This window comes from Pseudomonas sp. GW821-FHT09C09, assembly GCF_059418105.1.
On the sequence record NZ_JBWKPF010000007.1, the window covers coordinates 112240 to 153978 of the forward strand.

Consider the following 41739-nt stretch of genomic DNA (forward strand, 5'->3'; position numbering starts at 1 on the left):
TGGCGGACCGAAAAATGGCGCATCATTTTGCCCCCATCCGGGAGGCTACATTGCCTTGCGCCTTTGCCTACAACTACGCCAGAATCCGCCGGCTTGTGCGGTTTTGAGGGCGTCGGTAACTTGATTCGCATCACTGAATGGTCAGTGAACGGGTTTAGTCGCTCGATGATTTCTCAAAACTTTACATGTGCTCCAGATAGTCAGGTGACCTTCATCTGCACTCTATGGCGGCTGTGTGCAGGGCACCCTCGAGTGCGCCGGTTTTGGGAAGTCGCCGGTCGACTAACCTGCGTACAGCTGCCACCTATTCGTTTAGTCGCGAGGTGGTGTCGGCATCACTTTGAGGCTTTCCCGAATGTTCAAACACGTACCCGATCCACCCGAAAAAGACGCACCCAACGAGTCCGACCCGACTTCGCCCTACTCCTCCGCCGACTCAAAAAAACTCCACGAAGCCGCCGAGCGCGCCCTCGATCATTACCTGAAACCCACCGCCCCGAAACAGCACTGCCCCGGCCGCATGTTCCTCATCGCCCCCCACATCGATCAACATGCCTTGCTGGCCCACGCCTGCGAATCGATGGCTTCGGCCGGTGTGATGCTCAGCGACTTCGCCGCGCTGCTGGACCCGCCCTACCGCAGTACCGTGCTGGGCATCGCCCAAGTGGTGATGTGTGGCGAACTCGCCGTGAACCGGGCGCTGGACACTCTCGATGCCACGACCTGAGGAACACTCCATGGAAAGCAAATCCGATGCACACGTCGTCGCCGCCCTGATCTCCATCGGCCTCAACGAAAAAGACAGCCAATGGGCCGAAAAGGCCTGTCTGCTCCTGCTCGAAAGCGAACGAAAATCCATCGTCACCGCCGCCCTAGAGGCCCTCGTCCAGCTCGCCCGCGATCACGGCAAACTGGACCGGAACCGCGTCATGCCGGTACTCCAAAGCGTCAAACGCAGATTTCCGAGCCTGACCAGCACGGTTGCCGCGACGCTGGATGAGATGGCGATGGCTGCGTAACGTTTCAGGTAAAAGGCAAGAAAAAACCCGCTGCTCCGTGATCGGAGGCAGCGGGTTTTATGGCGTCAGCTGTAACGCGGGAGCAATCAATCCTCCCGCGTCAAAACCTCCAGCAACTCAATCTCAAACACCAGATTCGAATTCGGCGGAATCTTGCCCATCGTCCGCTCGCCGTACCCCAGATGCGCCGGCACCAGCAGTTTGCGTTTGCCGCCGACCTGCATGCCCATGATCCCTTGATCCCAGCCCTTGATCACCCGGCCCGTGCCGATCACGCACTGGAACGGTTTGCCCCGGCTCCAGGACGAATCGAACTCGGTGCCGTCTTCCAGCCAACCGGTGTATTGGGTGGTGATCAATGCGCCTTTGACGGCGGCTTTTCCGTCGCCGGGCTGAAGATCGATTATCTGCAGTTCATCATTCATAACATTCACTCTATTGTTCCGCTGGCCGCCGTTTTCCCAGAAATGCCGGACATTGGCAACCGTTTGACCCAGCGTTGGCCGTGATGAATGATAGCCACCCGCCACCAACTCCGAATCGATACGCCATGTCAGCGATGCTTGAATGACTCAACTCTGGATCGGCTTTGCCCTTGTCGTTGTGCTGATGGTCGTGATCGCCGTGTTGATTCGCCGCGAGCGTGCCCTGCGCCGGCAACTTGCCGAATACCGTGAATTGCTCACTCGCGCCGCCGAAGGTCAGAACATCCACCAGGATGGCGATGCCGAGCGCTTCAAGCGCAGCCAGTATTTTGCGCGGATCGGCACCTGGGATTGGGAAGTCGACACGGATCGACTCTATTGGTCGGACGCGATCTTCGGCATGTTCGGGTTCAAGATCGGCGAAGTGACGCCCTCCTACGCCTTGTTCTGCTCCTGCGTGCACCCGGACGACCGCGCCAAGGTACGCGCCGGGGAATTGCGCTGTCTGGAAACCGGTGAGAATCACGACGAGGAATACCGCGTGGTCTGGCCCGACGGCACGATCCGCTGGTTGCGGGAAACCGGCAACGTGGTGAAGAACGATCATGACGCGATGATCAAGATGATGGGCGTGGTGCGCGATATCACGGAAGAAAAGGCCTCGGCCAGTTACCTTCAGCACCTGGCGCACTTCGATCCGCTGACCGGTTTGCCCAATAGACTGGTGCTGGAAGAACGCCTGTCAGAAGCACTGGAACATGCCCGCGCGACCGAGACCCGGGTGGCGCTGGTGTTCATCGATCTCAACGGTTTCAAAAGCATCAACGACCGCTACGGCCATGCCGCCGGCGACCGCGTCCTGATCACCACCGCCACCCGGCTGAAACGCATACTGCGGGTCAGCGACACCGTCGCCCGCATCGGCGGCGATGAATTCGTGGTCATCCTGCAAGGCCTCGCCCCCGGCCTGAACCTGCAGGACGAAGCCCGCAGCATTTGTCAGAAAATCTTCATCGAACTGTCCCCGCCCATCACCATCGGCAACGAACAACGCCACATCGGCACCAGCCTCGGCGTGGCGGTATTCCCCGACCATGCGCCGACGATGGACCGGTTGCTGCATATTGCGGATCTGGCTATGTATGAGGCCAAGCGCAGCGGGAACAATCAGTATCGGTTGGGTGGCGGGCAGACGCTGAGACAAACGTTTGTGGAATGAGGCTCACGTGTTCATCGTCTACAAATGAATTACGGCGAGAAACTTCCTGGCTACATAAAATTCCAATTTCGAATACGTTCACAAATTTCGACCATACGCTCATTGATTTCCGGTCGAAAATTCAAGTTTTCTCGGGTAAACAACTTAACGTACGACTTGGCTTTTTCAACTTTATTTGTATATTCAAACGCCTTGGTCACATTATGTTTCTTAAGATACTCGTTAATGCTTTCAAACATGCCAATATCATCAACATCGCCTAAGCCATTCACCGTTTGAAATACTTCCAGCGGAATGTAATTCTCAATTTCCCTGCATTGAGTGACCCATGCATAACCTCCGGAACCCTCAAGCATTTTCTTGGCATTAGACACCCTGCTTTTGAGTTCTGCTCCCTCACTTCTACGATCACCGTCGCAAACAAGAATAGCATTCTTGTTTATCCGCAGAACGCTAAGCGCTTCCCTGTTTTCCTGCGAAGGCAGCGACATATCGAAGTGAGACAACAAGCTGCCGCCAAACATTGCATACTGGAAGTGCACTCCCTCGCGAATATTGCCCCCACTCCAGATCTGGATAAATTTATTCATATAAATTCGATCCGACGGGCCTTCAATCCAAATCAACCCGTTTGCTTGCAGAAGATCACTTGCCTTGTTACCCAAATCAGTCAGCATTCCATACCCGTGCAGGCTACTGCTAACTACAGAACCAACCACCTCACCATTATCTTTCTGAATATGATTAATTTGCGCATGCTCTGAATGACTGTATACATCAATGGCGATACTCGAATGCGTTGTTATGAACATATGACAGTCGTTACTTACCGCAAAACTCTCCAAATACTGGAACAGTCTTCGTTGCAGGCTGGGATGAAGATTATTTTCCAGCTCCTCAAATGAAAAAATATAATCTTCTACCTTACCTCCTTCAAAAGCGGGACGAACCAAAAGATTTAACAACACTAAAATTATCGTTTTCAGTCCGCTGCCTGATTGAGAAAGCGGGTAGAGCTTTGCATTTTGTTCAGATAAATAGACTTCCCATACGCCACCCGTCTTGTTGTATTTTGTTGTTATCTCGACAAAACGAGTATCAGGACTAAAAATTTCGTTCAGCGCCCCAAGCAACGTCTTGGCAATAAGCTCCCTGTCAAGCTCAGAGTAATGAGAGTAAGCATGAATTATCTGAGTCGCACCTACACCATTGCTTGTAAACGCTGCCTTCTCATCATCATATTCAGGAACAATATCGCGATCCGCTCGCAACCTCACGTGCTTCTTACAAAGTACCTGATCACTAACATAATACGTACCATCAACTTCATCACGAAACAAATTGCTAGAATACCGTTCCTCTAGCCCAGCTCTTTCCTCCGGAGAAACCTCACGATCAACCCCCAAATATCGAGCACTGTCTTCCCGTTGCAAATAACTCACCACCGCACCTTTAAGGTGGCAATGATCAGCCTTCACACTCTCTTCATCCTCCTCATATAAAGGGCCATCGAAATCAATTTTAGAAAACACCTCATCGGTAATTGTTTCAAATAGCTCAATTTCAGAAAAAGGACTTTCATTCCACCCTTCTGGTTTACAAAGTGTATCCAGCACCTCTAAAAACGTTGACTTACCAACATTATTACGCCCCACCAACAAGTTAATATTTTTGACAGAATGAACACTTGCCCCACGAGATTTGAAACACTTATAGTCTTTTACGGAAAACCCGAAATTTATACTCATGACAATCCATTGAAATCCAACAAAAGGGCATTCTGCCATCATTTCAATGCATATATCCAATTACCGTATTGATTACTGATGCCCTTCAGCCGGGGGCCATCGCGGGCCAGTCACATAAACGCAAGCTGCACTTTCCCCGCGATGTCAAGCTAGCGGCTAACGCTCCACCGGCTTGATATCCACAATCGTCCCGTTGGTGATCATCACCATCACGTACTTGTCGTTCATCTGCACCCACTGCGCCTGAGGGTCGGGTTGCTTGAGGCCTTTCTGTTTCCAGTTCTTGATGGCTTTTTCGCTGCGCTGGTAGACGTCCGGGGCGCGGTCGTTGACCTTCAGTTCGCGGCCGTCGGTGGGCGAGCGTTCGACGGTGTCAGTCGAGGGTTGCGCCGCTTGAACGAGTGGGGTGATCCCGGCGATGCCGGCGACGAGGGCCAGGCTGGCGATCAGGGTCTTGTTGTTCATCGGTGAACCTCCTTCAGATGTGTGATACCTGAACTCCGACTGCGGGGTTCGGGAATCATTCCTTGTTTTTTGATGATGCGGGACTTGAGATTGTAGTCGCGCCCCGGAGCACCATCCGGGGTTCCCCCGCTGCATGGCAATTACAGCCAATGGCCACCATTTACGATAAGATCCCGCGCGCCCCCGCCGAGTGAACAAGGACATCACCGTGAAAATCTACCTCATCGTCAATCTGGTGCTGCTTGCGGTTCTGGGCCTCTACGCTGTCAGTCTTTTCAACAAGCTCGTTGCCCGGCGCAACGAGATCAAGAACGCGTTTGCCCAGGTCGAAGTGCAGCTCAAGCGCCGCTACGACCTGATCCCCAATCTGGTCAGTATCGCCAAGGGTTATCTGGCCCATGAGCGCGAAACCCTGGAAGCGGTGATCGCTGCGCGCAATGAAGCCGTGGCGGGACTTGAAGCTGCGCAGGCCAAACCGGGCAATGCCCAGCACATCGCACAACTGGGGCTGGCGGACAGCGCACTCAGCAGCGCCGTGGGTCGATTGAACCTGACCCTGGAAGCCTACCCGGAACTCAAGGCCTCGCAGAACATGCAGCAACTGAGCGAAGAGCTGAGCAGCACCGAAAACAAAGTGAGTTTCGCGCGCCAGGCCTTCAACGACGCAGTCATGGCCTACAACACCCTCAAACAGAGCTTTCCTGCGGTGCTGCTGGCAGCCAGTTTTGGCCATCGCGATGACGCCGTGCCGCTGAAGTTTGCGGATACGCTGGCGATCAAAACCGCACCCAAGGTTTCTTTCTGATTTCTGCTTTCCATGGATGGCCCGATGAGTTTCTTTGAACGACAAACCCAGGCTCGCAACCAGACCCGACGGCTGGTTTACATGATGATTCTGTCGATTGTCTCGCTGGTCTTCCTGACCGCCCTGCCCTTCGTTTTCAATGGTTTTGAAGATTACTTGAGTGGCACCGGCACGCTGGCAGATGCCTTTCTGGCGATGGCCGTCATCGCGTCGTTCATCAGCGGCATCGTGGTGATTGGCGGCCTGCTGAAATACCGGCAACTGCGAGCTGGCGGCAAAGTCGTTGCAGAGAAACTGGGTGGCCGCCTGCTCAACGGCAATGCGCACACGCTGGACGAGCAGCGCTTGATGAACGTCGTCGAAGAAATGGCGATTGCCTCCGGCACCCGCGTGCCGGCGGTGTACCTGTTGCCGGACGAGAGCATCAACGCCTTCGCGGCCGGACTTACACCGGAGGATGCGGCCATCGGCGTGACCCGTGGCGCGGTGAAGCTGCTGACCCGGGAAGAACTGCAAGGGGTGATTGCCCACGAATTCAGCCACATTTTCAACGGTGACATGCGCCTCAATACGCAACTGGTGGCGGTGGTGCACGGCCTGTTGGTGCTGGGGCTGGCGGGTACTTACATAATGGCCAGTCTGCTCAAGCGCGACAAACGCGACGTGCGGCTGATGCTGGTAGTTTTTGCGCTCGGATTCGCACTGTGCGTGGCCGGATTTGTCGGGCATCTGTATGGGAGTTTGATCAAGGCAGCGGTCAGTCGCCAGCGTGAGTTCCTCGCCGATGCGAGCGCGGTGCAATACACGCGCAATCCGCAAAGCATTGTCGGCGCGCTGAAAAAAATCGGTGCCCATAAACAAGGCTCCGTCATCAGCTCCCCCCGTGCCGCCGAGTTCAGTCATTTGTTTTTCAGCACGGGCGGATCAGGCCTGCTGAGCCGGATGTTTGCGTCACACCCTGATCTGAGCGTGCGCATTCGTCGGATCGATCCGCAGTGGGATGGCAACTTTACAACCACCACTGCACCGGGTGCGCCGGCGAAGAAACAGGAGACGGCTGCACCACTTCAATAAAGAGGCTGCCATTCGGTTTGGATTGATCCGTCTCGCGCATCAATCCATACCAACTATGCAATTAACAGATTGATCCCCCTGCGCCACTATCCGCCCCAATAAAAACCGTGCGCCGCCTCCCCGTCGCGCACGTCATAAAAGCGGTGGAGTATTTTTCGATGACAGCCTCAATCCCACACGGCGGCTCGCGGGCCGGTGCCATTTTCCGGGTGACCTCGGGTAACTTCCTCGAACAGTTCGACTTCTTTCTGTTCGGCTTCTACGCCACGCAGATTGCGGCGGTGTTCTTTCCGGCGAGCAGTGAGTTCGCTTCCCTGATGATGACGTTCGCGGTGTTCGGCGCAGGCTTTTTGATGCGTCCGCTGGGGGCTATCGTGCTCGGCGCGTACATCGATGACGTCGGTCGTCGCAAGGGTTTGATCGTCACCCTGTCGATCATGGCCAGCGGCACGATATTGATTGTGCTGGTGCCCGGATACGAAACCATTGGTCTGTTTGCCCCGGCGCTGGTGCTGATCGGGCGGTTGCTGCAGGGCTTTTCGGCCGGTGCGGAACTGGGCGGCGTTTCGGTATATCTCTCGGAGATCGCCACACCGGGCCGTAAAGGCTTCTTCACTGCCTGGCAGTCGGCCAGCCAACAGGTTGCGATCATCGTTGCCGCCGCGCTGGGTTTTGCCTTGAACCAGTGGATGGCACCGGATGTGATTGCCGATTGGGGCTGGCGGATTCCGTTTTTCGTTGGCTGCATGATCGTGCCGTTCATCTTCCTGCTGCGTCGTAACCTGGCAGAAACCGAAGAGTTTGCCACCCGCAAGCATCGCCCGAGCATGAAAGAAGTGTTCCGCACCCTCGGCCAGAACTGGGTCGTGGTCATCGGCGGGATGTTGATGGTTGCCTTGACCACCACCGCGTTCTACCTGATCACTGTGTACGCGCCTACCTTCGGTAAAACCGTGCTGCACCTGAGCACCTCGGATGCGTTGCTAGTGACGCTGCTGGTGGGCGTTTCGAACTTCTTCTGGCTGCCGATCGGCGGCGCGTTGTCGGACCGTTTCGGCCGTCGTCCGCTGTTGATCACCATGTCGCTGCTGGCCCTGGCGACCACTTATCCGGCGCTGTCGTATCTGGTGCAGGCGCCGAGCTTCAGCCACATGCTGCTGTCGCTGCTCTGGCTGTCGTTCATCTACGGCATGTACAACGGCGCGATGATTCCGGCGCTGACCGAGATCATGCCGGTTGAGGTTCGTGTGGCCGGTTTCTCGTTGGCCTACAGCCTTGCCACCGCGATCTTCGGCGGCTTCACACCGGCAATGTCGACCTTCCTGATCCAGTACACCGGCGACAAGGCTGCGCCAGGCTACTGGATGAGTGTCGGCGCGCTGTGTGCGTTGTGCGCGACGCTGTATCTGTATCGCCGTGCGGGCGGTCGTCTGCAACCTGCAGTCGCTTGAGGAGCCAGCCAACATGAAGAAGCTCTTCAATCTGACCGCCCTCGCCCTCCTCGCCTTCAGCGCATTTGCTCAAGCTGAGGAACTGCGGGTAATGACCTCCGGCGGCTTCACCGCCGCCTACAAAATCCTCGGCCCGAAATTCGCCGCGAACACCGGCAACACTCTCGACACCATCCTCGGCCCGTCGATGGGCAAGGCCCCGGAGGCGATCCCCAATCGCCTGGCCCGGGGTGAACAGGCCGACGTTGTAATCATGGTCGGCTACGCCCTCGACGACTTGATCAAACAAGGCAAGGTCGACCCGGCCTCGCGGGTGGAACTGGCGGATTCGCGGATTGGCCTGGTGGTGCGCGAAGGCGCGCCGAAACCGGACATCAGCAACGTCGACGCCCTGAAGAAAACCCTGCTCGATTCGCAGTCGGTGGCCTACTCGGACAGTGCCAGCGGCGTGTACATCGAGCAGCAATTGTTCAAGAAGCTCGGCGTCGAAGATCAGTTGAAGCCGAAGGCGAAGATGATCCCGAAAATCCCGGTAGGTTCGGTGGTTGCCACCGGTGACTATCAACTGGGTTTCCAGCAGGTCAGCGAGTTGCTGCCGGTGCCGGGCGTGACGTATGTCGGGAAGATCCCGGAATCGGTGCAGTCGGTAACGCGTTTCGCGGCGGGGATTCCAGTGGGTGCGCAGCATCCGCAGGAAGCCAAGGCGTTGCTCGCCTATCTGGCCGCGCCTGCCGCCCAGGCCGACGTGCAGGCCACCGGACTGGATTCGGTCAAGCGCTGACCTTCGGCGGCTGGACCTTCATTTCCACCACCAGCCGCTCCAGTTCCAGTGCCGCCGGGGTCAGGGTACGACCCCGGCGTTTGATGATGCCCACGCTGCGCATCACTTGCGGATCCGTCAGCGGCACCCGCGTCAGGATCGGATGATCCGCCGCCGGCATCGCCATCAACGGCACCGCCGCCACACCCAGTCCCGCTTCCACCAGTCCGATCATCGTCGTCACGTGCAGGGTTTCGCAGATGCTCGGCCGTTGCGGCACCACTTTGGCCAGTGCCTGATCGAGCAAGAAACGGTTACCCGACGTCTTGTCCAGCGAGATGTAATCCTGCTGGTAAAACTCATCCCAACTAACGCTGCTGCGCCCGGCCAGGGGATGATCGCGACGACAGGCCACCACGTAGCTCTCCTGCACCAGCGGCTCGAAATCCACGCCCGCCTCCTGAGTGCCCATGAAACTCAGGCCGAAATCCGCCTCGCCATTGACCACCGCCGTGAGCACGTCGTGGGCGCTGGAATCGAGGACTTTGACTTTGATACGCGGGAACTGTTGGTGATAGCGGGCGACCACCCGTGGCATGAAGTAATACGCCGCCGACGGCACGCAAGCGACGGTGACGTGGCCCTGCCGGTTGGAAGCGACTTCGCTGATGCCGAGCAAAGCCACATCAAGATCATCCAGCAAACGCTCGACACTCGGCATGAAGCCACGCCCGGCCTGGGTCAGGCTGACCTTGCGCGTGGTGCGCTCAAACAGCTTCACGCCGAGGGCGTCTTCAAGCTTTTCGATGCGTCGGCTCAAGGCCGGTTGCGAGATGCGCACGGTGTCCGCGGCCTTGCGGAAACTGCCCTGCTCGACCACGGCGCGAAAGGCTTGCAGGTCGTTGAGGTCGAAGTTGATGGCCATGGGAGACTCGGAAGGATTGATTCGCTGGGGCTATAAATGTAACCAATTGATGCAAATTGTTACAGGAGCACAGGTGCTCAAGCAGGGTCTGCGGTAGATCTGTAATCGTTTCAGCCTTTATCCTTGTCGCCCCCCGCCGTACCGCGTTACTGGAGTTCCGCTCATGCCCCATGAAGGCAATCTGTTGCAAGCCGCTGTCGTGTTTCTGTTCGCGGCCGTGCTCACCGTTCCCCTGGCCAAGCGCCTGCAACTGGGCGCGGTGCTCGGTTATCTGTTTGCCGGGGTGATCATCGGCCCGTCGGTGCTGGGCCTGATCGGCAATCCACAGAGCGTCAGCCATATTTCGGAGCTGGGCGTGGTGTTGCTGCTGTTCATCATCGGTCTTGAGCTGTCGCCGCGACGCTTGTGGGTGATGCGCAAATCGGTGTTCGGCGTCGGTCTGGCGCAGGTGCTTTTGACCGGTTCGGTGATCGGCGTGCTGGCGCTGTCGGTGTTCGGCCAGCCGTTGAACAGTGCGATTGTGCTCGGCCTCGGTCTGGCGCTGTCGTCCACTGCGTTTGGCTTGCAAAGCCTCGCCGAGCGCAAGGAACTGACCAGTCCCCACGGTCGCTTGGCGTTTGCGATTCTGTTGTTCCAGGACATCGCCGCCATCCCGCTGATCGCTCTGGTGCCGATGCTCGCGGGCGTCGATCACCACACCAGCACCGCCGACGATGTGCGCCACAGTTTGCAGGTGCTGGGCAGCATCGCCGTGGTGGTGATCGGCGGGCGCTATCTGTTGCGCCCGGTGTTCCGCATCGTGGCGAAAACCGGTCTGCCGGAAGTCTCCACCGCCACCGCGTTGCTGGTGGTGATCGGCACGGCGTGGATGATGGACATGGTCGGTGTGTCGATGGCGCTGGGCGCCTTCCTAGCCGGTCTGCTGCTGGCGGACTCGGAATATCGCCATGAACTGGAAGCGCAGATCGAACCGTTCAAAGGCCTGCTGCTGGGCCTGTTCTTCATCAGCGTCGGCATGGGCGCCAACCTCAGCCTGTTGTTCAGCGCGCCGATCACGGTGCTGGGGCTGACGCTGTTGCTGATTGCGCTGAAGTTGCCACTGTTGTTTGTGGTCGGGCGTCTGGCTGGCGGGTTGAGCAAAGTCAGTGCGATTCGCCTTGGCATCGTGCTGGCGGCGGGTGGTGAGTTTGCCTTTGTGGTGTTCAAGATCGGTCGCGATCAGGGTCTGTTCGAACCGCGTCTGTACGACTTGCTGGTGCTGACCATCACCCTGTCGATGGCGGTGACGCCCTTGCTGCTGTTGATCTGCGCACGGCTGGTCAGCCCGAAGGTGCAGCCAGTGGAAGTGCCGGAGAAATTTCGCCAGATCGACACCGAAACCCCACGGGTGGTGATTGCCGGCATGGGCCGGATGGGTCAGATCGTGGCGCGGATCCTGCGGGCGCAGAACATCAAGTTCGTGGCGCTGGACACCTCGGTGGAAACCATCGAGCTGTCGCGCAGTTTCGGCGGCGTTCCGGTGTTCTACGGCGACCCGATGCGCCCGGAAATCCTCAGTGCGGCCAAGGTCGGGGAAGCGGAATATTTCGTGATTGCCACGGACGATCCGGAGACCAACATCAAGACCGCCGAGATCGTGCGCAAGCTTTACCCGCACATGAAGATCATCGCCCGGGCCCGTAACCGGCAGCACGTTCATCGGTTGGTGGATGTGGGGGCCGATCCGATCCGGGAGACCTATTACTCCAGTCTGGAAATGAGCCGTCGCACACTGGTCGGCCTAGGTTTGACCCAGGCCCAGGCCGACGCGCGGATCAAGCGTTTCAAGCACCATGACGAACAGGTGCTCGAGGCTCAACACGCGGTCTACGACGATGCGGCCAAAGTCCTGCAGACCGCCCAGGAAGCGCGGGCGGAACTGGCCAGACTGTTCGAGTCGGATCAACTGGAAGAACAGTCCGGCAAGTCCTGAGCCCCGCCATCAAGCCTTCCCGTGCAATGCGCGGGAAGGTTCTGATCAGGCCATCTCCAGCGCCCGCTCCTCCTTCTCGGGCGCTACTGCAAACCGGTCCGCCAGAAACGGCGTGATATCCAGCGGCAGCGGTTCATCGTTGACCAGTTTGTCCAGCAATACCCCGGTGATCGCCGACGTCAGCACCCCGGTGCGGAAGTGCCCGCAGGCGTTCAGGTAACCCTCCACCCCGGCCATCGGCCCGAGAATCGGCAACTCATCCGGCGAACCCGGCCGCAGCCCGGCCCAGGTGCGCTTGAGGTTGATGTCCGCCAGCTCCGGCAGGCAACGCACCGCGCCCTGCACCAGCCCGGCGATTTCCGGCCAGGTGGTGGTGACGTCGAAGCCTTTGTCCTCGGTGGTGCTGCCGATCAGGATCTCGCCGTTGTCCTTCTGCGCCATGTAGCAATCGCTGGTGGTCAGGCAACCGTTGAGGATTTTCGGCAGGCGTTCGGTCAGCAGGATCTGGCCTTTCACCGGTTTTACCGGAATGCGAATACCCGTGGCCCACTCGCTCAAGTCTGCAGCCCACGCGCCCGCCGCGTTGATCAGGGTCTTGCAGTGGAACACCCCGGCTTCCGCCGTTTGCACGCCGGTCACCCGTGAGCCGTGATGCAGCACGCCGGTGATGTTGGTGTTGACGTACATGTCCACGCCATTTTGCCGGGCGCCTTCGGCGTAGGCGTCGGCGAGGCGGAACGGGCTGACCTGGTGGTCGCAGAGAAACTCCAGCGCACCGCGCGCTTCATGGCTGACGCTCGGCTCGGATTCGCGTAATGCCGCCTGATCGAGCCAGCGCACCTGATCCGCCAGATGCGGAATGCAGCCGACGATATGCTCGGCGTACAACCGGTCCTCATCGTCATAGATGACGAACTTGAGCCCGGTTTTCTCGAACTTGAAATCCATCCCGTGGTTGTCCTTCAGCTCACGGTGCAGCGCCGGGTACAGCGCGTTGGACTGCAAGGCGAAATCGAAGAACGACGGCGGCAGGATGTGCGGCGTGCTGGAGTCCACCGCTACCGCCGCGCCCTGGGTTTCACGCTTGCGGTTGGCCGACATCATGCGGAAGAAAATCACCCCGCAACCCAGCCCCACGGACTCACCGATGGCCCACAAGCCACCGGCCGACGCGCGGGTGGCGTTGCCCGGACGCTTGGCGTCGATCATCGCGACCTTGAGGTTTTTGCGCTTGGACAACTGATAGGCGATGGACGCGCCGATCACACCGCCGCCGGCGATGACCACGTCATAGAACTTACTCATGGGAAACGGCCTCCGTGCCGAGGGACTGGAACGCGGAAAAAGGAATCGGATCGACCGGAAAACGCGGCCGCAGCCAGCCGACATCCTTGCGCCCGGTGGCCTGACGCAGGCGGTCGCTGCAATAGCCGACGCACATCCGCCCCTGGCAGTCGCCCATGCTCACGCGGGTGCGCATTTTCAGGCTGGCGATGTCTTGCACGCCCTGCTCCAGCGCGCGGTCGATGTCGGCGCGGGTCGCGTGTTCGCAACGGCAGATCACCGTGTCGGCAGCCGGCAATGCGATTTGCCCGACACCACGCTCGGTGTAGCGATCCACCGCCGCGCGGAAACGCACGATGGCTTTGAGTTTGCTCAGGTAACGGTCGCGACGGACCCGCGCCAGCTCCTCTTCCAGCACGCCGCGTTGCAGCAGGATCGAAGTGGCGGCGATCTTGCCGGCCAGCATCGCCGCTTCACCGCCGCGAATCCCGCCCATGTCGCCAGCCAGATGCACGTGGGGTTCGCTGCTCTGCTGCCAGATATTGGCATTGGCGCGCAGGTAACCGTCGTCGCTGAAGCCGTGATCCAGGCCCATTTGTTGACTCAACTGAGTACGCGGAATGAAGCCGTAGCCGACCGCCAGCGTCTTCGCTTCGAAGCGCTCGACGCGGCTCATGTCCGGCTCCCACGTCGCCGAGTACGGCGCCACGCTGACGCTTTTCAGTTCGCCTTCGCCGTGCGCCTCGACCACGCCCCAGCCGTAGTTCATCGGGATGCCGTGCAGTTTCAGGTAGGCCAGCATGCTCAAGCCATCGAGGAACAGTTGCGGCTTGTTGAGCAGCGCCAGGCTTTCCTTGGCAATCTTGCCGAACGCGCAGGCCTCGTAGACGCCGACCACGCTCACGCCGGACGCGTGCAGCTGGGTCGCCACCAGCGGCAACAGCGGCCCGGTGCCGGCGATGACTACCGGCCCCTGCGGCTTGACTACGCCACTTTTGATCTGCAATTGCAGGCCGCCGAGCATGATGACGCCCGGCAGCGTCCAGCCGGGAAACGGCACGCTGCGCTCGTGACAACCGGCGGCCATCACCAGTTGCGGATAGCTGATTTCATGCAGGCGCTCATCGCCATCGAGCACCACCAGCGAGCGGGTGCCTTCGGCGCCGACCACCCGGTGATGCAGGCGCACGTCGATCAGCCCGGCCTGCTCCTGAAAGTCGCCGTGCAATTTGCTCAGCGCCTCTGAATAACGTGGCCCCAGGTAATCCAGCTGCACGCCGTCACGCAGCGGCCCGCGATAAACCACGCCGCCAAGGCGCGACGCCTCTTCAAGCAATGTGCTGCGCACACCATGGCGCGCCAGTTCGATGGCCGCCGCCATCCCCGCCGGGCCGCCGCCGACGATTAACGGATGCTGGCTCATAGCGCCTCCTGGCCGTGAATGCGGTTGGCCTGGGTTTCGATGTGCATGCCGTCACGCACCACGGTCTGGCAGGCGCGGCGTTTGTGCCGGCCGTTGATTTTCACCAGGCAGCACTGGCACACGCCCATGCCGCAATAGGCGCCACTGATCTGGTTGTGATCGTTGCGCGCGACCTGGCGCACGCCGAGAGACTGAATGACGCTGAGCACGGTTTCGCCGATGGCGGCGGTGACCGGTTGGCCGTTGATGTGGACAGTCATATCCGCCTGCGCCAAGGGCTGGATATCGAAGGTTCTTTCTAGGCAGTGCATTGCGATGATCATCCGTGAAAAGTTCAGGTGAGGTTGAAACAGCTCCTTGCTGCACTACACCTCGCCGGCACGTGGGATTTTCCTCTCTATCGTGCCAACAGGCTTACTCCGTCTGCGCAGCAAAGTGCGAGCGCAAGCAATGTAGTCGATCCAGCGGCAAGGGCCGGGTTCTTTTACGTTAGGGGATATCGTCGGGACGAATATTGATCCATGCCAGTGAAATGCACCGCTTTCCGGGGACAGCCGAGCCTGCTCTGAAAGCCGCCTAAACATATGAAAAAATGGCATAAACACAGGATTGGATCCAACCTGTTATTTTTAAAGGATATTTTAAATCCGGGAGACGACTCCGATTAAAAGTCCACTTAACTGTAATTGACGACAAAAACGCCCCGCCTATAATCGGCTACCTTCTCGATGGACGACCGTATTTTCTATGGACAGAAAAGTAATCACGTCAAACATTTTGTTGTTGGCGGCCGCTGTGATTTGGGGTTGTGCGTTTGTTCCGCAAAAGATCGGCATGAGTTCAATCGGGCCTTTCTGGTATACGGGATTACGCTTCGCGCTCGGGACCCTGCTGATACTTCCCTTTATTTTTTTTGAAAAAAATACCCGGCCGCTTTCGTGGAAAGACTGGTCATCGGGGATCGTGATTGGCCTGATATTGTTCGGAGGAATAAACCTTCAACAAATTGCGTTGATGTACGCCTCTGTAGCGAACACCGGTTTTATTACCGGATTGTATGTAGCGCTGGTTCCGATATTGTGCAGTTTCTTCGGACATCGATATTCCTCCGGCGTCTGGTTCGGTGTAGCCCTGGCGACGATGGGACTTTATCTTCTCAGTGTTCATGGCAACCTTAGTGTCAACCCCGGCGATCTATTGACACTGGCCAGTGCATTTTTCTGGGCTTTTCAAGTCATTGCATTGTCGACGTTCGGACATCGGCTTCCACCTATCAGACTGGCCGTTGTCCAGTCCGGAACCTGCGTTGTACTTTCCCTGGCCATCGCCGTGGTTTCGGAGCCGATTTCTTTCGAGATGATCTCCAACGCCAAAATCCCGCTCTTATATGGTGGAGTATTGTCTGTTGCCATCGGTTTCACCTTACAGGTACTTGCCCAGCGGCATATAAAGGCAGCGCACAGTGCAATCATTCTAAGTATTGAAGCCGTGTTTGCAGCGGTTGCCGGATGGCTCATATTGAACGAATCACTTGGCCCGAAAGAGCTGGCCGGTTGCGCCCTCATATTGGCCGGCACGCTACTGTCGCAACTATCGCCGGAAAAACCACCGAAGGAAAAACGCACCCTGGTGCATGAACCTTCGTGAGGTGATGCCTTTCCCGTTCATTTGATCGCTATTTTCGAGCAGTCTCTGCAGCGTACTGACGCGCCCGTTTTTCGTGTAAACAACCAAGGAGAAGGTAATGAGCACCACAGAGAAAGAGACGCTATCGGAAGACGAGCGCGAGGCGCTCACGGCGGACCCGGAGCGCCAGGACGAAGCCCATACCAGCGGGGCCTACGGCTATTTGTCCGATGCCACACTGGCGACCCGGTATTCGGTCATCTCGGGACTTGTCGAGCAATATGATTGCGCCGGCGTACTCGATATAGGGTGTTATGTAGGTGGCTTGCGAGGCGCCATCAATCGAAACCGCTCTTACCACGGTATCGATATTTCCGAAAATGCAATCAAGGATGCCATTGCCCACTATGGTGATTACGAACGGACAACGTTCAGCGTGGGGGATATACGCAGTGAATCAGCCAAACTTCCGCAATACCCGTGCGTGGTGTGGGCCGGAATCGGATTTGGTTATTCGGACAAGGACAACCGCTCATTTGCTGACTTGTTCAAAAAAGCCTGGGACTTGTGCAGTGACAATGGCGTGCTGATCTTTGAATGCATTGAAGATTACGCGTGGGTGCAATCTCACATCGAGGCCACCAGCAAACTGCTTACTACTTTTCACGTCACTTATTCGCTGGCATCCGTCCATAACCGCAGGGCTGTTTTTGTCGCCAGGAAAGTCCTTAAATAAAAAACGCTGCAGCCCAGGCTGCAGCGTTTTATTTTTTAGCGTGACGGACTGACAAAACGGATGTGGTTGCCAAACGGATCATCTATTTCCAGAACGTGATTCTTGCCGGCTTTTAGAATTGAAAACTTGCTGCTGGGCAAACCACGCCTCAACTCACTGTAAAGACTCTCGATATCGCTGACCGATACCAGAATTGTCGTGCCTGGCTCCGCATCACCTTCATGCTCTGTCAAATGAATAATTAAATCTCCCTTGCTGACCTGAAGGTAAGCAGGATAATCATTGCGTCGATGTTCCCAATCCATCGAAAAACCCAGGCGATCCAGGTAATACTCACGCGCCAACTTTTCAGACGATATCTTGAAGATTGGAATTGCGGTTGAAAGCTCCATGCTTACGCCACCGAGTCAGTTGAAAACCCGGCTGAAAATACAATTGCAAGTTCACACGGTCAAGCGCTTTGAATGGCGGTTCAACAACCCGCGCAGAACCATCAAGGCCACTATCATTCAAAACAATATCCTGCCCACCAGACAGCATAAAACCAGTCAATTTTTTATTGACTGGTTTTATGCGTATCCGTATCGATAACTCGTTAAGGATCAGTGCACGAACAACGCAATCAGAATAATGATCGGGATTGGCACGCCGAGGAAAAACAGCAGTAATGAGCGCATGGTGATGCTCCTTGATTAACGGACTGGGGGCACAGTGGTCGTGGTGTAGGTGTCGACTTCGACGTACTCGACAGCATCCCGGCGGCGACCGCCGAAGGTGGCCGACAGGCTGGCGAAGAACGCACCGGCCAGCAGCGCGATGAACATCCACAGCGAGGTCCAGGCAGCGACTTTGGCGGCGGTGTCAGCGGCTTGTTGAGCCTTGACCTTGGCGTCGGCAATCGCCTTTTGCGTACGAGCGTAGATTTCATCGACACGACGTTCGGCGTCGGCCTGGGTCAGGTTGGTACGTTGCGCGACCAGTTGCGCAAGGTAGGTACGATCCTCAGGGCTGAGCTGACCGTTGGCCAGGCTCTGGGCGAAGATCCGGGTCACGGTGCCACGGGCGGCGTCGTCGCTGACAGCAGCGGGACGATCATCGCGGAACAGGCTGTCGACGAAGTAACCGTACTGGTCGCTGCTGGTGTTGGCCGCAGCCGTGCCGGCGGCCTGAGTCATGGCACTGGCGGCACCACCGGCGACACTCGCACCGGCCTGCACACCACCACTGACGATGCTGCTGACCGAGCCGACCACCAGAGTCGCGGTCACCAGCGTTGCCACGCACCAGGCGAGGAAGCCGTGGGCGGTGTCGCGAAAATACACCTCGTCACCGTGCATGTTCGCCCACTTCACCCGCAGGCGACCGGCAATGTAGCCACCCAGGCCGGAAGCAATGATTTGTGTAGCGGCCAGCCAGACAATCGTCGAAATGCCCAGGCCCTTGGCGCTGACGCCCTCCCCGGCCCACGGTGAAACAGCGGAGAAGCCCAGACCGAAACCGAGCAGCACCAGAATCATCGACAGTGCCGCAGCGGCTGCGGCCCCGGCGAAGATCGCGCCCCAGGACACCCCTGAGACGTTGCTCGACTCGCCTTCGAAGGCAGGATAAAACCCATCAGAGGATCTATTCATTGTTGTTCTGCTCCCGGCATGAAAAATGGTGTTACAACTCGTCAGCAGATGAATTGCAGTGACCGTGCCAGTCGCCAACATTAAATAAATCGTTGTAATTCAATTAGTTAAAAAGAATGAATTTCCCGGGACCATGCAATTTGCAACAAAGGCTCGAGAGCAGCGGGTTTTATGCATTGGCACAAACCGTTTACTTGCGTTTGTAGCTCTTCTTGCCGCTGGGCGTCAGGCAATACACGCCGCCGCGTGGCCCGGTGCAGAACGAACCGGTGCCACAATCGCAGCCGTCATTGCTTTGCAGAAACTGCTGGGGCCGTGCCTGTTCACGGATGCCGAACATGGCGGCGCAGCTTTTTTTCGAACCGCTGATGGAGCCGTCATTGCACAGAAACAGATCGCCATCGCAGCGATCGATGCCCCCTTTCTTCCCGGAACACGGGGTGTTGGCGGCCAATGCCGAAGCACTGAACAGCGCCAGAAGTATCCCGGCCATCGGCATCCAGCCACCGCGAATCAACTTGCCCACGGAATCTCTCCCTCGAAAATGTGGCCAGATGATATCAATGTTTCAGGAAATAAATCGGTAACCACGACGGGTCTTTTGCGTTTGTATCAACTACAACATGAAAGTTAATTTAAAGCGTTATTGCAAAATCTTGGCAAAATGCTGCCATTCCGTTTGAACCGATCAGCAGGCCCACCATGACTCGCATCCTGACCATCGAAGACGACGCCGTGACCGCCCGGGAAATCGTCGCCGAACTGAGCAGCCACGGCCTCGACGTGGATTGGGTCGACAACGGCCGCGAAGGCCTCGACCGCGCCGTCAGCGGCAATTACGACCTGATTACCCTCGACCGCATGCTGCCCGAGCTCGATGGCCTGGCCATCGTCACCACCCTGCGCACCATGGGTGTGTCCACGCCGATCCTGATGATCAGTGCCCTGTCCGATGTCGACGAACGCGTACGCGGCCTGCGCGCCGGCGGTGACGATTACCTGACCAAACCCTTCGCCACCGATGAGATGGCGGCCCGGGTCGAAGTGTTGCTGCGCCGCCAGAACAACGGCGGCACCCAGCCCACCACCCTGCGTGTGGCAGACCTGGAACTGGACCTGATCAGCCACGAAGCCAGCCGCGCCGAGCAGGTGCTGACGCTACTGCCGACCGAATACAAACTGCTGGAATTCCTGATGCGCAACAGCGGCCAGATCCTGTCGCGGATGATGATTTTCGAGGAAGTCTGGGGCTATCACTTCGACCCGGGCACCAACCTGATCGACGTGCACATCGGTCGTCTGCGCAAGAAGATCGACCCGCCGGGCAACGTCCCGCTGATCCGCACGGTGCGAGGCTCGGGTTATGTCATTGCCGAACCCGTCTGACGGTTGGCGTTCCTCCAGCAGCCGGTTGCTGGCGCTTTACAGTTCGTTGTTCGTGGCCTGGAGCGGGATCCTCATGGGGGTCATGTATTTCGAGGTGTCCGGCTACCTCGACAACCTGGCCAAGCATTCGCTGATGCAGCGTCAGCATCTGTTCTCGCATTTTCGCGGTGAGCAACTGGAAGACGCCCTCGCCGCCAGTATGACCTTCGACATTCGCGGCATCGATGCCTACGGCCTGTTCGCCGCCGACCACACCTATCTCGGCGGGGCCTTGCAGCAGATGCCCGCCGGCCTGCCGCTGGACGGCAAGATCCACGAGCTGCGCGACTGCTCCGAATCCGACGACCCGACCCTGCCCGCCGACAGCTGCGATGCGGTCGCCACCCCGACCCGCGACGGTCGCTGGCTGGTGCTGGTGCGCGACAACGGTTCGCTGTTCGCCGTGACCCGGATCATTCTGCGCGCTCTGCTCTGGGGTGTTTCGCTGACGATTGTGCCGGGGATCATCGGCTGGCATTTGCTGCGGCGCCGGCCGTTGCGGCGCATACGAGCGATTCAGGCCAGTGCCCAGTCAATCGTTGCCGGTGACCTGACTCATCGCTTGCCCGTGTCCAATCGCCGCGACGAACTGGACATGCTCGCCGCCATCGTCAATGCCATGCTCGATCGCATCGAGCGTCTGATGAACGAAGTCAAAGGCGTGTGCGACAACATCGCCCACGACCTGCGCACCCCGCTGACGCGCCTGCGGGCGCAGTTGTATCGCATGCAGCAGCAGGCCGGCGAAGGCTCGCCGGAGGCCGCGCAACTGGATCTGGTATTGGCCGAGGCGGATACGCTGATGGCGCGTTTTCGGGGTTTGCTGAGGATTTCCGAACTGGAAGATCGCCAGCGCCGTTCCGGCTTCGTGGAGCTCGATCCGGTGCGGCTGCTGCAGGAGCTGCATGAGTTCTACCTGCCGCTGGCCGAAGAGGACGAACTGCGTTTCGAACTGAACATGCCGGAAACCCTGCCGATGCTCAATGGTGACCGGGCGCTGTTGTTCGAAGCGCTGGCCAACCTGCTGAGCAACTCGATCAAGTTCACCCCGCCGGGCGGCACGGTGATTTTGCGTGGAGTGAATGATGCGGGGCATACACGGATCGAAGTGCACGATTCCGGCCCCGGCATTCCCGAGTCGGAACGGGAAGCGGTGTTCCAGCGTTTCTATCGTGCAGAGGGTGGGCAACCGCAAAGCGGTTTCGGGCTGGGACTGTCGATCGTTGCAGCGATTGTCAGCCTGCACGGGTTCAGTCTTGAGGTGGGTCGCAGCGATCTGGGCGGGGCGAAACTGGTGCTGGATTGTCGGCAAAGTCTGATTTCACAGTCCTGAACCTCATATGCTCCCCGTGCGGGAGCCAGCCTGCTGGCGATAACGGTGTGTCAGTCAATCAATAGTTGAATGATGGACCGCTATCGCTAGCAGGCTAGCTCCCACAGGGGGGCTTGCAGAGACTCAGGCCGGGTAATTGGCCCGCAGCGCTTCGAGACCACCCTGATAGATGCCGCTGAACAGCGCCACCACTTCCTCGTCGCTCACGCCCTTGGCGGTGAAGCGTCCCGACCACGTCACCTTCGCGCCCTGGCCCTGGGCTTCCACGCGAATCGTCGCCAGATAATCCGTGGCCGGAAACGGTGCCTGCAGGATCGAATAGCTGTAGGTCTTGCCGGCGTTATCGAAGCTTTCCAGGCGCTCGACCACAACCCCGCCGTCGGCAGTTTGCAGGCTGCGCACGCGCCCGCCCTCGCTCAGTTCACTCTTGGGAATGAACGGCAGCCAGTCCGGCAGCGTGTTGAAGCCGCCGATCAATTGCCAGACTTGGTCGGCCGAGGCCGGGATGTCGATGAATGCTGATGCTGTTGCCATAAATAAATGTCTCTCTCAAAAAATTCAGATTGCCAGGCTGTCGACCACGCCGCCGTCGACGCGCAGTGCGGCGCCGGTGGTGGCCGAGGACAGCGGTGAAGCGATGTAGGTCACCAGGTGCGCGACTTCTTCGACATTGGCCACGCGCTGGATGATCGAGGTCGGACGGGCCCGGCGCACAAACGCGTCGGCTTCGTCCCGCAGGCTGCGACCGGATTCGGCGGCGGCATCCTTGAGCATCTCTTCGACGCCGTCGGTGAAGGTCGGACCCGGCAGGATTGCATTGACCGTGACACCAGTGCCGGCCAGCCGTTTGGCCAGGCCATGGGACACCGCGAGGTTGGCGCTTTTGGTCACGCCGTAGTTGATCATGTCGGCCGGGGTCGCCACACCGGATTCCGAGGACAGGAAAATCACCCGGCCCCAGCCCTGCTCGACCATGGCCGGCACGTAATGCCGCGACAGTCGCACGCCGGAAATCACGTTGATTTCATAGAAGCGCGTCCATTCATCATCGGGCGCATCGAAGAAATCCACAGCGTTGTAGATCCCGAGGTTGTTCACCAGGATGTCGGCTTTCGGTTCGGCGGCGAACAGTTTCTGCGCGCCTTCGGCCGTGCCCAGATCCGCCGTCAGACCGCGCAGTTTCGCGCCCGGCACTTTGTCGCGGATGCTCGCCAGTGCCTGTTCGACCTTGGCCGAGTCGCGACCGATCACCACCACCGTGGCGCCTGCCTCGGCCAGCGACTGGCTGATGCCCAAACCGATACCCGCCGTGCTACCGCTGACAATCGCCAGTTTTCCGCTCAGATCGATCTTCATGCTTTCACCTCGTCGATAGGTAATGGTGCACGTTCGGACACCAGTTTCGCTTCACGCATGGCCTGCCAGAAACCGGCAGGAATCACCGCCGACAGCGCCGCCACGTCTTCGGCGATCCGCCCGGGTTTGCTCGCGCCGGGAATCACCGCCGCCACTGCCGGATTGGCCAGGGAGAATTGCAGCGCCGCTGCTTTTACATCCACACCATGGGCCGCCGCGATACGTTTGATCTGCTCGACCTTGGCAACGATCTCAGGGCTGGCCTTCTGGTACTCGAAGTGCGCGCCACCGGCCAGAATCCCCGAGCTATAAGGGCCACCGACGACGATTTCAACATTCTGTGCCCGCGCCGAATCCATCAGGCGCTGCAGGGCCCGCTCGTGGTCGAGAAGAGTGTAGCGGCCGGCCAGCAGAAAACCGTCGGGCTGCGCTTCGGTCAGATCAAGGGTCAGTTCGCACGGTTCGACCTTGTTCACGCCCAGTCCCCAGCCCTTGATCACGCCTTCTTCGCGCAGACGGGTCAGGACTTTGAAGGCGCCGGTGCGGGCCTGATTGAAGTACTCCAGCCATTGATCGCCGTAGAAATCCTGAGCGATGTCGTGGACCCAGACGATATCGAGGCGATCGGTTTTCAGGCGTTCGAGGCTGTCTTCGATCGAGCGCAACGTGGCGTCGGCGCTGTAATCGTTGACGATCTTGTTCGGGCGACCGTGTTCGAACACCCCGCTCTTTTCGCCCAGATCACGGGCGGCGGCGTCTTCGACTTCATCGAGAATGACCCGGCCGACCTTGGTGCTGAGCACATAGTCGTCGCGCTTGTAGCGGGACAGTGCTTCGCCGAGGCGGATTTCCGACAGGCCCGAGCCGTAGAACGGCGCGGTGTCGAAATAACGCACGCCGGCATCCCACGCCGCATGCACGGTGGCCTGGGCTTCTTCTTCAGGAATGGCGCGGAACATGTTGCCCAGTGGCGCGGTGCCGAAGCCCAGTTGGCCGGGCAGTTTGTCTTTCAAACTCATGGGGATTTCCTCGTAGTGTCTGGGTCGTGGTTGACCGTTGAGCAGATCCTAGATTGCGACACTCAGACCGTCCAAGACATAATGCGCAGCACTTGAGTCCCTAAAGGTCTTACATGATCGATTTCCGCCAATTGCGCTACTTCGTGGTCGTCGCCGAGGAAGAGCACGTCGGCCGCGCGGCCGAGCGCCTGCATATTTCCCAGTCGCCCCTGAGCCGGCAGATCGCCCAGCTCGAAGAGCGTTTGGGCCTGACCCTGTTCGAACGTAGCCAACAGCGCATCCGCCTGACTCGCGACGGCCAGACGTTCCTCGCCGAAACCCGCGCCCTGCTGACCCACGCCAATCGCCTGGAATCCCTCGGCAAGCGCCTGGGCCGGGGCGAAGAAGGTGGCTTGTGCATCGGCTACATCGAGAACGCCATGCACGCGGGCGTCCTGCCCAATGCCTTGCGCGTGCTGCGGGGGGATCGGCCGAACGTGCATGTCGCGCTGTACAACCTCAACTCCGCCGAACAGCTTGAAGGCCTGCGTCAGCGCAGCCTCGACATTGCACTGGTCAGTGAGCCGCCGGCGGTGGACGATCCGGATCTGCTGGGTTTTCAGGTATTGGACGACCCGATGCTGCTGGCGCTGCCTGAGCAGCATCCGCTGGCAACTCAGGCTTCGCTGAGCCCGGAGGATCTGGCCACTCAGGAATGGATCGGCGTGCAACCGCGTCAGGATGCGTGCGACGACTTCCTCAGCGCCTGCCTGCGTGCCGGCTTCACCCCGGATGTGCGCATGCAGGCCACCGAGCCGTTTACCGCGCTGGGGTTGGTGGCTTCGGGGCTGGGGATTGCAATGATCCAGAAAGGCCTGAGCCACAACGCCCCGCCGGGTGTGGTGTTGCGGGAGGTGCCGTGGCTGGCGTTTACCACGCCGTTGTGGGCGGCTTGGCATCGGGTCAATTTGCGGCCGCTGGTGGAGATATTCAGGACGATGCTGACGGGGCCGGACATCTCGGGCGCGTGACTAAAGGCGCGGTTCAAACGCCCAACCGCGCCCACCCCGCCACCAACTGCGCACTGATGCTCACCCCGCCACACACCACAATCACCACATCCCGAGCCCCCTCGAGCGCGGGATGATCAAGATAAGCCACCGCCAGCGACACCCCGCACGCCGGCTCCACCAGTTGCCGCAAATCACTGGCGTAACGCACCACGCCCATGATCGCGTCGTCATCGGACAGCACCAGGCATTCGTGATCGAACTCGCCGATGTGCTGCACCGGCCACTTCGCCACCTGCGCAGCGCCCAGGGAGGTGGCGACGGTGTCGATCTTGCTCAGGCGCACCGGGTGGCCGGCCTCGACGGCGGCGGCGAACGAGGCGGCGCCCCGGGTTTCGCAGGCGATGATCCGGCAGTCGCGGCGGTCGTGACGCAGCAATCCGGTTAGCATCCCTGCGAGCAATCCCCCGCCGCCGACCGAGGTGACCACGGTGTCGACCTGCGGGCAGTCTTCGAGGATCTCATCGATCATGGTGCTGTGCCCCTCCCACAACACCGGGTGGTCGAAGGCCGGGACGTATTCGGTGTCTGCCGCGCTGGCCAGCTCCCGCGCCCGCTGGTTGGCTTCGTCCCAGACCTTGCCATGGACGATGACTTCGGCACCGGTGCGGCGAATCCGCGCGCGGGTCGCTTCGGGGGTGGTGTGCGGCACCACGATGCAGGCTTGCAGGCCCAGGCTGGCCGCCGCCACCGCTGTAGCCAGGCCGGCATTGCCGCCGGACGGGCAGACGACTTTGCGTTTGCCCTGCGCCGCCGCCTGACTGCACAACAACCCCATGCCCCGCAGTTTGAAAGAGCCGCTGGGTTGCAGGTTTTCCAGTTTCAACCAGATACGCCGGGAGGTGGTCGACAGGGTCGGATGGAGGATCAACGGCGTGCGGATGTGTAGCATGGCGGGCTCCTGTTGAGGCCACGTCCGGGCGACCGCTGCGTCGGAGCGTGGACGGATGAAAGCGAAACGTCCCTGTCTGAAGCTTAGTCCACCCTGTTCCCTGAACGGTAAACGCCGGGGATCGTGCCGGGATCTACACTGAACGGAACAGCCGTGAGGTGCCTATGAAAATGTCAGCGCAAATGACCGTGGTCGCGGTGCTCGCCACCCTCGCCTATCTGGGCCTGGCGATGTGGGGCATCGGTGGCGTGGCGGTGTTCTTCTCCCACGGATCACTGGTGGTCGTGGCCCTGGCGACGCTGGTGATGGTGGTGGTGTCCTTGTTCAGCGAAGTGAACCTCAGTTCCGGCGAGCGCGAGGACCGGGCCAATCGCTGGGTGCTTCCGGCGTTCGGCGTGATCGGACTGGTCAGTGGCTTTCTGCCGGCTTATTGCGACCGTATCGGTTTCTGGACCGTAGGCAGCGAAGGCACCCGTTGGCTGGGGGCGTTGCTGTTCATTGCCGGTGGGGCGTTGCGGCTGTGGCCGGTATTTGTGCTGGGGCATCGGTTCAGCGGCCTGGTGGCGATTCAGCCGGGGCACCGTCTGGTAACCGACGGCATCTACACACGCCTGCGCAATCCCAGCTATCTGGGGCTGGTCGTCAATGCACTGGGCTGGGCCCTGGCATTTCGTTCAGTGGTCGGGATCCTGCTGGCGGCGCTCACGCTGATCCCGCTGATCGCCCGTATCCACTCAGAGGAAGCCTTGCTACGCACCCAGTTCGGCGCCGAATACGACGCCTATTGCGCGCGCAGCTGGCGGTTGTTGCCGGGCGTTTACTGAGGTTGCAGACGCAACTGGCCGTCGCTGTCGATACTCAGCGCAACCTCGCGGTAGCTGGCGATGGTCGCGTGCGGAGTCTCGATCGGATGCTGGTGGGTCGACGTGATGATCATCAACGGCGCACCGGCTGCCTCAGCGGCCTGAATACCGACAGTCGCGTCTTCGAATATCAGGCAATCGGCCGGTTCCAGTCCCAGACGTTTCGCGGCCAGTTTATAGCCAGCCGGGTCAGGTTTACCTGCCGTCACGTCTTCGGCCGTGATCATCACCGCCGGCTCGGGAATCCCCGCCGCCGCCATCCGCCGCAACGCCAGGTCCCGTGGCGCCGAAGTCACCATGGCCCACTGATTTGCCGGCAACGACTTGAGAAACGCCGCCGCACCCGGAATCTCGACAATGCCTTCAACGTCTTCGATTTCCGCTTCGGTGATGAAAGCCGCTTGCGTCTCAGCGTCCACCCCCGGCAGGTTCAGACGCGTGATGGTGTCGATGGCGCGCACGCCGTGGATGGTTGGCAGAAACGTTTCGACGTTCACCCCGTGGCGCTCGGCCCAGGCCGCCCAGATCCGCTCGGCGGCGGCGATGGAGTTGAGGACGGTGCCGTCCATGTCGAACAGGAACGCGCCGAACGCGCGATTGAAAACAGCATCTTGAGCAGACAAGGGATCGCATCCTTAGGCAGAGCCGGGCAAATGTGCCCGGCAATGTAGCATCTGCCGCAGGCTTCAGTGCAGACGCGGCGCCTTGGATTTGAACGCGCCGTCCACGCAATCGAGCAACTGGCCGATGGCCCAGGGCTTCTTGATGAACGCCACCGGATGGCGAACGCCGGAGGTTTCCGGCGTTTCATAGCCGGACATGACCATCACCGGTTTTTCCGGCCAGCGCTCGCCCACCAAATTGGCCAGGTCTGCGCCGTTGAGGGTGCCGGGCATGGTGATGTCGGTGAGCAGCAGCGCGACTTCCGGCGCGTGCTCTTCCAGGTACTGCGACGCCGCATCGGCACTGGTCTGCGGCTCGACCTTGAAACCTTCCTCCTGAAGAATTTCGCACAGAAACTCCAGAATCAACGGATCGTCTTCCACTACCAGAATCAACCCGCCAGGAAGGTGCGCGCTCGACGTCGGAATTGGACACATGAACTGGCACTCCCTGAATTGCATGAACGATTTAGCGGCATGATCCCGCTGCTTATCTGGTATGAGCAGCGCCTTGTACATAAATTCATTTTTGATACAGGTCTTTTCGATAACGTCGCTCGGCGGGCCATCGCCACGGCGTATTTGTGGTTAAAATGCCCGCCCTTTTGCTGGCCGATCCCGATTGATGAACCCTCAAGCCCTCGCCGTTCTCCACGCCCACCTGCTTACCGCGCTGACTTCGGCCCCGGCCGAAACCCGACGCCTGTTCCATGGTCGTGGACGCTGCTGGCCGGGGCTGGAGCAAGTCACCGTGGACTGGCTGCAAGGCGTGGTACTGGTGTCGCTGTTCAAGGAGCCCGAGGCTTCGCAGCTGGAAGACCTCAAGCGTCTGTTGCTGGAGATCACTCATTCGGAGCAATGGCAGCAGTCCGGCGCCCATACCCTGCTGATCCAGCACCGCTACCTGCCGCAAAGCACCGCCGAATGGCTGCAGGGGGAAGAAATCGACGAGATGACCATCGTCGAGGGCGGGCTGAAATACCGCGTGGATCTGGGCCGCAAGCAGAACGCCGGACTGTTCCTCGACATGCGTTACGGCCGCAACTGGGTGCGCGAGCAGTCTGCCGGCAAACGGGTGCTGAACCTGTTCGCCTACACCTGCGGTTTTTCGGTGGCGGCCATCGAGGGCGGTGCCAGCCATGTGGTCAACCTCGACATGTCCCGCGCGGCGCTGAGCCGGGGCCGCGACAATCACCGTTTGAACGGGCATGACCTGAGCAAGGTAAGTTTTCTCGGCCACGACCTGTTCAAGTCCTGGGGCAAGGTGATCAACAGCGGCCCCTATGATCTGGTGATCATCGACCCGCCGTCATTCCAGAAAGGCAGCTTCCTGCTGACCAAGGATTACCAGCGCGTGCTGCGCCGCCTGCCGGAACTGCTGACGGCGCAAGGCACGGTGCTGGCGTGCATGAACGATCCTTCGTTCGGTTCGAACTTCCTGATCGACGGCGTGACCCAGGAGGCGCCGAGCCTGCGTTTCGAACAGCGGCTGGAAAACCCGCCGGAGTTTCCGGATATCGACCCGGAAAGCGGCCTGAAGGCGCTGCTGTTCAAGCAGATCGGCTGACCCCGTCAACGCGGGCGCAACACCAGCGCAAACAACTCACCATGCCCGGTGACGTTGAGCTTGTGATAGAGGTTGCGCCGATGAACCTTCACCGTCTCCGGCGAAATATTCATGTGCTGGGCGATGGCTTTGCTCGAGAAGCCCTGGAGAATCAGGCGCGCCGTGTCGATTTCGCGCACGGTCAGCCGCGCGTCGAAACGGTCCAGCAGCGTCGCCAGATCGCCAACCGGCGCCTCGACGGCCGCGCCTTGCGGCGGCATCAACTGCACATGTCGACGCATCGCTGACAACACCCAGTCCCGCACGCACAGCAGGCGCCCCTGCTCCTGCAAACTGAACGCCGTCGCCCGGCCCATCGACAACCCCAGCACGCCGCCGTCGAGGTTCACCATGAATTGCAGCTCATCCGCCCCGACCACCGAACGGAAGTAGCTCAGGTAGTACTCGCTGTGCAGAAACTGGTCCGGCGCCACGGCTGCGAGACTGTGCAAACCGTCGGCGATCCCGGCGACGGCGGCCTGATAGAACGGATCGAGCAGGTACATGCCGGCGCAGTAACCGGCCAGTTCTTCCTGCTCGTCGGCGCGACCCTGGCTGTCGAAGTCGATCAGCAATTGCGGCGGCCGCCCCGCCTGCATCACCGCCACCAGCGCATTGTCCAGCGGCACCAGCAGCCGCACCGTATCGACCAGCGCCCGCCAGAAACCGTCCTGACCGACCGTGGCGAACACCCGCGACAGGCTCTGATGCACCGGCAATTCCTGCAACAACGCGTCCACGCTCTACCCCTTTGGAGTAACCCATGATGGGAATGGGTCTGGCATGGCCTGCCCGATAGGCTGACCACTCCTGTTCATCACCGGCCTGCCAACAGGCCAGGAGTGCCGCATCATGCGTTGTCATCGTGGGTATATCAACCTGGGCCTGGCGGGCGTCGTGTCCGTCGCTTTGACCGTTCAAGCGGCCGATGCGCCGAGCGTGCATGTCTACAACTGGTACGACTACATCGGCCCGAACACCCTGCATGATTTCAAGCGCGACAGCGGCATCGAGCCGGTCTACGACACCTTCGACAGCGCCGAAGTGCTGGAAGGCAAACTGATGACCAGCCACAGCGGCTACGACGTGGTGGTGGCGAGCAACTTCAGTCTGCCGACCCTGATCAAGGCTGGCGCCCTCGCCCCGCTGCCCCGCAATCAACTGCCGGGCTGGAAGAATCTCGACAATGATCTGCTGAACAAACTGGCCAACAACGATCCCGGCAATCAATACGCCGTTCCCTACCTATGGGGCACCAACGGCATCGGCTACAACGTCGACAAGGTGCGCGCCGTGCTGGGCGACAAGGCGCCGGTGGATTCCTGGGATCTGGTGTTCAAGGAGGAGAACCTCGCCAAGCTCGGCGAATGCGGCGTGGCGATGCTCGATTCACCATCGGAAATGCTCCCGGTCGCGCTGCACTATCTCGGCCTGCCGCCCAACAGCACCAACGCCGAGGACTATCAGAAAGCCGAAGCGCTGCTGCTGAAATTGCGCCCGCACATCGCCTACTTCAACTCCTCGAAATTCATCAGCGATCTGTCCAACGGCAACATCTGCGTGGCGGTCGGCTGGTCCGGCGCGATGCTCGAAGCCAAGACCAACGCCGAGCAGGCCGGCAACGGCGTGAAGATCCAGTACAGCCTGCCGAAGGAAGGCGCGCCGGTTTGGTTCGACACGCTGGTGCTGCTCAAGGACGCGCCGCATCCGACCCAGGGCCTGGCGTTCATCGACTACCTGCTGCGGCCCGAGGTGATTGCGCCGGTCAGCGATCACCTGTCCTACCCCAATGGCAATCGCGCCGCCACCGCGCTGGTCGCCGAAGCCACCCGCGACAACCCGGCGGTGTACCCGTCCGCCACGGCGATGGCCACGCTGTTCACCCTCGAGCCCCTGCCCAAAGCCACCGAACGGGTGCGCACGCGGGTCTGGAGCAAGGTCAAGAACGGCCAATAATCAACAACGAACAGAGAAGAGAACACGATGAAACCACGTGCCCGCGACCTCGACATCCGCATCGGACAGCTGCAACCCGGCCCGCTCAACGCCATCACCGACGTACCCGGCGTGCGGGTTGGCCACAGCAACGTGCGGGGGCAAAGCGCCGCCGGACGCGACATCTGCACTGGCGTCACCCTGATCGAGCCGCGCGCAGGTTCGACCAATGCACAACCGTGTTTTGCCGGCGTTCACGTACTCAACGGCAACGGTGATGCGACAGGGCTGGAATGGATTCGCGAAGCCGGCCTGCTGACCAGTCCGATCGCCTTCACCAACACCCACAGCCTCGGCGTGGTGCGCGATGCCTTGATCAAACTGGATCGCGCGCAGCAACCGGACGACGGTCGTCTCTACTGGAACATGCCGGTGGTGCTGGAAACCTTCGATGGTTTGCTCAACGACATCAACGGCTTTCATGTGAAACCCAAACATGTGGCAGAAGCGATCAGCAATGCCGTTGACGGCCCGGTACAGGAAGGCGCAGTGGGTGGTGGCAGCGGCATGATCTGCCATGAATTCAAAGGCGGGATCGGCAGCGCATCGCGCCGATTGAGCAAGGCTCAGGGTGGCTGGACGGTGGGCGCCATCGTTCAGGCCAACCATGGGATTCGCAGCGAACTGCGGGTCGACGGCTACCCGGTCGGACGCTATATGGAACAGGTGGATTCGCCGTTCCTGCGCGCTTCGTTGCCGCATCCGGGCATGGGTTCGATCGTGGTGTGCCTGGCCACCGATGCGCCGCTGTTGCCGCATCAATGCACGCGACTGGCGCAACGGGCGAGCCTCGGTCTGGCGCGTACCGGCGGCGGTAACGAAGACCACAGCGGCGACATTTTCATCGCCTTCGCCACCGGCAACGGCCACATCCCGCCCGCCGCCTATGAAGGCAAAGGCGCGTCGACCTGTGACGGCTTGCGGATGGTCAACAACGACCACATCAGCGAGTTGTTTCTGGCGGCGACCGAGGCGGTTGAAGAAGCGATCATCAACGCCCTGCTTGCCAGCGACAGCACCGAAGGCAACGGGCACTCGGTGCCGGGGCTGGATGCCGCCACCCTGCTCGCCGCTCTCGAAAAAGCCGGCTGGCCGGGCGCTCGCTGACACCGTAGCCCCACTGTGGGAGCGAGCCCGCTCGCGATGGCGGTGTGTCATTCAACACATGTCTTGACTGGCAGATCGCAATCGCGAGCAAGCTCGCTCCCACAGGGGGTCAGCGGAACAACCCAAGTCCGAGTTCGCGCGCCGCCTGCAGTTGCACCGCAGGGTCGCGCAACTCGGACTCCAGCAACAATGCCGAGCCGGCCACCGTCGCCCCGCAATAATCAAAAATGCCGTGGTCGATCTGCGCCTTCATCGCCGCGCCGTAGCCGTGGCGTTCGTAGGTCCGTGCATCGGCCCCGCCGAGTGCGACCAGATGCACGCGCAGGCGTCCGAGTTTCTTCAGGGTCGAATCGCCGTCGAAATCAAACGCCCAACCATTGCTGAACACCCGGTCGATCCAGCCCTTGAGCTGCGCCGGCATCGACCACCAGAACACCGGATACACCAACACCAGCGCATCGGCGCGGTCGATGCGTGCCTGCTCGGCCAGCACATCCGCCGGTGGTGCGGATTCACGGTGATGCACCGCCCAGTCGGCCACGCCAAAACGCGGATCGAATTCCTCGGCGTGCAGGTCAGCGATTTCGAAGGTGTTGGACGGATCGTTCTCCGACAGGCCTTTGGCGATTTTCTGCGCCAGTGCATGAGTCAGCGAACGGGGATCGTCATGAGCCACAACAATCAATGCGTGCATGGGAAGTCTCCGGGTGGTGAATGTTCATCAGGGGCTATATGCTGTTCGCAAGCTACTCTTGGTAAGTTACCTTCAGTAAGTTACGTTTGGTATATAAGCAATGTCAACCACTGAAATCCCCGAATCCGTTCAACCCCGCCGACGCCTGTCCCGGGAAGACCGTCAGCGCCAGTTGCTCGACATGGCCTGGCAATTGATTCGCGAAGAAGGCACCGATGCCCTGACTCTGGGTTATCTGGCGGAAAAGGCCGGCGTAACCAAACCGGTGGTCTACGACCACTTCACCACCCGCGCCGGTTTGCTGGCGGCGCTGTATCAGGATTTCGACAGGCGCCAGACCGCGCTGATGGATGTTGCGCTAGGCAATTGCGAGGCGACGTTGAGCGGCACCGCCTCGGTGATCGCCACGGCGTATGTCGATTGTGTGCTGACCCAGGGCAACGAGATTCCCGGGGTGATCGCCGCGCTGGCGAGCACGCCGGAGCTGGAGAAGATCAAGCGCGAATACGAGGCTATATTCCTGGAAAAATGCCGCCGTGTGCTGTCGCCGTTCGCTGACGGTGGCGACATCACCCAAGCGGGACTGCGCGCCATGCTCGGTGCCGCCGAGGCGTTGTCTCAAGCAGCGGCTACCGACGAAATCAGTGCGGCGCAGGCCCGCGACGAGTTGTTTGCAACCATCTCCGCGATGGTCGAAAGGGCCGCCGCCAGCGCCGCAAAGCAAGTGACTGACGGTACTTGAGACCGCCCGTGCACCTTCCTAGGATGGAGATACGCAGCCGCTTGGTTCGCCAAACCGCTGCGTAGGTGCGGGTGCCCTGAACCCCAACCAAGCCCGCACCTTGTTTCACGCGCATCTTGAGCCTCACGGGCTCTACTTCCTCCCCATCAAAGAGTCTTGAGGCTCTTTTTTTGTCTCTGAAAATCAGCGTTCCGGTTCGCGGCGGATCGAGCGCCACGTGGCCTGCGCCAGCAACTCGCGATAAGCCTTCGGACTGCCCTGCACTCTTCCCGACAACCACGCGCGGCAATAGCTGTCGGCCTGGCCGACGATCAGTGACGGCAGCAATTCGGCCGGGCATTCATTGAGTTCGGCGGCGCGTCCGGATTCGCTCAGCCAGGTGCGCAGACCTTGGTTGCGCGTCCGGTTACGGTCGGCGAGTTCGTCCTTGTGCGGCCCCCGGGTCACGGCATAACGCGCGTGATATTGGAACCGCGCCCATTCCGGCTGGTTTTCCACCCAGTCCACATAGCTGTAGACCAATGCCTGCACGCCCTCCTCGGTCGTTGTCGCCTCGGCCAGATAGGCGTCACGCAAGCGCGCCTGATCTTCCAGCGCAGTGAAAAACAACGCGGCCACCAGCCCTTCCTTGTTGCCGAAGTGGTGGTAGATCGCACCGACACTGGTGTCGCACTCGGCACGGATCATTTCGATGGTGGTGGCCTCGATCCCCTGTTCGTTGAACAGGCGCAAGGCCTGGCGAAAGATGTCGCGCTTGAGTTCGGCCCGGCGGCCGGGGTAGCTGCGCTCGAGTAGATCTGCGGTGTCCATGGGGTTGAAGGCCTTGTAAATCCGGTTGAAAGGCACGCCCGTGCCGGTGATCGAAACGCGCCTAGGTTGACAGATTTCCCACGGACAGAATACCGTTCCGTTACAGAACAATATTCTGTAACGGAACATAATTCTGTAAATTCCCCTAATCGCGAGGCTTCACCATGAGTCAGTTTCTCAGCATGTTCACCAGCGCCGGGCCCCAAGCGTTCAGCCAGATGGCCTGCCAGGTCGCGCCGTATTTCAGCAGCATCAATCCGTTGGTCAGCGAGCTGCGCGCCGGCTCGGCGACGGTGCAGGTGCCGTTCCGCCGCGAGATCACCAACCATCTCGGCACCGTACACGCTATTGCCATGTGCAACGCCGCTGAACTGGCGGCCGGGATGATGACCGATGTGTCGATTCCCGCCGGCGCCCGCTGGATTCCCAAGGGCATGACCGTCGAGTACCTGGCCAAGGCCAAATCCGATGTCACAGCCGTGGCCAACGGCGAAGAGCTGGACTGGCAGACCGAAGGCGACAAGATCGTGCCGGTGGACATCCACGACGCCGAGGGCAAGAAGGTGTTCACGGCGCGAATCACCATGAACGTGAAGCTGTCCTGAAATCACGGGCACAAAAAAGCCCTTGCTGCGGTCATCGCAACAAGGGCTTTTTGCCGTTGGCCGGATCAGTGCACGGTCAGGCGCTGGCGGACAAACTCTTCGGTGTGACGGGTGACTTGATCCAGGTGCCGGTCACGCTGCTTCTCGGCATCGACCATCGCCCGTTTGCCGTGCTTCTGCAGCAGATAGGTGTGGATCTGCTGCACTTCCAGGGAACGGTAGATCGGCGTGGTGTCGATAAACCCGCGCAAACCGTTGCTGCGGTAATGCCGGGTGCTCATCAGCACTTGAGTCTCCAACTGGCCCAGCACTTCAAAGCCCAGCGCTTCGAAATACGGGACTTTACCTACGCTGCACGTCAGTTCGGCATGGGGGTAACGCGCAACCATGTCAGCAATCAACGCACGGGCCACGCCCTGGCGGCGATGCTGCTGATCGACCGCCAGATAGGCCACATTGCACGCCTCCCAATCGCCCTGCACCGGCAAGTACAACAAGAAGCCGATTACCTGTTCCGGATCATCGTCGTCGGTGGCCACCAGCAGTTCCACTTCGGTGCCCTTCTCGCCGTTCAGCGCCTCAAGATACAAATGCACCTCGTAGCCGACCGCGTACTGATAGACGTTGTACAGCAGGTTGCTCGGGCCGAGACCGATCGCGCTGATGTCGGTCAGGTAGTCGACCACCATTTGCAGGATCTGGCTGTTGACGCCTTCGGGGCACGGGGATTTGTAGTGGGTGATGCGGGGCATGGCGGGTGAACTCCGGCGGTAAAACACAGGTTGCCGGGCGGGTTGAGCGTCCGGCGAACCGCGACATCATACCCTGTGCAAGCCTGACAAAAATTTCATCTGCCGGTGAGCGGACTTTTCGCCCGTTTGGCGTCCAATTCTTCAGCTGCGTTCACTTTCCCGACGCAGGCCCTGAGGAGTTGTCATGAACGTTCTGCGTTCCCTGTTGAAATGGCGAAAAGCCCTGCTGCTGGTGCCCGTGACGCTGGCCGCGCTGGCCAGTTCCCCCGTGTTTGCCCAACCCGAAATGATCATCCGCGAAGCACCGCCACCGATGCGCATGGAACCGATGCCCGGTCCACGGGCAGGTTATGCCTGGGATCGCGGCCACTGGCGCTGGGAAGGCCGGGGTTATGTCTGGATGCCCGGTCACTGGCAGCCGGTGCGTCACCGCGGCGCACGCTGGGAACCCGGCCACTGGCAGGCGCGCGGGCCGAACTGGTACTGGATTGAAGGCCATTGGGTGCGTTGATCGCGCAACCGTCTGCCAACGTTACCCACCAGGAACATCACCATGTCGAAAACCATAAAAACCTTGATCACCGCCACGCTGGTGGCAATCACCCTGTCGGGCTGTGTCGTCGAACCGGCGCGCCCGCATCGGCCACCACCGATCGTCGAAGTGGTTCCGGCGATGCCTGCACCGGGCTATCACTGGGTCGCCGGGCACTACCGCTGGGCCGGCAACCAATGGCGCTGGGTGCCGGGGCACTGGCGGGCGTATTGAGTCCGGTCACTGGGCCGGCGCAACGACCTTGAACTTGATCGCGATGTCGTTCGAAACCACGGTGTCGGCCCACTCGCCGGCACCGAGGCCGAAGGCATCGCGCTTGAGTACCAGTTCACCGTCGAAGATGCCGATGCTGTTATCCGGTTTCAGATGCACCGGCACCTGTACTTCATGAGTGATGCCTTTGAGGGTGAGCCGGCCGGCCACCAGGTAATGGTTGTCATCGACCCGGCTGAAACCGGTCGATTCGAACACTGCCGTCGGAAACTTTTGTGTGTCGAACCACGCCGGCTTCACCAGTTCGGTATTGGCGTCTTCGCTGCCGGCATCGATGCTCGTGAGGTCAATGTGCAATGTGGTGCGGGCGTTGCTCAGATTGGCAGTGTCGAAGTCCAGCGTCGCGTCGAACTTGCCGAACGTGCCGTACATTCGCGAGCCCATCTGGTTGTAGGTGAAGCTGATCTGGCTGGCGGCGGTATTGACCCGGGTGTACTCCACCGCCTGCGCCGTCTGCATGACGATCAGGCAACACACGGCAGCCAACAACAATCGAATCGACATGGGATGCTCCGGCGCCTCGGTGGGCCTCGATTGACTTAAGCAAACAACCGCCGCTTACGCCACTCCGTCCGGCATATGCGCTTTCAGGTATCCGATCAACGCCGTCACCTTGGGCGATGGCAGATGTTCGCGAGCCGTGACCGCGTTGAGATCCTGCGGCGGGCCGATCCACTCCGGCAAAACCCGGATCAGGCGTCCGGCCTGCACATCCGCTTGCATGCTCTGGTCCATCGCCAGGCTCAGCCCCTCGCCGGCGAGCAACGCGTCGTGCAACAGCGCCGGGTCGTTGGCCAGGATGGCGGGTTCGACACGATAGTCTCTCAGTCGCCCCCCTTCCCGACGCAATGGCCAGACATAACCGACATCGCGCCGGGCCTGATGCAGCGTCAACGTCTGATGGTGAAGCAATTCTTCCGGGGCTTGTGGCGTTTGGTGGCACGCCAGGTATTGCGGGGCCGCGTAAATACCGGTGGGAAAGCTCGCGAGTTTGCGGGCGATCAGACTCGAGTCCGGCAAAGCTCCCAGCCGCAGTGCAACGTCGATCTCCTCGCCCACCAGATCCATCGGCACATGAGAGGCCAGAATCTCCAGACGAATCTCCGGATACGCCTGACGAAACCCCGCCAGCAGCGGCGCAAACCAGCTCACCCCGAATGAAAACGGCACCGTCACCCGCAACCAGCCACGGGGCCCGTCACGCAATTGATGCACCGCCCGTTCGGCGTGCTCGAGCGTCTCGGCGATGGATTTGCACTGCTCGTAATACACCGCCCCGGCCTCGGTCAGGCTCAACTGGCGGGTGGTGCGACGCAGCAGTTGCACACCAATGGCCTGCTCCAGCTCGCGCACCCGGCGGCTGACCGTGGTTTTCGGAATCTGCAACGCATGGGCGGCTGCGGTGAAACTGCCGAGGCGCACCACGCAGACAAACACCAGCGTGTCGTTCAAGTCACGGATCATTTCGGGCCTGCCTGAGAACAATCAACTGTGCTACCCATGGCACATTCCATGCCGCGATTATGGGCTAATCAGCTGAGACCCTGCGACCTAATATCGGTGCTCCCTTTCGGAGTGCTACCCATGAACCTCAACGAATACGCCGAACATGACGGCATCGGCCTCGCGCAACTGGTTGCCTCAGGCGAAGTCCACGCCAAAGAGCTGACCGCTCTGGCCATCGAAGCGATACAGCAGGTCAACCCATCGATCAACGCCGTCATCGAGCATTGGACACCGACCGCGACCACGGGCAGCGGCCCCTTGGCCGGGGTGCCGTTTCTGATCAAGGACCTGGCGATCACCGCAGCCGGACGACGCAATGAACTGGGCAGCCGACTTGCCCAAGGCCTGGTCGCGCAAAGTGATTCCACGCTGATGCAGCGCTTCAACGCCGCCGGGCTCATCACCCTGGGCCGAACCACCACCCCGGAAATGGCGTTCAGCACCGAAACCGACTCCCTCCTGCAAGGCCCGACCCGCAACCCGTGGAACCCGCAACTCTCCGCCGGAGGCTCAAGCGGTGGCGCCGGTGCGGCGGTCGCAGCGGGTATCGTGCCGATCGCCCATGCCACCGACGCGGCAGGATCGATCCGCGTTCCGGCCGCTTTCAACGGGCTGGTGGGCCTCAAGCCGACGCGCGGCCGCAGCTCTCACGGGCCATTGATGGATGAAGTGTTCGCCGGGCTCGGCGTGCAATTGGGCCTGTCGCGGACGGTGCGCGACAGCGCGGCGCTGATGGATGTGGTGCAGGGCTGTGCGCCGGGAGATCCTTATTACACGGCGGCACCGGCCGAAGGTTTTCTGGCTCAGGTTGGCCGCGATCCTGGACGGTTGCGTATCGGTTTGCTCGATGCTCCGTGGAACGGGGCCAGCGTCGATCCCGAGATCAGTGATGCCACGGCCCGTGTTGCCCGTGAGCTTGAATCCCTCGGCCATCAGGTTGAAACCGTGCGGGCGCCGCTCGGCCTGTCGTGGGACGCGTTCGTCGAGGCCAACGCGCACATCTGGTGTGCGAGTCTGGTGCGCTGGATCGACCATCTCGCCGCTGCGACCCGGCGGCCAGTCGATCGCAACACCTTGGAACCAGCCACCCTCGCCTGCTATGCCTTCGGTCAACAATCGCGCGGTACGGATTTCGCCGCCGCGCTGGAAGTGCGCAACAGCGTCGCCCGGCAAGTGGCCGCGTGGTTCGAGTCCATCGACATCCTGCTGACCCCGACCCTGCCGCAACTGCCGCAAGCCATCGGCCTCTACAATCGAGACGCCGACAGACTGGATGGTCTGCAATGGACGGCGCGAGTGTTCGAGCATTCGCCCTTCACCCCGGTGTTCAACGTTGCGGGAACACCGGCCATCTCCCTGCCATTGGGAATTTCACACAGCGGCCTGCCGATCGGTGTGCAACTGGCGGCACGCTTCGGGGCTGACGATGTTCTGTTGCGTCTGGCCGCGCAACTGGAGCGGGCGTTGCCGTGGCATCACCAGCGGCCGCTGATTCACGCTGGCCGCTGAAAACAAAAAGGGCCGTTCCTCCGGGAACGGCCCTGCGTTTTCTGACGGTCAGTCCTACACCAGCCGCTCGATCTTCTGATGCTGCCAGACCAGTTTGTAATACAGCGTCTGCAGTACCAGCATCCCCAGGTACGCCACCGGAAACGCCATCCACACGCCCTGCAAACCAAACTGCCCGTCCAGCCAGTATGCCGCCGGCAACTGCACGCCGACCACGCAAATGATCGCGATGGCCACGGGCACCAGCACGGTGCCGCTGGCGCGCATGATGCCGCCGATGATCGCCTGGAAGCCGAAGATCAACAGGCTCCACAGCATGATGTGCAGCAGGTGCTCGGCCATGGCCCGGGTCGAGTCTTCGGTGAGGAACAGCCCCAGCAGCCAGTGCGACAGCAGGTACCCGAGCACGATCAAACCACCGGTCAGGCACACGTTGATCCACAACCCGGTGCGCAGAATCGGGCCCATCCGTTCCAGCCGCCCCGCACCAATCGCCTGGGCACCGAGGATCGACGCGGTGATCGCAATCGACAGCGCCGGAAACTGCACGTAGTTGACGATCTGCGTCACCGCGCCATAGGCCGCCGTCGCCTGGGAACCGTGCTGGTTGACCAGTGCCAGGATCACCATCTCCGACAGCGACAACACGATCATCTGCACCCCGGTCGGCAGGCCGATGCGCAACACCTTGCCGAGAATCTCGCCGTCCAGACGCAACGACGCAAAGAACTCGCGATCCGGCGCCAGCGGATGGCCTTTGCGGATCAGGCTCCACGCCAGCCACGCCATCGCCGCCAGCGTACCGGCCAGACCGGCGAACGCCGCGCTCTGAATGCCCAGTTGCGGCAAGCCGAACCAGCCGCGAATGAACGCCGGGGTCAGCGCCAGACCGACAACGGTCGACAAAAGCAGAGCGAGCATCGGCGACAGCGTGTCGCTCACCCCGCGCAACAGCTGAGTGAACAGCACGTACACCAGCACAAACGGCAAGGTCCACATCATCACCCGGGCGTAGGAAACCGCGTCATCCAGCACGTCCGCCGGCGTGCCCAACCCCTGCAACGCCTGACGCGCAAACACACTGCCAAACACCGCCGCGACCAGCCCGATCAACACCCCCAGCAACAGCGTCGCCCCGGCAATCGCCTTCACCATATGCGACTCACGCGCGCCCCACGCCTGACCGATCAACACCCCTGCCCCGGCCCCCAGACCGATGACCAGCGCGATAAAGAAAAAGATGATCGGAAACATCCCCGACACCGCCGCCAGCGCCTGAGTGCCAAGCATCTGGCCGATGTAGATGCTGTTGACCGTGCCCGACATGGATTGCAGGAAGTTCGACAGCACCATCGGAGCGAGGAACAGCAGGTAGGTTTTCCAGAGGGGGTTTTGCGCGGGGGTTTGCATTGAGAGTCCGTCTCGGGAGGAGGCAATGTGGGAGAGTCTAAGGTATGCACAGCCGTTCAGGTCGTACCCCTTTGCATTAAAACTTCGTAATCTCCACGACCTGTCCAAAATGGAAGTGAACCGAACCCATGTCCCGCGTCTCGACCCTGCTGACCTCTGCCCTTTTTGCCGTTCTGGCGACGACAGCCAACGCCGCCCCGGCGCCAGCGCCTGAAGCGCTGCAAAGCCTGCTGAGTACCCTGAATGAACGCTTGAACATCGGCGACCTCGTCGCCCTGACCAAATGGGACAGCGGCAAGCCGATCCAGGACAGTCCCCGCGAAGCCCAGGTCATCGCCAACGCCCGGACGCTGGCCACCGAACGCAAACTCGATCCGGAAGACGTGGCGCAATTGATCGCCGCGCAAATGGAAGCCAACAAACTGGTGCAATACGGTTTGCTCGCGAAGTGGCAGGCGGCCGGTGCTGCGCCGGACACGCCGCGTCCGGACTTGGGCAAACAGATTCGTCCGCGCCTGGATGAGCTGCAAACCCGACTGCTGCTGCAATACGCCGACTTCACGCCCTATCGCCACGATCCTGACTGCATGGCGTGGCTGGCCAAGGCGCGCAGCGGTCTGACTCACGATACGTTGCATGAGCTGGCCCTGATCCGCGCCACCGGCGAACTATGTATTCGGGCAACAGCCCCGTGAATCGGGGCCCACGCATCCATCGCTGGCGTCGATAGTCACCATCACGCCAATGAAGTTCTCATAAAAAATCCCGGGCGTAACATCTGCTCCATACAAACCAAACAACACCCCGGAGCACACGATCATGAAACGCCAAATCCTTCTCGGCATCGCTTTCTCGGTTCTCGCAGTCAACGCTTTTGCAGCCAAACCCGCTCACACCATGATCGCCGAAGGCGGTTCGGATCGATTGATCGAACAGCGTGTTGCCGAAGGTGGCTCGGATCGTCTGCAAGAACGTCGCGTAGCTGAAGGTGGTTCGGATCGTCTGCAAGAACGTC

At 60.3% G+C, this 41739-nt stretch carries 46 protein-coding genes and 1 pseudogene; 24 read left to right on the plus strand and 23 right to left on the minus strand.

What is annotated here, in order from left to right; genetic code table 11:
- Nucleotides 1-355 precede the first annotated feature (355 nt).
- Nucleotides 356-727: a DUF6124 family protein gene (locus AC07NR_RS21720; protein ID WP_495079437.1), complete on the plus strand. Its 372-nt coding sequence runs from the start codon at nucleotides 356-358 to the stop codon at nucleotides 725-727.
- Nucleotides 728-737: 10 nt separating this feature from the next.
- On the plus strand, nucleotides 738-1019 hold the full coding sequence (locus AC07NR_RS21725; RefSeq protein WP_495079438.1) for a hypothetical protein: 282 nt from the start codon (nucleotides 738-740) through the stop codon (nucleotides 1017-1019).
- An 86-nt stretch (nucleotides 1020-1105) separates the two neighbouring features.
- Here the strand turns inward: AC07NR_RS21725 and AC07NR_RS21730 are convergent, their stop codons facing one another.
- Nucleotides 1106-1444, minus strand: coding sequence for an FKBP-type peptidyl-prolyl cis-trans isomerase (locus tag AC07NR_RS21730; RefSeq protein WP_007952931.1), 339 nt, complete (start codon nucleotides 1442-1444; stop codon nucleotides 1106-1108).
- A 142-nt stretch (nucleotides 1445-1586) separates the two neighbouring features.
- Here AC07NR_RS21730 and AC07NR_RS21735 point away from each other — a divergent pair, with 142 nt between their 5' ends.
- Nucleotides 1587-2663, plus strand: coding sequence for a diguanylate cyclase domain-containing protein (locus AC07NR_RS21735; protein ID WP_495079439.1), 1077 nt, complete (start codon nucleotides 1587-1589; stop codon nucleotides 2661-2663).
- 50 nt (nucleotides 2664-2713) lie between these two features.
- Here AC07NR_RS21735 and AC07NR_RS21740 read toward each other — a convergent pair whose 3' ends face one another.
- Nucleotides 2714-4411, minus strand: coding sequence for an ATP-dependent nuclease (locus AC07NR_RS21740; protein ID WP_495079440.1), 1698 nt, complete (start codon nucleotides 4409-4411; stop codon nucleotides 2714-2716).
- A gap of 156 nt (nucleotides 4412-4567) precedes the next feature.
- Nucleotides 4568-4876 (minus strand): RcnB family protein, encoded by a 309-nt coding sequence (locus AC07NR_RS21745; RefSeq protein WP_085711544.1) that lies wholly within the window; start codon nucleotides 4874-4876, stop codon nucleotides 4568-4570.
- Nucleotides 4877-5084: 208 nt separating this feature from the next.
- Between AC07NR_RS21745 and AC07NR_RS21750 the strand changes: the two genes are divergently transcribed.
- The 4 genes from AC07NR_RS21750 to AC07NR_RS21765 all read left to right on the plus strand — a co-directional run bounded on the left by AC07NR_RS21750 (nucleotide 5085) and on the right by AC07NR_RS21765 (nucleotide 8987).
- Nucleotides 5085-5681 carry a LemA family protein gene (locus AC07NR_RS21750; RefSeq protein WP_085711616.1) on the plus strand — a complete coding sequence of 199 codons (597 nt, stop codon included), beginning with the start codon at nucleotides 5085-5087 and terminating at the stop codon, nucleotides 5679-5681.
- A gap of 24 nt (nucleotides 5682-5705) precedes the next feature.
- Nucleotides 5706-6755: a M48 family metallopeptidase gene (locus tag AC07NR_RS21755; protein ID WP_495079441.1), complete on the plus strand. Its 1050-nt coding sequence runs from the start codon at nucleotides 5706-5708 to the stop codon at nucleotides 6753-6755.
- A gap of 158 nt (nucleotides 6756-6913) precedes the next feature.
- The gene (locus tag AC07NR_RS21760) at nucleotides 6914-8206 is read left to right on the plus strand and encodes an MFS transporter (protein ID WP_305833870.1); all 1293 of its coding nucleotides are present in this window, start codon (nucleotides 6914-6916) and stop codon (nucleotides 8204-8206) included.
- 13 nt (nucleotides 8207-8219) lie between these two features.
- On the plus strand, nucleotides 8220-8987 hold the full coding sequence (locus AC07NR_RS21765; RefSeq protein WP_248740784.1) for a substrate-binding domain-containing protein: 768 nt from the start codon (nucleotides 8220-8222) through the stop codon (nucleotides 8985-8987).
- On the opposite strand, the gene AC07NR_RS21770 is transcribed toward AC07NR_RS21765, so the two are convergent.
- Complete coding sequence (locus tag AC07NR_RS21770; protein ID WP_102622005.1) at nucleotides 8977-9891, minus strand: LysR family transcriptional regulator; 915 nt, start codon at nucleotides 9889-9891, stop codon at nucleotides 8977-8979. The genes AC07NR_RS21765 and AC07NR_RS21770 overlap by 11 nt on opposite strands.
- Before the next feature lie 163 nt (nucleotides 9892-10054).
- On the opposite strand from AC07NR_RS21770, the gene AC07NR_RS21775 reads away from it, so the two are divergent.
- Nucleotides 10055-11863 carry a monovalent cation:proton antiporter-2 (CPA2) family protein gene (locus AC07NR_RS21775; RefSeq protein WP_114883912.1) on the plus strand — a complete coding sequence of 603 codons (1809 nt, stop codon included), beginning with the start codon at nucleotides 10055-10057 and terminating at the stop codon, nucleotides 11861-11863.
- Nucleotides 11864-11908: 45 nt separating this feature from the next.
- On the opposite strand, the gene hcnC is transcribed toward AC07NR_RS21775, so the two are convergent.
- The 3 genes from hcnC to hcnA are packed head-to-tail and all read right to left on the minus strand — an operon-like array spanning nucleotide 11909 to nucleotide 14881.
- The gene (gene hcnC / locus AC07NR_RS21780; RefSeq protein ID WP_495079442.1) at nucleotides 11909-13168 is read right to left on the minus strand and encodes a cyanide-forming glycine dehydrogenase subunit HcnC; all 1260 of its coding nucleotides are present in this window, start codon (nucleotides 13166-13168) and stop codon (nucleotides 11909-11911) included.
- A complete protein-coding gene (gene hcnB, locus AC07NR_RS21785) occupies nucleotides 13161-14570 on the minus strand; it encodes a cyanide-forming glycine dehydrogenase subunit HcnB (protein WP_495079443.1) in 1410 nt (469 codons plus the stop codon). Before hcnB ends, hcnC begins: the two co-directional genes overlap by 8 nt.
- Nucleotides 14567-14881: a cyanide-forming glycine dehydrogenase subunit HcnA gene (hcnA, locus tag AC07NR_RS21790; protein WP_096822653.1), complete on the minus strand. Its 315-nt coding sequence runs from the start codon at nucleotides 14879-14881 to the stop codon at nucleotides 14567-14569. The genes hcnB and hcnA overlap by 4 nt, the downstream gene beginning before the upstream one ends.
- A gap of 436 nt (nucleotides 14882-15317) precedes the next feature.
- On the opposite strand from hcnA, the gene AC07NR_RS21795 reads away from it, so the two are divergent.
- Nucleotides 15318-16217 carry a DMT family transporter gene (locus tag AC07NR_RS21795; protein ID WP_495079444.1) on the plus strand — a complete coding sequence of 300 codons (900 nt, stop codon included), beginning with the start codon at nucleotides 15318-15320 and terminating at the stop codon, nucleotides 16215-16217.
- Nucleotides 16218-16314: 97 nt separating this feature from the next.
- Nucleotides 16315-16932, plus strand: coding sequence for a class I SAM-dependent methyltransferase (locus AC07NR_RS21800; RefSeq protein ID WP_085711553.1), 618 nt, complete (start codon nucleotides 16315-16317; stop codon nucleotides 16930-16932).
- Between the two features lie 35 nt (nucleotides 16933-16967).
- Here the strand turns inward: AC07NR_RS21800 and AC07NR_RS21805 are convergent, their stop codons facing one another.
- From AC07NR_RS21805 to AC07NR_RS21815, 3 genes are all read right to left on the minus strand, one after another.
- Nucleotides 16968-17324, minus strand: coding sequence for a glyoxalase superfamily protein (locus AC07NR_RS21805; RefSeq protein WP_495079445.1), 357 nt, complete (start codon nucleotides 17322-17324; stop codon nucleotides 16968-16970).
- 300 nt (nucleotides 17325-17624) lie between these two features.
- Nucleotides 17625-18563 carry a hypothetical protein gene (locus tag AC07NR_RS21810; RefSeq protein WP_423203783.1) on the minus strand — a complete coding sequence of 313 codons (939 nt, stop codon included), beginning with the start codon at nucleotides 18561-18563 and terminating at the stop codon, nucleotides 17625-17627.
- A 190-nt stretch (nucleotides 18564-18753) separates the two neighbouring features.
- Nucleotides 18754-19062, minus strand: coding sequence for a YdcA family protein (locus tag AC07NR_RS21815; protein WP_371320932.1), 309 nt, complete (start codon nucleotides 19060-19062; stop codon nucleotides 18754-18756).
- A 203-nt stretch (nucleotides 19063-19265) separates the two neighbouring features.
- On the opposite strand from AC07NR_RS21815, the gene AC07NR_RS21820 reads away from it, so the two are divergent.
- Complete coding sequence (locus AC07NR_RS21820) at nucleotides 19266-19949, plus strand: response regulator transcription factor (RefSeq protein ID WP_085711556.1); 684 nt, start codon at nucleotides 19266-19268, stop codon at nucleotides 19947-19949.
- Entirely contained in the window at nucleotides 19927-21321 is a 1395-nt protein-coding gene (locus AC07NR_RS21825) for a sensor histidine kinase (RefSeq protein WP_114883917.1), read from the plus strand. The genes AC07NR_RS21820 and AC07NR_RS21825 overlap by 23 nt, the downstream gene beginning before the upstream one ends.
- 123 nt (nucleotides 21322-21444) lie before the next feature.
- Here AC07NR_RS21825 and AC07NR_RS21830 read toward each other — a convergent pair whose 3' ends face one another.
- From AC07NR_RS21830 to AC07NR_RS21840, 3 genes are read right to left on the minus strand one after another with little or no spacing between them, the layout of a single operon-like run.
- Entirely contained in the window at nucleotides 21445-21855 is a 411-nt protein-coding gene (locus AC07NR_RS21830; RefSeq protein WP_423203784.1) for an SRPBCC family protein, read from the minus strand.
- A 24-nt stretch (nucleotides 21856-21879) separates the two neighbouring features.
- Complete coding sequence (locus AC07NR_RS21835) at nucleotides 21880-22677, minus strand: SDR family NAD(P)-dependent oxidoreductase (protein ID WP_248740774.1); 798 nt, start codon at nucleotides 22675-22677, stop codon at nucleotides 21880-21882.
- Nucleotides 22674-23696 carry an aldo/keto reductase gene (locus AC07NR_RS21840; RefSeq protein WP_495079446.1) on the minus strand — a complete coding sequence of 341 codons (1023 nt, stop codon included), beginning with the start codon at nucleotides 23694-23696 and terminating at the stop codon, nucleotides 22674-22676. Before AC07NR_RS21840 ends, AC07NR_RS21835 begins: the two co-directional genes overlap by 4 nt.
- 113 nt (nucleotides 23697-23809) lie before the next feature.
- Between AC07NR_RS21840 and AC07NR_RS21845 the strand changes: the two genes are divergently transcribed.
- The gene (locus AC07NR_RS21845) at nucleotides 23810-24706 is read left to right on the plus strand and encodes a LysR substrate-binding domain-containing protein (RefSeq protein WP_495079447.1); all 897 of its coding nucleotides are present in this window, start codon (nucleotides 23810-23812) and stop codon (nucleotides 24704-24706) included.
- Nucleotides 24707-24719: 13 nt separating this feature from the next.
- Here the strand turns inward: AC07NR_RS21845 and AC07NR_RS21850 are convergent, their stop codons facing one another.
- Entirely contained in the window at nucleotides 24720-25637 is a 918-nt protein-coding gene (locus AC07NR_RS21850; protein ID WP_495079448.1) for a pyridoxal-phosphate dependent enzyme, read from the minus strand.
- Between the two features lie 164 nt (nucleotides 25638-25801).
- On the opposite strand from AC07NR_RS21850, the gene AC07NR_RS21855 reads away from it, so the two are divergent.
- Nucleotides 25802-26461 carry a methyltransferase family protein gene (locus AC07NR_RS21855; RefSeq protein WP_114883923.1) on the plus strand — a complete coding sequence of 220 codons (660 nt, stop codon included), beginning with the start codon at nucleotides 25802-25804 and terminating at the stop codon, nucleotides 26459-26461.
- Here AC07NR_RS21855 and AC07NR_RS21860 read toward each other — a convergent pair.
- Both AC07NR_RS21860 and AC07NR_RS21865 read right to left on the minus strand, forming a co-directional pair.
- Nucleotides 26455-27123, minus strand: coding sequence for an HAD-IA family hydrolase (locus AC07NR_RS21860; protein WP_495079449.1), 669 nt, complete (start codon nucleotides 27121-27123; stop codon nucleotides 26455-26457). The genes AC07NR_RS21855 and AC07NR_RS21860 overlap by 7 nt on opposite strands.
- Nucleotides 27124-27186: 63 nt before the next feature.
- Nucleotides 27187-27600 carry a response regulator gene (locus AC07NR_RS21865; RefSeq protein ID WP_085711565.1) on the minus strand — a complete coding sequence of 138 codons (414 nt, stop codon included), beginning with the start codon at nucleotides 27598-27600 and terminating at the stop codon, nucleotides 27187-27189.
- Nucleotides 27601-27787: 187 nt separating this feature from the next.
- Here AC07NR_RS21865 and AC07NR_RS21870 point away from each other — a divergent pair, with 187 nt between their 5' ends.
- Nucleotides 27788-28729 carry a class I SAM-dependent methyltransferase gene (locus AC07NR_RS21870; RefSeq protein WP_495079450.1) on the plus strand — a complete coding sequence of 314 codons (942 nt, stop codon included), beginning with the start codon at nucleotides 27788-27790 and terminating at the stop codon, nucleotides 28727-28729.
- 5 nt (nucleotides 28730-28734) lie between these two features.
- Here AC07NR_RS21870 and AC07NR_RS21875 read toward each other — a convergent pair whose 3' ends face one another.
- On the minus strand, nucleotides 28735-29508 hold the full coding sequence (locus AC07NR_RS21875) for a helix-turn-helix transcriptional regulator (protein ID WP_495079451.1): 774 nt from the start codon (nucleotides 29506-29508) through the stop codon (nucleotides 28735-28737).
- Nucleotides 29509-29620: 112 nt separating this feature from the next.
- On the opposite strand from AC07NR_RS21875, the gene AC07NR_RS21880 reads away from it, so the two are divergent.
- Both AC07NR_RS21880 and AC07NR_RS21885 read left to right on the plus strand, forming a co-directional pair.
- Nucleotides 29621-30724, plus strand: a complete 1104-nt coding sequence (locus tag AC07NR_RS21880) for a polyamine ABC transporter substrate-binding protein (RefSeq protein ID WP_495079452.1) — start codon at nucleotides 29621-29623, stop codon at nucleotides 30722-30724.
- 27 nt (nucleotides 30725-30751) lie between these two features.
- Complete coding sequence (locus AC07NR_RS21885; protein ID WP_495079453.1) at nucleotides 30752-31870, plus strand: DmpA family aminopeptidase; 1119 nt, start codon at nucleotides 30752-30754, stop codon at nucleotides 31868-31870.
- Between the two features lie 109 nt (nucleotides 31871-31979).
- Here the strand turns inward: AC07NR_RS21885 and AC07NR_RS21890 are convergent, their stop codons facing one another.
- Nucleotides 31980-32564 carry an NAD(P)H-dependent oxidoreductase gene (locus AC07NR_RS21890; protein WP_495079454.1) on the minus strand — a complete coding sequence of 195 codons (585 nt, stop codon included), beginning with the start codon at nucleotides 32562-32564 and terminating at the stop codon, nucleotides 31980-31982.
- A gap of 100 nt (nucleotides 32565-32664) precedes the next feature.
- On the opposite strand from AC07NR_RS21890, the gene AC07NR_RS21895 reads away from it, so the two are divergent.
- The gene (locus AC07NR_RS21895) at nucleotides 32665-33306 is read left to right on the plus strand and encodes a TetR/AcrR family transcriptional regulator (RefSeq protein ID WP_495079455.1); all 642 of its coding nucleotides are present in this window, start codon (nucleotides 32665-32667) and stop codon (nucleotides 33304-33306) included.
- Nucleotides 33307-33489: 183 nt separating this feature from the next.
- Here AC07NR_RS21895 and AC07NR_RS21900 read toward each other — a convergent pair whose 3' ends face one another.
- Nucleotides 33490-34116, minus strand: coding sequence for a TetR/AcrR family transcriptional regulator (locus AC07NR_RS21900; protein WP_248740765.1), 627 nt, complete (start codon nucleotides 34114-34116; stop codon nucleotides 33490-33492).
- 164 nt (nucleotides 34117-34280) lie between these two features.
- Between AC07NR_RS21900 and AC07NR_RS21905 the strand changes: the two genes are divergently transcribed.
- Nucleotides 34281-34721 carry a hotdog fold domain-containing protein gene (locus tag AC07NR_RS21905; protein ID WP_495079456.1) on the plus strand — a complete coding sequence of 147 codons (441 nt, stop codon included), beginning with the start codon at nucleotides 34281-34283 and terminating at the stop codon, nucleotides 34719-34721.
- A gap of 65 nt (nucleotides 34722-34786) precedes the next feature.
- Here AC07NR_RS21905 and AC07NR_RS21910 read toward each other — a convergent pair whose 3' ends face one another.
- Nucleotides 34787-35473: a GNAT family N-acetyltransferase gene (locus AC07NR_RS21910; protein WP_134826263.1), complete on the minus strand. Its 687-nt coding sequence runs from the start codon at nucleotides 35471-35473 to the stop codon at nucleotides 34787-34789.
- Between the two features lie 184 nt (nucleotides 35474-35657).
- On the opposite strand from AC07NR_RS21910, the gene AC07NR_RS21915 reads away from it, so the two are divergent.
- Both AC07NR_RS21915 and AC07NR_RS21920 read left to right on the plus strand, forming a co-directional pair.
- Nucleotides 35658-35984, plus strand: coding sequence for a YXWGXW repeat-containing protein (locus AC07NR_RS21915; RefSeq protein WP_085711572.1), 327 nt, complete (start codon nucleotides 35658-35660; stop codon nucleotides 35982-35984).
- A gap of 42 nt (nucleotides 35985-36026) precedes the next feature.
- Nucleotides 36027-36239 carry a YXWGXW repeat-containing protein gene (locus tag AC07NR_RS21920; RefSeq protein WP_085732108.1) on the plus strand — a complete coding sequence of 71 codons (213 nt, stop codon included), beginning with the start codon at nucleotides 36027-36029 and terminating at the stop codon, nucleotides 36237-36239.
- Nucleotides 36240-36245: 6 nt separating this feature from the next.
- On the opposite strand, the gene AC07NR_RS21925 is transcribed toward AC07NR_RS21920, so the two are convergent.
- Nucleotides 36246-36803, minus strand: a complete 558-nt coding sequence (locus AC07NR_RS21925) for a YceI family protein (RefSeq protein WP_495079457.1) — start codon at nucleotides 36801-36803, stop codon at nucleotides 36246-36248.
- A 54-nt stretch (nucleotides 36804-36857) separates the two neighbouring features.
- Nucleotides 36858-37763, minus strand: a complete 906-nt coding sequence (locus AC07NR_RS21930) for a LysR family transcriptional regulator (protein WP_495079458.1) — start codon at nucleotides 37761-37763, stop codon at nucleotides 36858-36860.
- Between the two features lie 120 nt (nucleotides 37764-37883).
- Between AC07NR_RS21930 and AC07NR_RS21935 the strand changes: the two genes are divergently transcribed.
- Entirely contained in the window at nucleotides 37884-39314 is a 1431-nt protein-coding gene (locus tag AC07NR_RS21935; RefSeq protein WP_495079459.1) for an amidase, read from the plus strand.
- A gap of 54 nt (nucleotides 39315-39368) precedes the next feature.
- On the opposite strand, the gene AC07NR_RS21940 is transcribed toward AC07NR_RS21935, so the two are convergent.
- Nucleotides 39369-40724: an MATE family efflux transporter gene (locus AC07NR_RS21940; RefSeq protein ID WP_495079460.1), complete on the minus strand. Its 1356-nt coding sequence runs from the start codon at nucleotides 40722-40724 to the stop codon at nucleotides 39369-39371.
- Nucleotides 40725-40852: 128 nt separating this feature from the next.
- Here AC07NR_RS21940 and AC07NR_RS21945 point away from each other — a divergent pair, with 128 nt between their 5' ends.
- Both AC07NR_RS21945 and AC07NR_RS21950 read left to right on the plus strand, forming a co-directional pair.
- Nucleotides 40853-41419 carry a chorismate mutase gene (locus AC07NR_RS21945; protein WP_495079461.1) on the plus strand — a complete coding sequence of 189 codons (567 nt, stop codon included), beginning with the start codon at nucleotides 40853-40855 and terminating at the stop codon, nucleotides 41417-41419.
- Nucleotides 41420-41543: 124 nt separating this feature from the next.
- Nucleotides 41544-41739, plus strand: a pseudogene (locus AC07NR_RS21950) (hypothetical protein); the annotation flags it as partial.

What these genes read in the sequence shown, in the direction of transcription:
- AC07NR_RS21825 (WP_114883917.1), top strand. Translation starts at nt 19,927, where the DNA reads ATGTCATTGCCGAACCCGTCTGACGGTTGGCGTTCCTCCAGCAGCCGG.
- AC07NR_RS21880 (WP_495079452.1), top strand. Translation starts at nt 29,621, where the DNA reads ATGCGTTGTCATCGTGGGTATATCAACCTGGGCCTGGCGGGCGTCGTG.
- AC07NR_RS21840 (WP_495079446.1), bottom strand. Translation starts at nt 23,696, where the DNA reads ATGAGTTTGAAAGACAAACTGCCCGGCCAACTGGGCTTCGGCACCGCG.
- AC07NR_RS21945 (WP_495079461.1), top strand. Translation starts at nt 40,853, where the DNA reads ATGTCCCGCGTCTCGACCCTGCTGACCTCTGCCCTTTTTGCCGTTCTG.
- AC07NR_RS21870 (WP_495079450.1), top strand. Translation starts at nt 27,788, where the DNA reads ATGAACCCTCAAGCCCTCGCCGTTCTCCACGCCCACCTGCTTACCGCG.
- AC07NR_RS21915 (WP_085711572.1), top strand. Translation starts at nt 35,658, where the DNA reads ATGAACGTTCTGCGTTCCCTGTTGAAATGGCGAAAAGCCCTGCTGCTG.
- hcnB (WP_495079443.1), bottom strand. Translation starts at nt 14,570, where the DNA reads ATGAGCCAGCATCCGTTAATCGTCGGCGGCGGCCCGGCGGGGATGGCG.
- AC07NR_RS21940 (WP_495079460.1), bottom strand. Translation starts at nt 40,724, where the DNA reads ATGCAAACCCCCGCGCAAAACCCCCTCTGGAAAACCTACCTGCTGTTC.
- AC07NR_RS21755 (WP_495079441.1), top strand. Translation starts at nt 5,706, where the DNA reads ATGAGTTTCTTTGAACGACAAACCCAGGCTCGCAACCAGACCCGACGG.
- AC07NR_RS21810 (WP_423203783.1), bottom strand. Translation starts at nt 18,563, where the DNA reads ATGAATAGATCCTCTGATGGGTTTTATCCTGCCTTCGAAGGCGAGTCG.
- AC07NR_RS21910 (WP_134826263.1), bottom strand. Translation starts at nt 35,473, where the DNA reads ATGCCCCGCATCACCCACTACAAATCCCCGTGCCCCGAAGGCGTCAAC.
- AC07NR_RS21935 (WP_495079459.1), top strand. Translation starts at nt 37,884, where the DNA reads ATGAACCTCAACGAATACGCCGAACATGACGGCATCGGCCTCGCGCAA.
- hcnA (WP_096822653.1), bottom strand. Translation starts at nt 14,881, where the DNA reads ATGCACTGCCTAGAAAGAACCTTCGATATCCAGCCCTTGGCGCAGGCG.
- AC07NR_RS21845 (WP_495079447.1), top strand. Translation starts at nt 23,810, where the DNA reads ATGATCGATTTCCGCCAATTGCGCTACTTCGTGGTCGTCGCCGAGGAA.
- AC07NR_RS21805 (WP_495079445.1), bottom strand. Translation starts at nt 17,324, where the DNA reads ATGGAGCTTTCAACCGCAATTCCAATCTTCAAGATATCGTCTGAAAAG.
- AC07NR_RS21720 (WP_495079437.1), top strand. Translation starts at nt 356, where the DNA reads ATGTTCAAACACGTACCCGATCCACCCGAAAAAGACGCACCCAACGAG.
- AC07NR_RS21795 (WP_495079444.1), top strand. Translation starts at nt 15,318, where the DNA reads ATGGACAGAAAAGTAATCACGTCAAACATTTTGTTGTTGGCGGCCGCT.
- AC07NR_RS21905 (WP_495079456.1), top strand. Translation starts at nt 34,281, where the DNA reads ATGAGTCAGTTTCTCAGCATGTTCACCAGCGCCGGGCCCCAAGCGTTC.
- AC07NR_RS21730 (WP_007952931.1), bottom strand. Translation starts at nt 1,444, where the DNA reads ATGAATGATGAACTGCAGATAATCGATCTTCAGCCCGGCGACGGAAAA.
- hcnC (WP_495079442.1), bottom strand. Translation starts at nt 13,168, where the DNA reads ATGAGTAAGTTCTATGACGTGGTCATCGCCGGCGGCGGTGTGATCGGC.
- AC07NR_RS21725 (WP_495079438.1), top strand. Translation starts at nt 738, where the DNA reads ATGGAAAGCAAATCCGATGCACACGTCGTCGCCGCCCTGATCTCCATC.
- AC07NR_RS21900 (WP_248740765.1), bottom strand. Translation starts at nt 34,116, where the DNA reads ATGGACACCGCAGATCTACTCGAGCGCAGCTACCCCGGCCGCCGGGCC.
- AC07NR_RS21745 (WP_085711544.1), bottom strand. Translation starts at nt 4,876, where the DNA reads ATGAACAACAAGACCCTGATCGCCAGCCTGGCCCTCGTCGCCGGCATC.
- AC07NR_RS21760 (WP_305833870.1), top strand. Translation starts at nt 6,914, where the DNA reads ATGACAGCCTCAATCCCACACGGCGGCTCGCGGGCCGGTGCCATTTTC.
- AC07NR_RS21850 (WP_495079448.1), bottom strand. Translation starts at nt 25,637, where the DNA reads ATGCTACACATCCGCACGCCGTTGATCCTCCATCCGACCCTGTCGACC.
- AC07NR_RS21765 (WP_248740784.1), top strand. Translation starts at nt 8,220, where the DNA reads ATGAAGAAGCTCTTCAATCTGACCGCCCTCGCCCTCCTCGCCTTCAGC.
- AC07NR_RS21820 (WP_085711556.1), top strand. Translation starts at nt 19,266, where the DNA reads ATGACTCGCATCCTGACCATCGAAGACGACGCCGTGACCGCCCGGGAA.
- AC07NR_RS21930 (WP_495079458.1), bottom strand. Translation starts at nt 37,763, where the DNA reads ATGATCCGTGACTTGAACGACACGCTGGTGTTTGTCTGCGTGGTGCGC.
- AC07NR_RS21815 (WP_371320932.1), bottom strand. Translation starts at nt 19,062, where the DNA reads ATGCCGATGGCCGGGATACTTCTGGCGCTGTTCAGTGCTTCGGCATTG.
- AC07NR_RS21800 (WP_085711553.1), top strand. Translation starts at nt 16,315, where the DNA reads ATGAGCACCACAGAGAAAGAGACGCTATCGGAAGACGAGCGCGAGGCG.
- AC07NR_RS21885 (WP_495079453.1), top strand. Translation starts at nt 30,752, where the DNA reads ATGAAACCACGTGCCCGCGACCTCGACATCCGCATCGGACAGCTGCAA.
- AC07NR_RS21740 (WP_495079440.1), bottom strand. Translation starts at nt 4,411, where the DNA reads ATGAGTATAAATTTCGGGTTTTCCGTAAAAGACTATAAGTGTTTCAAA.
- AC07NR_RS21735 (WP_495079439.1), top strand. Translation starts at nt 1,587, where the DNA reads ATGACTCAACTCTGGATCGGCTTTGCCCTTGTCGTTGTGCTGATGGTC.
- AC07NR_RS21770 (WP_102622005.1), bottom strand. Translation starts at nt 9,891, where the DNA reads ATGGCCATCAACTTCGACCTCAACGACCTGCAAGCCTTTCGCGCCGTG.
- AC07NR_RS21775 (WP_114883912.1), top strand. Translation starts at nt 10,055, where the DNA reads ATGCCCCATGAAGGCAATCTGTTGCAAGCCGCTGTCGTGTTTCTGTTC.
- AC07NR_RS21855 (WP_114883923.1), top strand. Translation starts at nt 25,802, where the DNA reads ATGAAAATGTCAGCGCAAATGACCGTGGTCGCGGTGCTCGCCACCCTC.
- AC07NR_RS21925 (WP_495079457.1), bottom strand. Translation starts at nt 36,803, where the DNA reads ATGTCGATTCGATTGTTGTTGGCTGCCGTGTGTTGCCTGATCGTCATG.
- AC07NR_RS21895 (WP_495079455.1), top strand. Translation starts at nt 32,665, where the DNA reads ATGTCAACCACTGAAATCCCCGAATCCGTTCAACCCCGCCGACGCCTG.
- AC07NR_RS21830 (WP_423203784.1), bottom strand. Translation starts at nt 21,855, where the DNA reads ATGGCAACAGCATCAGCATTCATCGACATCCCGGCCTCGGCCGACCAA.
- AC07NR_RS21890 (WP_495079454.1), bottom strand. Translation starts at nt 32,564, where the DNA reads ATGCACGCATTGATTGTTGTGGCTCATGACGATCCCCGTTCGCTGACT.
- AC07NR_RS21835 (WP_248740774.1), bottom strand. Translation starts at nt 22,677, where the DNA reads ATGAAGATCGATCTGAGCGGAAAACTGGCGATTGTCAGCGGTAGCACG.
- AC07NR_RS21920 (WP_085732108.1), top strand. Translation starts at nt 36,027, where the DNA reads ATGTCGAAAACCATAAAAACCTTGATCACCGCCACGCTGGTGGCAATC.
- AC07NR_RS21865 (WP_085711565.1), bottom strand. Translation starts at nt 27,600, where the DNA reads ATGTGTCCAATTCCGACGTCGAGCGCGCACCTTCCTGGCGGGTTGATT.